This is a genomic window from Tateyamaria sp. GN1-10 (genome assembly GCF_055693845.1).
The window spans coordinates 56,982-111,476 of the sequence record NZ_JBVFUR010000002.1 but is presented as its reverse complement, the minus strand read 5'-3'; the positions used below and the strand labels follow the sequence as shown (position 1 = coordinate 111,476).

General features: G+C 59.8%; 43 protein-coding genes and 4 pseudogenes (1 of these 47 cut by a window edge). 31 read left to right on the top strand and 16 right to left on the bottom strand.

What is annotated here, in order from left to right; translation table 11 throughout:
* Positions 1-50: 50 nt before the first annotated feature.
* On the bottom strand, positions 51-1,058 hold the full coding sequence (bchI, locus tag ACZ1HN_RS00570) for a magnesium chelatase ATPase subunit I (RefSeq protein WP_472726035.1): 1,008 nt from the start codon (positions 1,056-1,058) through the stop codon (positions 51-53).
* Positions 1,055-1,768: a spheroidene monooxygenase gene (crtA, locus tag ACZ1HN_RS00565; RefSeq protein ID WP_472726034.1), complete on the bottom strand. Its 714-nt coding sequence runs from the start codon at positions 1,766-1,768 to the stop codon at positions 1,055-1,057. Before crtA ends, bchI begins: the two co-directional genes overlap by 4 nt.
* Positions 1,769-1,875: 107 nt before the next feature.
* Here crtA and crtI point away from each other — a divergent pair.
* The 3 genes and pseudogenes from crtI to tspO all read left to right on the top strand — a co-directional run bounded on the left by crtI (position 1,876) and on the right by tspO (position 4,912).
* Positions 1,876-3,393: pseudogene (gene crtI / locus ACZ1HN_RS00560) on the top strand (phytoene desaturase family protein).
* On the top strand, positions 3,390-4,424 hold the full coding sequence (crtB, locus tag ACZ1HN_RS00555) for a 15-cis-phytoene synthase (protein WP_472726033.1): 1,035 nt from the start codon (positions 3,390-3,392) through the stop codon (positions 4,422-4,424). The pseudogene crtI and the gene crtB overlap by 4 nt, the downstream one beginning before the upstream one ends.
* Positions 4,425-4,429: 5 nt before the next feature.
* A complete protein-coding gene (gene tspO / locus ACZ1HN_RS00550; RefSeq protein ID WP_472726032.1) occupies positions 4,430-4,912 on the top strand; it encodes a tryptophan-rich sensory protein TspO in 483 nt (160 codons plus the stop codon).
* A 478-nt stretch (positions 4,913-5,390) separates the two neighbouring features.
* Here the strand turns inward: tspO and ACZ1HN_RS00545 are convergent, their stop codons facing one another.
* The 3 genes and pseudogenes from ACZ1HN_RS00545 to crtD form a co-directional block, all read right to left on the bottom strand.
* The gene (locus ACZ1HN_RS00545; RefSeq protein ID WP_472726031.1) at positions 5,391-5,684 is read right to left on the bottom strand and encodes an MPN domain-containing protein; all 294 of its coding nucleotides are present in this window, start codon (positions 5,682-5,684) and stop codon (positions 5,391-5,393) included.
* A 274-nt stretch (positions 5,685-5,958) separates the two neighbouring features.
* Positions 5,959-6,830 (bottom strand): annotated as a pseudogene (gene crtC, locus ACZ1HN_RS00540) (carotenoid 1,2-hydratase).
* The gene (gene crtD, locus ACZ1HN_RS00535) at positions 6,827-8,365 is read right to left on the bottom strand and encodes a 1-hydroxycarotenoid 3,4-desaturase CrtD (protein WP_472726030.1); all 1,539 of its coding nucleotides are present in this window, start codon (positions 8,363-8,365) and stop codon (positions 6,827-6,829) included. Before crtD ends, crtC begins: the two are co-directional and overlap by 4 nt.
* A 98-nt stretch (positions 8,366-8,463) precedes the next feature.
* On the opposite strand from crtD, the gene ACZ1HN_RS00530 reads away from it, so the two are divergent.
* From ACZ1HN_RS00530 to dxs, 13 genes and pseudogenes are all read left to right on the top strand, one after another.
* Positions 8,464-9,345, top strand: a complete 882-nt coding sequence (locus tag ACZ1HN_RS00530; protein ID WP_472726029.1) for a polyprenyl synthetase family protein — start codon at positions 8,464-8,466, stop codon at positions 9,343-9,345.
* Positions 9,342-10,469 carry a methyltransferase gene (locus ACZ1HN_RS00525; protein ID WP_472726028.1) on the top strand — a complete coding sequence of 376 codons (1,128 nt, stop codon included), beginning with the start codon at positions 9,342-9,344 and terminating at the stop codon, positions 10,467-10,469. The genes ACZ1HN_RS00530 and ACZ1HN_RS00525 overlap by 4 nt, the downstream gene beginning before the upstream one ends.
* Before the next feature lie 132 nt (positions 10,470-10,601).
* Positions 10,602-11,537 carry a chlorophyll synthesis pathway protein BchC gene (gene bchC / locus ACZ1HN_RS00520; protein WP_472726027.1) on the top strand — a complete coding sequence of 312 codons (936 nt, stop codon included), beginning with the start codon at positions 10,602-10,604 and terminating at the stop codon, positions 11,535-11,537.
* Between the two features lie 4 nt (positions 11,538-11,541).
* Positions 11,542-12,542, top strand: a pseudogene (locus ACZ1HN_RS00515) (chlorophyllide a reductase iron protein subunit X).
* Entirely contained in the window at positions 12,539-14,107 is a 1,569-nt protein-coding gene (bchY, locus tag ACZ1HN_RS00510; protein WP_472726026.1) for a chlorophyllide a reductase subunit Y, read from the top strand. Before ACZ1HN_RS00515 ends, bchY begins: the two are co-directional and overlap by 4 nt.
* A 207-nt stretch (positions 14,108-14,314) precedes the next feature.
* On the top strand, positions 14,315-15,838 hold the full coding sequence (gene bchZ, locus ACZ1HN_RS00505; RefSeq protein WP_472726025.1) for a chlorophyllide a reductase subunit Z: 1,524 nt from the start codon (positions 14,315-14,317) through the stop codon (positions 15,836-15,838).
* Positions 15,835-16,065, top strand: a complete 231-nt coding sequence (gene pufQ, locus ACZ1HN_RS00500; protein WP_472726024.1) for a cytochrome PufQ — start codon at positions 15,835-15,837, stop codon at positions 16,063-16,065. The genes bchZ and pufQ overlap by 4 nt, the downstream gene beginning before the upstream one ends.
* A 189-nt stretch (positions 16,066-16,254) precedes the next feature.
* Positions 16,255-16,410, top strand: a complete 156-nt coding sequence (gene pufB, locus ACZ1HN_RS00495) for a light-harvesting antenna LH1, beta subunit (protein ID WP_039688894.1) — start codon at positions 16,255-16,257, stop codon at positions 16,408-16,410.
* Between the two features lie 9 nt (positions 16,411-16,419).
* Positions 16,420-16,578 (top strand): light-harvesting antenna LH1, alpha subunit, encoded by a 159-nt coding sequence (pufA, locus tag ACZ1HN_RS00490; RefSeq protein WP_189371632.1) that lies wholly within the window; start codon positions 16,420-16,422, stop codon positions 16,576-16,578.
* Positions 16,579-16,720: 142 nt separating this feature from the next.
* On the top strand, positions 16,721-17,584 hold the full coding sequence (pufL, locus tag ACZ1HN_RS00485) for a photosynthetic reaction center subunit L (protein ID WP_299555622.1): 864 nt from the start codon (positions 16,721-16,723) through the stop codon (positions 17,582-17,584).
* A gap of 4 nt (positions 17,585-17,588) precedes the next feature.
* Positions 17,589-18,581, top strand: coding sequence for a photosynthetic reaction center subunit M (pufM, locus tag ACZ1HN_RS00480; protein WP_299209956.1), 993 nt, complete (start codon positions 17,589-17,591; stop codon positions 18,579-18,581).
* A 2-nt stretch (positions 18,582-18,583) separates the two neighbouring features.
* Positions 18,584-19,672, top strand: coding sequence for a photosynthetic reaction center cytochrome PufC (gene pufC / locus ACZ1HN_RS00475; RefSeq protein WP_472726023.1), 1,089 nt, complete (start codon positions 18,584-18,586; stop codon positions 19,670-19,672).
* 207 nt (positions 19,673-19,879) lie between these two features.
* On the top strand, positions 19,880-21,811 hold the full coding sequence (gene dxs, locus ACZ1HN_RS00470; RefSeq protein ID WP_472726022.1) for a 1-deoxy-D-xylulose-5-phosphate synthase: 1,932 nt from the start codon (positions 19,880-19,882) through the stop codon (positions 21,809-21,811).
* A gap of 125 nt (positions 21,812-21,936) precedes the next feature.
* Here the strand turns inward: dxs and ACZ1HN_RS00465 are convergent, their stop codons facing one another.
* The 6 genes from ACZ1HN_RS00465 to ACZ1HN_RS00440 form a co-directional block, all read right to left on the bottom strand.
* Entirely contained in the window at positions 21,937-23,289 is a 1,353-nt protein-coding gene (locus ACZ1HN_RS00465; protein WP_472726021.1) for a tetratricopeptide repeat protein, read from the bottom strand.
* A 10-nt stretch (positions 23,290-23,299) separates the two neighbouring features.
* Positions 23,300-24,091 (bottom strand): alpha/beta fold hydrolase, encoded by a 792-nt coding sequence (locus tag ACZ1HN_RS00460; RefSeq protein WP_472726020.1) that lies wholly within the window; start codon positions 24,089-24,091, stop codon positions 23,300-23,302.
* On the bottom strand, positions 24,078-25,082 hold the full coding sequence (locus tag ACZ1HN_RS00455) for a P1 family peptidase (protein WP_472726019.1): 1,005 nt from the start codon (positions 25,080-25,082) through the stop codon (positions 24,078-24,080). The genes ACZ1HN_RS00460 and ACZ1HN_RS00455 overlap by 14 nt, the downstream gene beginning before the upstream one ends.
* Before the next feature lie 59 nt (positions 25,083-25,141).
* Positions 25,142-25,492, bottom strand: a complete 351-nt coding sequence (locus ACZ1HN_RS00450; RefSeq protein ID WP_472726018.1) for a cupin domain-containing protein — start codon at positions 25,490-25,492, stop codon at positions 25,142-25,144.
* Between the two features lie 401 nt (positions 25,493-25,893).
* Positions 25,894-26,223 (bottom strand): hypothetical protein, encoded by a 330-nt coding sequence (locus tag ACZ1HN_RS00445; RefSeq protein ID WP_472726017.1) that lies wholly within the window; start codon positions 26,221-26,223, stop codon positions 25,894-25,896.
* Positions 26,224-26,225: 2 nt separating this feature from the next.
* Complete coding sequence (locus ACZ1HN_RS00440; protein WP_472726016.1) at positions 26,226-27,830, bottom strand: phage minor head protein; 1,605 nt, start codon at positions 27,828-27,830, stop codon at positions 26,226-26,228.
* 248 nt (positions 27,831-28,078) lie between these two features.
* Between ACZ1HN_RS00440 and ACZ1HN_RS00435 the strand changes: the two are divergent.
* Positions 28,079-28,711: pseudogene (locus ACZ1HN_RS00435) on the top strand (tyrosine-type recombinase/integrase).
* 233 nt (positions 28,712-28,944) lie between these two features.
* Here the strand turns inward: ACZ1HN_RS00435 and ACZ1HN_RS00430 are convergent.
* Positions 28,945-30,039, bottom strand: coding sequence for an MATE family efflux transporter (locus ACZ1HN_RS00430; RefSeq protein WP_472726015.1), 1,095 nt, complete (start codon positions 30,037-30,039; stop codon positions 28,945-28,947).
* 603 nt (positions 30,040-30,642) lie between these two features.
* Between ACZ1HN_RS00430 and ACZ1HN_RS00425 the strand changes: the two genes are divergently transcribed.
* The 7 genes from ACZ1HN_RS00425 to ACZ1HN_RS00395 all read left to right on the top strand — a co-directional run bounded on the left by ACZ1HN_RS00425 (position 30,643) and on the right by ACZ1HN_RS00395 (position 40,560).
* Entirely contained in the window at positions 30,643-31,182 is a 540-nt protein-coding gene (locus tag ACZ1HN_RS00425) for a hypothetical protein (protein WP_472726014.1), read from the top strand.
* A 407-nt stretch (positions 31,183-31,589) separates the two neighbouring features.
* Entirely contained in the window at positions 31,590-33,353 is a 1,764-nt protein-coding gene (locus tag ACZ1HN_RS00420; RefSeq protein ID WP_472726013.1) for a glycoside hydrolase family 9 protein, read from the top strand.
* A 301-nt stretch (positions 33,354-33,654) separates the two neighbouring features.
* Positions 33,655-34,587 carry a sulfotransferase family protein gene (locus ACZ1HN_RS00415; RefSeq protein WP_472726012.1) on the top strand — a complete coding sequence of 311 codons (933 nt, stop codon included), beginning with the start codon at positions 33,655-33,657 and terminating at the stop codon, positions 34,585-34,587.
* 183 nt (positions 34,588-34,770) lie between these two features.
* The gene (locus tag ACZ1HN_RS00410; protein ID WP_472726011.1) at positions 34,771-35,559 is read left to right on the top strand and encodes a family 16 glycosylhydrolase; all 789 of its coding nucleotides are present in this window, start codon (positions 34,771-34,773) and stop codon (positions 35,557-35,559) included.
* 46 nt (positions 35,560-35,605) lie between these two features.
* Complete coding sequence (locus tag ACZ1HN_RS00405; protein ID WP_472726010.1) at positions 35,606-36,886, top strand: O-antigen ligase family protein; 1,281 nt, start codon at positions 35,606-35,608, stop codon at positions 36,884-36,886.
* Between the two features lie 100 nt (positions 36,887-36,986).
* Positions 36,987-39,164 (top strand): GumC family protein, encoded by a 2,178-nt coding sequence (locus ACZ1HN_RS00400; RefSeq protein WP_472726009.1) that lies wholly within the window; start codon positions 36,987-36,989, stop codon positions 39,162-39,164.
* Positions 39,157-40,560 (top strand): polysaccharide biosynthesis/export family protein, encoded by a 1,404-nt coding sequence (locus ACZ1HN_RS00395; RefSeq protein WP_472726008.1) that lies wholly within the window; start codon positions 39,157-39,159, stop codon positions 40,558-40,560. The genes ACZ1HN_RS00400 and ACZ1HN_RS00395 overlap by 8 nt, the downstream gene beginning before the upstream one ends.
* Before the next feature lie 17 nt (positions 40,561-40,577).
* Here ACZ1HN_RS00395 and ACZ1HN_RS00390 read toward each other — a convergent pair whose 3' ends face one another.
* Positions 40,578-41,681, bottom strand: a complete 1,104-nt coding sequence (locus ACZ1HN_RS00390) for a glycosyltransferase (RefSeq protein ID WP_472726007.1) — start codon at positions 41,679-41,681, stop codon at positions 40,578-40,580.
* Positions 41,682-42,290: 609 nt separating this feature from the next.
* Between ACZ1HN_RS00390 and ACZ1HN_RS00385 the strand changes: the two genes are divergently transcribed.
* Together ACZ1HN_RS00385 and ACZ1HN_RS00380 are read left to right on the top strand one after the other, a co-directional pair.
* A complete protein-coding gene (locus ACZ1HN_RS00385) occupies positions 42,291-43,010 on the top strand; it encodes a sugar transferase (protein WP_299599916.1) in 720 nt (239 codons plus the stop codon).
* Positions 43,011-43,156: 146 nt separating this feature from the next.
* A complete protein-coding gene (locus ACZ1HN_RS00380) occupies positions 43,157-44,440 on the top strand; it encodes a glycosyltransferase family 2 protein (RefSeq protein WP_472726006.1) in 1,284 nt (427 codons plus the stop codon).
* On the opposite strand, the gene ACZ1HN_RS00375 is transcribed toward ACZ1HN_RS00380, so the two are convergent.
* From ACZ1HN_RS00375 to ACZ1HN_RS00365, 3 genes are all read right to left on the bottom strand, one after another.
* Entirely contained in the window at positions 44,420-45,430 is a 1,011-nt protein-coding gene (locus ACZ1HN_RS00375) for a glycosyltransferase family 2 protein (RefSeq protein WP_472726005.1), read from the bottom strand. The genes ACZ1HN_RS00380 and ACZ1HN_RS00375 overlap by 21 nt on opposite strands.
* A 154-nt stretch (positions 45,431-45,584) precedes the next feature.
* The gene (locus ACZ1HN_RS00370; RefSeq protein WP_299206018.1) at positions 45,585-45,833 is read right to left on the bottom strand and encodes a hypothetical protein; all 249 of its coding nucleotides are present in this window, start codon (positions 45,831-45,833) and stop codon (positions 45,585-45,587) included.
* A 173-nt stretch (positions 45,834-46,006) separates the two neighbouring features.
* Positions 46,007-49,207, bottom strand: a complete 3,201-nt coding sequence (locus ACZ1HN_RS00365; RefSeq protein ID WP_472726004.1) for a glycosyltransferase — start codon at positions 49,205-49,207, stop codon at positions 46,007-46,009.
* 353 nt (positions 49,208-49,560) lie between these two features.
* Here ACZ1HN_RS00365 and ACZ1HN_RS00360 point away from each other — a divergent pair, with 353 nt between their 5' ends.
* From ACZ1HN_RS00360 to ACZ1HN_RS00340, 5 genes are all read left to right on the top strand, one after another.
* Positions 49,561-51,072 carry a lipopolysaccharide biosynthesis protein gene (locus tag ACZ1HN_RS00360; RefSeq protein ID WP_299206021.1) on the top strand — a complete coding sequence of 504 codons (1,512 nt, stop codon included), beginning with the start codon at positions 49,561-49,563 and terminating at the stop codon, positions 51,070-51,072.
* Position 51,073: 1 nt separating this feature from the next.
* The gene (locus ACZ1HN_RS00355) at positions 51,074-52,384 is read left to right on the top strand and encodes a polysaccharide pyruvyl transferase family protein (protein WP_472726003.1); all 1,311 of its coding nucleotides are present in this window, start codon (positions 51,074-51,076) and stop codon (positions 52,382-52,384) included.
* 76 nt (positions 52,385-52,460) lie between these two features.
* Positions 52,461-53,570 (top strand): glycosyltransferase, encoded by a 1,110-nt coding sequence (locus tag ACZ1HN_RS00350; protein ID WP_472726002.1) that lies wholly within the window; start codon positions 52,461-52,463, stop codon positions 53,568-53,570.
* Entirely contained in the window at positions 53,567-53,935 is a 369-nt protein-coding gene (locus tag ACZ1HN_RS00345; protein WP_472726001.1) for a hypothetical protein, read from the top strand. Before ACZ1HN_RS00350 ends, ACZ1HN_RS00345 begins: the two co-directional genes overlap by 4 nt.
* Before the next feature lie 47 nt (positions 53,936-53,982).
* A protein-coding gene (locus tag ACZ1HN_RS00340; protein ID WP_472726000.1) for a glycosyltransferase crosses the window boundary here: on the top strand, positions 53,983-54,495 show its 5' portion. The gene runs 267 nt beyond the window's last position; only the first 513 of its 780 coding nucleotides appear in the window; the start codon lies at positions 53,983-53,985; its stop codon lies beyond the right edge, outside the window.

Here is a 54,495-nt window from a genome sequence, read left to right as displayed (position 1 = left end):
TGCAAAGACGGCGCGCAATCGTAAGGCGGAGGTGTCCTCCGCCCCGCCCGTCATGCCAGCACGGCGTCGACCGTGCGGGTGACGCGGGTGGTGCTGCCGGCCTCGTCCAGCGGGTCGCGGCGCAGGCGGTGGGACAGGGAAATGGGCGCGATGCGCTTGAGATGGTCGCGGGTGAGCACTTTCTTCTTGTCAAAGGCTGAGAGGGCGCGGGCGGCGCGCAGGAGCGTCAACTCGCCGCGCAACCCGTCGCTGCCGAGTGCGATGCACAGTTCGGCGCAATCATGCAGGATGGCGTCGGGCGTTTCGATCTGGGGCAGCAGCTTGCGGGCGGCGAGGATCTTGCGGCGGATCTTGGCGTCTTCGCGTGCGTAGGTCGCCATGAAGGTGTGGAAATCGCTCTCGAACGCGTCGCGGCGTTTGATGACTTCGATTCTTTGGGCCACGTCATTGGGGCTGCGCACTTCGACCGACAGACCGAAACGGTCGAGCAGTTGGGGCCGCAATTCGCCTTCCTCGGGGTTGCCGGAACCCACCAACACAAAGCGGGCAGGGTGGCGGATGCTGAGCCCCTCACGCTCGACCACGTTTTCGCCGGATTGAGCGACGTCGAGCAAGAGGTCAACGATGTGGTCTTCGAGCAGGTTGACCTCGTCAATGTAGAGGTAACCGCGGTTGGCACGGGCCAGCAGGCCGGGTTCAAAGGCTTTTTCGCCCCGTGTGAGGGCACGTTCGATGTCGAGTGCGCCGACCACGCGGTCCTCGGTTGCGCCGAGGGGCAGGTCGATGACCGGAGTAGGGATCTTACGGGTTCTTTTTGTCTCTACATTGGCCCAATCGGGGCAGTCTGCGTGCGTTTCAGCGTTGATCGGGCACCCCTGCACTGCGGTGATCGGGGGCAAGAGGGCGGCGAGGGCGCGCACGGCGGTCGATTTGCCTGTGCCCCGGTCGCCAAACACCAGAACGCCGCCGATACCGGGGTCGATGGCCGTGAGGATCATGGCCCGTTTCATGTCGTCCTGGCCGACAATGGCGGAGAAGGGAAAGGGCGTTTTCGTCATGCTGCGGTCAGGTCCAGTTGGGCGAGCGGGCTGGTGCCGCCCCATGTGCCGCTGTCGCCAAGGATGGCGAAACGGGCGTAAAGCTCTTCACGAAACCATGCGCCATCGCGGACGGCCCGGATTGCTTCGGCGTGGGGGCCGTTTGTGCGGGCGAATTGGGCCATTTCCTGCGGCCCGGGCCAGATGGAGAACGTGACCTGGTGGAGCATGGGGACTTCGCCAATCCCGATCTTGAACACCACGTTGGGGTCGCTGCCGATCATGGCCGAGATGTCAGGGACGCGGCCCCAGAATTTGGTAAGGATACCGGGTTTGATCGTGGCGCGTGTGAGGGCGGCCAGTGGCCCGGTTTTAGGCTCTGATACAGGAGAAAATGGCATTCGGCCGCTCCATGCGCCGCGGGCGGAGGTGGGGGCCAGAAAGACGGTCCAATCTTCGGAGGCACGGGCGCGGTAGCGTTGGAAAATGCGGGTATGTGCCACGCGTTGGCGCGCCGTGTCTTCGTCCGGCCAGGTGCAGAGGATGGCATAGACGGCGGTGTTGGGCACAGGCGTGAACCCTTCGCCCGTGCCGGAGCCGCAGAGTTTCCAGAACCCGAGATCGGGGACGCGCGACATGGCCAGACGTGCGCCGCCCATCATGGTCAGCGCCCATGCCCGGTCGCGCCACCGCGGAAAACGGAAGAAGGATATGGTTGTTGTCTGGTCCATCAATTCGCACTGGCAGCGTGCCCATTGGCACATGATTTAGCCTATCGGTGGAAAAGAAATTGTCAACTAAACTAGACACTCGTATTGTTTTGGAGAGATGACACGCCTTGATCCCATCAGAATCGAAGACCCGTGCGGGCAACCGCGCCATCGTCATTGGTGCGGGCTTGGGTGGGTTGGCTGCCGCCATGCGCCTTGGGGCCAAGGGCTATGCCGTTACTGTCGTTGACAAGCTGGATGTGCCGGGGGGCCGGGGCTCGGCCATTTGGCAGGACGGGCATCGCTTTGATCTGGGGCCGACTATTGTGACCGTGCCGCAGCTTTATCGCGAGTTGTGGGCAGCGTGTGGCCGTCGGTTTGATGATGATGTGGATCTGCGGTCTTTGGACCCGTTCTATGAGATCCGCTGGCCGGATGGCACCAAGTTCGTGGCCCAGCATGACACCGATGCCATGCGGGAAGAGGTAGCCAAGATCGAGCCGCGTGATGTGGCTGGTTTTGACGCCTTTTTGCGCGACAGTGCCAAGCGGTACTGGTTTGGCTTCGAGGATCTGGGCCGGCGGTCCATGCACCAGCTTTGGGAGTTGGTGAAGGTGTTGCCGACCTTCGGGATGTTGCGGGCTGATCGCTCTGTCTATGCCCATGCGGCGCGCCGGTTCCGCAATGAAAAGCTGCGCATGGCGTTTTCCTTTCACCCGCTCTTTATCGGGGGCGATCCGACCCATGTGACCAGCATGTATATTCTGGTCAGCTACCTCGAGAAGGAATTTGGCGTGCATTACGCCATGGGTGGGGTTGGCCGGGATGGCCCGGAAGATGGCCGATGTGATCGAGGATCAGGGCGGTACGCTGCTGATGGACACTGTGGTTGACGAGATTGTCGTCGATGACGGGCGTGTGCGGGCGTGCGGTTGGAGTCGGGGCTGGAGCTGGGTGCCGATGTGGTCGTGTCCAATGCCGATGCCGGTCACACCTATGATCGGTTGATGCGGCAGGTGCCGAAGAAGCGGTGGACGCCCGCCAAGTTGAAGCGCACGCGCTATTCGATGAGCCTGTTTGTCTGGTATTTCGGGACCAAGGGCACGCGGGGGCAGTGGGGTGATGTGGGTCATCACACGATACTGAATGGTCCGCGCTATACTGGCTTGCTGAAGGATATTTTTATCAAGGGCAAACTGTCGGACGACATGAGCCTCTATGTGCATCGTCCGTCTGTTACCGATCCATCTGTTGCACCCGAGGGGGATGATACGTTTTACGTTCTTAGCCCTGTGCCACATCTGGGTCATGGCGGTGTGGATTGGGCGACGGAGGCGGAGGCCTACAAGGCCAAGGTGTTGGCCGTGCTCGAAGATCAGCTTTTGCCTGGATTAGGGTCGAAGATCAGCACTGAACAGGTGTTCACGCCCGAGACCTTCCGCGATCGGTATCTGTCGCCTCATGGCGCGGGTTTTTCGATTGAGCCGCGGATTCTGCAGTCGGCCTGGTTCCGGCCTCACAATGTGAGTGAAGAGGCTGAGGGCCTGTATCTGGTGGGGGCGGGGACCCATCCCGGCGCTGGCGTACCGGGGGTGATTTCAACAGCGGAGGTTCTGGCGCAATTGGTGCCGGATGCGGTGACATGATCGATCCGCGTGACCTTGAGGCTTGTACCGAGGCGATCCGCCATGGGTCGTTGTCGTTTCATGCCGCATCGAAGCTGTTGCCCAAGCGGGTGCGCGACCCGGCGCTGGCGCTTTATGCGTTCTGCCGGTTGGCGGATGACGAGGTGGACCTGAAGGCCGAGAAGGTGGAGGCGGTGCTGCGGCTGCGGGACCGGCTGGATCTGGTTTACGCCGGGACACCGAAGGATGCGGCGCCGGATCGGGCCTTTGCCGCTGTTGTGGAGCAGTTCGAGATGCCGCGTGCCTTGCCGGATGCGCTGCTTGAGGGGCTGGCATGGGATGCGGATGCGCGGACCTACGCGACGCTCTCGGGGGTCAAGGATTACTCGGCCCGGGTGGCGTCTGCGGTGGGCGCGATGATGTGCGTGCTGATGGGTGCGCGCGATGCGGATGCGCTGGCGCGGGCCTGTGATCTGGGCGTGGCCATGCAGCTGACGAATATTGCCCGCGACGTGGGCGAAGACGCGCTGGAGCACCGTTTGTACCTGCCGACAGAGTGGCTGGAGGAGGCGGGAATGACGCCCGAGGGCTTCTTTGCCGACCCGCGCCCGACCAAGGCGGTGCGGGCGATGGTCAAGCGGTTGGTGATGGAGGCGAACAGGCTCTATTACAGGTCAGAAGCGGGGATTGCCGCGCTGCCGCGCGGGTGCCGTCCGGGGATTTATGCGGCGCGGTTCATCTATGCGGGCATCGGTGGGCGGCTGACGGGGATGGGGTATGACAGCATCTCGGCCCGGGCGCGGACATCGAAGGCGCAGAAGCTGGGATGGCTGGCGCAATCGGTCGGGCTGAGTGGGGCCAGCATGGTCATGCCGCAATCGGCCGTCCTTTATGCCAAGCCGCTACCAGAGGTGCAGTTTCTGGTCGATGCTGCCGCCACCGGGGCGCGGCCCAGCCGCAGTGACAGCCTGTTCGAAGCGCTGGCCGCGCTGGAAGCCAAGCGACAGGCGGATCGGGCAAGCTTGATCGGGACCCGCGCACGGGTTACGTGACCCTCATGTTCTGGCTTTTATTCTGCATCTTCTTCGCCGCCTGCCTTGGCGCGGGCGTAACCGGTGGGTTGTTCCCGCCGGGCCCATGGTATCGGTCGCTGAACAAGCCCAGTTGGACACCGCCCGACTGGGTGTTTCCGGTGACGTGGATGGTGCTTTATGTCTGCATGGCCGTAGCAGGTGCGCGCGCGGCAATGGCCGAGGGCAACGGGATTGCCATGGCGTTCTGGGCGATGCAGATCGCGTTCAACGGGCTGTGGACGCCGGTGTTTTTTGGGTTGCGCAATATCCGTTTGGGCATGGCGATTATCGGGGTGCTGTGGGTGACCGTGCTGAGCGCGATGCTGGCCCTGTGGCAGGTCGATACGCTCGCGGGGGTGCTGTTTGTGCCGTATCTGGTTTGGGTCACGATTGCGGCGGGATTGAACGCCGAAGTGTGGCGGTTGAACCGGGATGAGGCGGCTAAGGGGTCGGTTCAGTCGAGTTGATTCCGGGTGCGCGGTGAATGCGCACCCTACGATCCTTGACCTGAGTATGTTGGCACATCATCGTGATTTTGAAGACGTATTCATTGAAGGTCACCAGATGCAATTGAAACACGCCTGCGCAGCGATTTTACTCCCCCTTGTCCTGGCGGGGTGCGATGACCCCAGATACACGCCGCCTGAAGAATCTGGACTGGTGGGCGTTCGCCCCTATCCAAATCCCGATGACATATGCGTCGTTGCCGGAGAAAGTGCTGCAACGCAGGAGTTTCTGGATGACAGTTCGCTGCTCATCGGTTGCCCAAACCATGAAACGGGCGCGATCAGTGACAGGGTCGTGGAAGGCGCGAGTGTGGTGGGACAGGCCGGGGCCTGGACCCTTCTTTCTGTACCGAATTGAAGCGCGAAAGCTGATAGTACAGGTTGGATGAGTGTGCCGTTTGGTTTGCGTCCGTTTTGCGGGACGAAGCGGACTTCGAGATTAGTCATCTTCCGCTTCGAAAAGCCAACTTCGATCAAAATCAAAGGACTTCAACAAATCCCATTTGTAACGAGAAATCCGCCACAATCGAAACTCATCACCGATTAGATCATAGATAATTGCATGGCCGTCTCGAGGGCCGCCAGTGATGTCACCATTTGACGGGTCGGCTTCTGAAATAGGATGGCTATGAAATGAACCCCATATTCCTGATGCTCTCGCCGCTGCTTCCCGTAAGTCCTTATTCGCCAGCAAGAAACCACCAGGTTGGGTAGTTCTGTTATGCTTACGCATGAAATTTAAATAACCACGGCTCTCAAAGAAAATCCCGCAGATTTCTTTGAGACCGTCATTCGATGCAACGCGCGACGCATTCCGTATGTAAGCGTGTTGCCTGTCAGAAATCTTCCATCGCCGGAAACAGTCGGGTGGCGCGCTTCTGTACAATCGGAACTCCTAAATCAATGGCGTTCAGAACTCATAGCCCCAGATGGGATGGTGGTCAAAATGGGCTCTTACCTGCCATTCATCCAACTCCCATGCACGGCAGGCGGACGTTGAAGATGGATCAGGAGAAGGTCCATTTGCTGCGTCTGGGGACCCGGACTGCAAGCATCGGTTTGATCAGGGGCGAGCGGAAGCGGGTGAGGTCGAGGGCTTCGTGCACGCCTGTGGTGCGTTCGCCGTTGAGTGTCGTTTCCACGGCCGAGCGGGAGTAGAACGGCGCGTCGAGCATGTTTTGCACTTGGCGGGCTTTGGCGCCCGCGTCTCCGCGCGTTTCGCGTTTGACCGCCCAGAGCGAGCGGCGGATGGGGGCTTTGGGCGGGAGCGGGATGCTGGCGGCTTTGCCCGTTTCGTCGAAGTGGAAGCCTGCGGCGAGTTCCGAGCCGTCGAGCCTTGTGGCGTCGTAGAAGCAGGTGGCGCCGTCCCCGGTCGGGTAGCGGCCCCAGGTCCAGTACGAGAAGTCTTCTTCCAGAGCGCGGGTGCCGAAATTGGCATCGAAGTAGCCTTCGCCCGACCATTGCCAGCCGGGGCGGTCGATGTCGACTTCGATGCGGCTGCGGGGGGCGAAGGGGCGCCAGATATGGGCGTTGTCATTTGTGAGGGGGAGTTCGACATTGGTGAGCGCCGAGGGGATGACCCGGATTTGGCCCTTGATCCGCGAGATCAGCGGGGAGATGAGATTTCGTCGATGTCGATGATCAGTGTGTTGTCTTCCCAGCGCATCATGGAGGGGCCAACCTCGAACCTTGAGGCCGTTTGCCGGAGCGCGGAAGTGCCCCGGTCTGTCATCGTGAACCGGCCGCCTTTGCCATAGGTGGCCACGTTGATGCAGACGTGGTTTTGCGGGTTCTTGCGACCTGACCAGCGGTACCAGGGCGAAAAGACCGAGCCAATGAAGCCGATGACAGACACCGCGCGGGTGCCGCAATCGCTCAGGCCGTCGACATACCACCACGCATAGCCGTTCGGCCCGACCTCGACTTTGAAGTTTGGTCGCTCAAGATCGCCGCGACCGCGTGCCGGGCGGAGAGGGTGGCCATGGGCACACCCGCCCCCGGATGCGTCCCGCCCCCTGCCAGGTACAGGTTCGGGATCGGGGTTCGGGCCGTGGGCCGCTGCAGGGCGGCTGTCAGCCCGTGCGGTGTCTGCCCGTAGAGTGCGCCGAGCGTGGCCGGGAACATCCGTCCGAACGCTTGGGGCGTCGTTATCGTTGTCGTATCCGGGGGCGGGCCGAAACGCATCCCGTGCGCCGCCATCTGCTGCGTGATCTGATGAAGCCATGGGGAGAGGTCCTTGTCCGTGTCGTCGCCCGTTGCGGGCGCGTTTGTGATGATCTCGAACCGTTCAAGCTGGGGCGGGTTGCAGTCCTGGCCGCGGTCGAGGGCGCAGATGTAAAAGCTGGGGTTTGCGGGCACGCGCCCGGCCATGAGGTCGCGGAATTCGCTGGTCGCGTCCGCCGCGAAGAAGACGTTGTGGTGTGCGAGGTCTGGTCCGTGCGGTTTGGCGGCGAAGCTGAGCACGCGGGCGGAGAAGCTGCGTTTGGCCTTGGCCGTTTGCGGGGCGATATGCGCTGTGTCGGGTCCGAGTGTGCCGGTGGCTAGCGCCCTTGGGTCGCCCGCATGTACTAGCACGTCACAGGGCAGGCGGGTTCCGTCCAGCAGACGGACCGCAACTGCTTGCCCTTTCCGGACTTCGATCCGGTTGACATGCGCGTTTGTCACTGTGTCGACGCCATTGGTGTCCAATACTTGCAAGAGCGCCTGCGTCAGCTTGTGCATCCCGCCCTTGACAACCCAGACCCCGTTGGCCTCGGCCTGCCAGATCAGGGACAGGATGGCAGGGGCGTGGGTGGGGCTGCCGCCGACATAGGTGGCGTAGCGGCCAAAGAGTTGCCGCAGCCTTGGGTCGCGGAAACTGCGTTTGAGCAGGGTTTTGAGCGTTGAGAGCGGTGCCATGGCCGGGATGAGACGGGGCTGGCGCAGCACGTGTTTGGTGAGCGCTGCGAGTTTGGGTTCGGGCGCTTGCATCATCGGTGCGTCGAATGCCGAGAAGAGCTGGCGCGTGCGTTTGGTGAATTTGAGGAAGTCCGCAACTGCATCGTTGCCGCCAAAGCTGCGGAGCGCGCCGATGTTGCGCTCTTCGTCTGCGTAGAGACTGAGTTGGCTGCCGTCCGGCCAGAAGTGGCGGGCCAGTTCATCTTGTTTGATCAGGGTTACGTGGTCTTCGAGCGATGTGCCCAGTTGCGCAAAGAGGTCGTCGAAGACGTGCCGCATCGTCAGCACGGTGGGGCCTGCGTCGATGGGGCCTGCCTTGGAAGGGACCGCGCGGATTTTGCCACCGACGGCCGCGTGCCGTTCCAGCAGTGTCACCGCAAAGCCCGCCGCCCGCAGCCGGGCCGCGCAGGCAAGGCCGGCGATGCCCGCGCCGATGATCACGGCGCGTTGCGGGGCGGGGGCTATGACATGGGTCATCGGGTGGAATGTTGACTCGTGACAGGCAATGTGTCCAGTATGATTTACACTTTGGTGTACGCTTAAAGTGACATTTATACCGAAAGGGAGCGACGCGCATGGGCCTGAGCACGCGGATCGAGACGGCGATTGCCGAGGCTGTGGGTGTAGGGCAGGGGGCTGGACGGGCGACCCCGCCGAAGCTTGCGAGCGCTTTGCATTATGCGACGGCCCCCGGTGGTGCCCGCATCCGCCCTACCATCCTCATGTCTGTTGCGATGGCCTGTGGTGATGATCGCCCGACCGTGTCGAATGCTGCCGCGTCGGCGCTGGAGATGATCCATTGCGCGTCCCTCGTCCATGATGATCTGCCGTGTTTTGACGATGCGGATATGCGCCGCGGCAAGGCGTCGGTGCATCGTGCCTATTCCGAGCCGTTGGCTGTGCTGGCCGGTGACAGCCTGATCGTACTGGCCTTTGAAACCCTTGCCCGACAGTCGGGGCATGCGCCCGAGCGGGTGGCGCAGTTGATCATGACCCTTGCACAGCGGACCGGCATGCCCGGCGGTATCTGTGCGGGGCAGGGATGGGAGAGCGAGGATCAGGTGGATCTGAAGGCCTACCATCAGGCCAAGACCGGGGCGCTGTTCATTGCGGCCACGCAGATGGGTGCCATTGCGGCAGGGCAGGATGCGGAGCAGTGGTTCGAGCTGGGCGACCGGATTGGCGAGGCGTTCCAGGTGGCTGATGACTTGCGCGATGCACTGTATGACGAGGCGACACTGGGCAAGCCTGCGGGTCAGGACGATCTGCATGGGCGACCGAATGCGGTGGCCTCATTTGGCGTGCAGGGGGCGATCAGCCGCCTCAAGGATATTCTGGGTGGGGCGATCGCCTCGATCCCGAGTTGCCCGGGCGAGGCGCAGCTGGCCGAGATGGTGCGGATGTATGCGGAGCGGCTGACGCCTGTTGTGTCTCCATCCCGCGTGCCGGGCGAATGACAAGCGACGCGCATGACCTGCCGGGATGGCCCAAGTATAGGGTCAGTGGCTGGGTGAACCGGCTGGTCGCGCGACCCGGGTTTCAAAGTTGGGCGAGCAAGTTTCCACTCACACGATCGCGGGCGCGCGCCGATGGCGCGGCGCTGTTTGATGTGGTGCAGGGGTTTGTGCAAAGCCAGGTTTTGATGGCTTTGGTGGAGCTGGACCTGTTCCGGCGGTTGCGCGCTGGCCCTCAGAGCGCCGAGGCGTTGGGCCGCGCCTGTGATGTGCCTGAGGATCGGATGCTTGTCCTGTTGCAGGCCGGTGCCGCGCTGGGGCTGCTCAAACGTAAGAAGGATCATTTTGCGCTGGCGCGCAAGGGGGCGGCCCTGATGGGCGTACCGGGGTTGGAGGCGATGATCCGGCATCACAAAGCATTCTATGATGATTTGCGTGATCCGGTGGCGTTGCTGCGCAAGCCGGATGAGACGAAGCTGAGCCAGTTCTGGCCCTATGTCTTTGGCGGTGACGTCGATGCGGGTGACGCGGCGGTCTATTCCGATCTGATGGCGCAGTCTCAGCGGTTGGTGGCCGAGGACACGTTGCGCACCGTGTCGCTGAAAGGTGTGCAGCACCTTCTGGATATCGGCGGCGGCACGGGGGCGTTTCTGGAAGCGGCGGGTCAGATCAACCGGACGATGCAGATGACGCTGTTCGATCTGCCGTCTGTGGTGCCCGATGCGCAGGCGCGGTTTGACGCGGCGGGGATGGCGGACCGGGTGACCGTCGCGCCGGGGTCGTTCCGCGAGGATGCCCTGCCCGAGGGCGCGGATGCGATTTCACTGGTCCGCGTTCTTTATGATCATTCCGATGACACAGTGCGCGCTTTATTGGCCAGGGTGCATGATGCCTTGCCCCCCGGCGGGCAGTTGATCGTGTCCGAGCCGATGGGCGGCGGTGCCCGGCCCGAGCGGGCAGGGGACGTGTATTTCGCATTTTACACGATGGCGATGCAGACGGGACGCGCCCGATCTGCGGAGGAGATCAGTGCGCTTTTGGCCGAGGCGGGCTTTGATCAAGTGCGCTGTCCGACGCCTGCGCGCACCTATGTCACCCGCGTTGTCACGGCGGTGCGTCCAGCCTGATTCACATGAATGTGTCCAATTTAATTGACACAATGAGATGTCCAATTAGAATGACACATAACGACAAAGCGTCGCCCTGAGTCTCTTTCACCGGAATCCAGGCAATTGCGGCGCCCGAACACGGAGACGACCTTGGACACTTCTGCCGTCCTTCTGAAAGGTCCCAAAGACCTTGATGTCGACACGCTGGCGCTGACGGCGCCGGGGGCAGGTGATCTGGTTGTCGAAGTCACACATTCTGGCATTTCGACGGGCACGGAAAAGCTGTTCTGGTCGGGCGATATGCCCCCGTTTCCCGGCATGGGCTATCCACTGGTGCCGGGCTACGAGGCTGCTGGTGAAGTGGTAGAGGCCGGTGTGCTGACCGGGTTCAAACCCGGCGACCGTGTGTTCGTGCCGGGGTCGAATTGTTTCGAAGGCGCCTTTGGCCTGTTTGGTGGGGCGGCGAAAACGCTGGTCACCAACAGCGAGCGTGTGACCCGTATTGATCCCAAGTTGGGGGCAGAGGGCGCATTGCTGGCCTTGGCCGCTACAGCCCGTCACGCAATGGCTGGCATGAACAAGGCCGTGCCGGACCTGATTGTCGGACACGGTGTGCTGGGCCGGTTGCTGGCTCGGTTGACCATCGCCTCGGGCGCGCCTGCGCCAAAGGTGTGGGAGATTGACCCGGCCCGCCGTGCTGGTGCGCAGGGATACGAGGTTCTGCATCCTGATGATGACGAGCGCCGCGACTATCGGTCGATCTATGACGCGTCGGGGCAGGGCAGCCTGTTGAATGATCTGGTTGGTCGCATCGCCAAGGGTGGTGAGATCGTGCTGGCCGGTTTCTATTCCGCGCCTTTGAGTTTCGCCTTTCCACCCGCCTTCATGAAAGAGGCCCGGTTCCGCGTGGCGGCCGAGTGGACCCGCGAAGACTTGGCGGCGACCCGTGCGTTGGTTGAGTGCGGCGCGCTGCGTCTGGATGGATTGATCACACATACGCGCCCCGCTGCTGATGCGCGGGCGGCTTATGAACAGGCCTTCACTGACGGGGCCTGCCTGAAGATGATTTTGGATTGGGAGCACTGAGCCTATGAAAGACGAAGTTCCTAATCTCAAGGATTTCGATCAACGCTTGCGGGACGAGGCCAACGAGGATTTGGCCGACGTGCTGCCCGCTGAGGCGACGAAGGACACGCAGATCATCGCGATCTATGGCAAGGGGGGATTGGCAAGTCCTTCACCCTCGCCAACCTGAGCCACATGATGGCGGAGCAGGGCAAGCGTGTGCTGCTGATCGGCTGCGATCCGAAGTCTGACACCACCAGCCTGTTGTTTGGTGGCAAGGCGTGCCCGACCATCATCGAAACCTCGACCCGCAAGAAACTGGCGGGCGAAGAGGTGAAGATCGGTGACGTGTGTTTCAAGCGTGGCGGTGTGTTTGCCATGGAGCTTGGTGGCCCGGAAGTGGGTCGCGGCTGCGGTGGGCGCGGCATCATTCATGGTTTCGAGTTGCTCGAGAAGCTGGGCTTTCACGATTGGGATTTCGACTACGTCCTTCTGGACTTCCTCGGCGACGTGGTCTGTGGCGGGTTCGGCCTGCCCATCGCGCGGGACATGGCGCAGAAAGTGATCCTGGTCGCGTCGAACGATTTGCAGTCGCTGTATGTGGCCAACAACGTCTGTTCGGCGGTGGAGTATTTCCGAAAGCTGGGCGGCAATGTCGGTGTGGCCGGGCTGGTCATCAACAAGGACGATGGGTCGGGTGAGGCGCAGGCCTTTGCCGAGGCCGTGGATATTCCGGTGCTTGCCTCGATCCCGCAGGATGATGACCTGCGCAAGAAATCCGCGAATTATCAGATTGTCGGCACGGACACGTCACAATGGGGTGCCCTGTTTGCTGCCCTGGGAGAGAACGTGGCCGTCGCACCGCCGGTGCGTCCCGCACCCTTGTCGCAGGATGGGCTGCTTGATCTCTTTGACGGGTCCGAGACGGGGGCGGGCATTGAATTGATCCCGGCCACGGACATGGACATGCGCGGCAAGAATGCAGCGCCGAAAGAGTCCCTTGAAGTGGTGTATGACGACGCATGAGTCCCAAGGTCACATATGACGCCGCCGATACGGTGGAGGTGACCAAGGGCCACCCGCGCGAGGCAGAGATGCCTGCGGTGGAGGCGCCCGTGGATGGTCTGGGCTGTCATTCAGGCTCCGAGATGGAAAAGGCCGCGCGGATGGCGGGCAACTCCGAGATGTTGGACAAGTTCGCCGCTGACTATCCGCAAGGGCCCCATGACAAACCGCAAAGCATGTGCCCGGCATTCGGGTCGTTGCGTGTGGGTCTGCGGATGCGCCGCGTGGCGACTGTGCTGAGCGGCTCGGCCTGCTGTGTCTATGGACTGACATTCGTGTCCCATTTCTACGGGGCGCGGCGGTCTGTAGGGTACGTGCCCTTCAACTCCGAAACGCTGGTGACCGGCAAGCTGTTCGAAGACATTCGCGAGTCTGTCCATGACCTTGCCGACCCTGACAAATACGACGCCATTGTCGTGACGAACCTGTGTGTTCCCACGGCATCTGGCGTGCCGCTGCGGCTGTTGCCGGACGAGATCAATGGGGTTCGGATCGTCGGGATCGACGTGCCCGGGTTTGGGATTCCCACCCATGCCGAGGCCAAGGATGTTCTGGCCGGGGCCATGCTGAACTATGCCCGCGCCGAGGTGGAGGCAGGGCCGGTGGCCGCTCCCGTGGGTGGAAAATCTGATCGCCCGACTGTGGCGCTGCTGGGAGAGATGTTCCCAGCGGATCCCATGATGATTGGACAGATGCTGGCACCCTTGGGTCTGGCTGCGGGGCCTGTGGTGCCGTGTCGTGAGTGGCGGGAGCTTTATGCAGCTCTGGATGCGTCCGTCGTGGCGGCGGTGCATCCGTTCTACACTGCGGCTGTGCGTGAGTTTGAAGCGGCTGGTCGCCCTGTTGTGGGGTCGGCCCCTGTGGGGCGTGATGGTACGGCGGCGTGGCTGAAGGCCATTGGCGAGGCCCATGGCTGTTCGGCTGAGCAGATTGCCGAAGCGCAGAATGCTGTCTTGCCTGCGATTTCCGGCGCGTTGGCCGCGACCCCGATCAAGGGGACAATCACTCTGTCGGGCTATGAAGGGTCCGAATTGCTGGTGGCCCGGTTGCTGATCGAGAGCGGGGCGGAGGTGCCCTATGTCGGCACCGCCTGTCCGCGCACGCCTTGGAATGCGGAGGATCAGGCGTGGCTTGAGGCCAAGGGTGTGAAGGTGAAATTCCGCGCGTCGCTGGAAGATGATTGTGCCGCCATGGAAGCGGTGCAGCCTGATCTGGCCATCGGCACGACGCCCGTGGTGCAGAAGGCGAAAGAGCTGGGCATTCCGGGTCTCTATTTCACCAACCTGATTTCGGCGCGGCCCCTGATGGGTGTGGCCGGGGCCGGGTCGTTGGCTGAAGTGATCAATGCGGCCATCGGGAACAAGGGCCGGATGGAGCATATGAAGGCCTTCTTCGAAGGTGTGGGCGCGGGCGACACCGCGGGTGTTTGGGAAGGTGATCCCAACCTGCGTCCAGATTTCCGGGCGCAGAATGTGAAGAAGCTGGAGCGTCAACAGAAGGCCGCGAAGGCGGCGGAGATGATTTAGTGCGCGGATATGGAACATATGCGCGCACCGGCGCGAGGCAGCGTTTGGCACAAGCCGAACGCGTTCGCGCACCGTTGTATGAAAGCGGATCGGTTGCCACGTTCCGCCCGGCGAGCAACGCCGGGCAGCGCCCGTCCGCCCCCTGGGCGAGCGCTATGCGCCCACCCGCGGACGCGCGATGCCCTCTGCACTAAGCGGAGGTGCCCCATGCTGATCATGGATCACGACAGGGCGGGGGGCTACTGGGGCGCGGTCTATGCGTTCTGTGCCGTGAAGGGCCTGCAATGTGTGATTGATGGCCCGGTGGGCTGCGAGAACCTGCCGGTGACGTCTGTGTTGCATTACACCGACGCGCTGCCGCCGCATGAATTGCCCATCGTGACGACCGGTCTCGGCGAGGAAGAGTTGGGCCGCGATGGCACCGAGGGCGCGATGAAGCGGGCCTGGGGGACATTGGATCCGGCACTTCCAGCCGTTGTTGTGACCGGTTCCATTGCCGAGATGATCGGCGGTGGGGTGACGCCCATGGGCACAAACATTCAGAGATTCCTGCCGCGCACCATTGATGAGGATCAGTGGGAAGCGGCGGATCGGGCGATGACCTGGATCTTTACCGAGTTTGGTATGACCAAGGGTCGGATGCCGCCCGAGAAGAAACGCGAGGAAGGTGCGCGTCCTCGCGTTAATATCCTTGGTCCGATGTATGGCACGTTCAACATGCCATCCGATCTGGCCGAGATCCGTAGGCTGGTCGAAGGGATCGGCTGCGAGGTCAACATGGTGATGCCCTTGGGCGCCCATGTGGCCGACATGCGAAATCTGGTGAATGCGGATGTGAACATCTGCATGTACCGCGAGTTCGGGCGCGGGTTGAGCGAGCTTCTTGCCAAGCCGTATCTACAAGCCCCGATAGGGGTCGAGAGTACCACCAAGTTCCTGCGCGCACTGGGGAATCTGGTGGGCCTCGACCCCGAACCTTTTATCGAGCGCGAAAAGCATTCGACGCTCAAACCTGTGTGGGACCTGTGGCGGTCTGTCACGCAGGATTTCTTTGCCACCGCATCTTTTGCGGTCGTGGCGAACGAGACCTATGCCCGCGGCCTGCGTCTGTTCCTTGAGGACGACATGGGTCTGCCGTGCGCGTTCGCGACGGCCCGCGTTGCGGGCAAGAAGACCAACAATGAGGAAGTGCGCGCCTGGATGGGCCAGAAGCGCCCATTGGTGGTCTTCGGGTCTATCAATGAAAAGATGTATCTGGCGGAGCTGAAGGGTGGGCATGGCCCAAGCCCGGCATTCATTCCTGCGTCTTTTCCCGGCGCTGCCATTCGCCGGGCCACGGGTACCCCATTTATGGGATATGCGGGCGCGACCTACGTCATTCAAGAAGTCTGCAATGGCCTCTTTGACGCACTCTTTCATATTCTGCCCCTGGCCACCGATATGGATGCGGCCGAGGCGACCCCGACGACCCTGCGCCGTGATTTCCCATGGGATGAAGACGCGCAGGCCATGCTGGACCGGATCGTGGCCCAGCACCCCATCCTGACCCGAATTTCCGCGGCAAAGACCCTGCGCGATGCGGCTGAGCAAGCAGCCCTCGCGCAAGGTGCGGACCGGGTTGTGATCGAAACTGTGCGCGCTCTCGATCCCGCTTTGGCGGGGTCGTCCGACATGAAGGATCCGGCCTTGGTCGGGTCGTCAGACAACGTTTCCGAGGGAGGAACAGCATGACTGACATGACATCGAACATGGCGACCGAGGCACCCGCCAGAAAGCGCAACAGCGAGAAGACCGAGTTCATGGTCTATTTCGCGATCATCTTTGTGGCGACACTGCCGCTGGCCTGCCTGACCTGGGCGCTGGCTGCGATCAAGTCGCGCAGCTTTACCGACAAGGGCCCGATGGCCCGGGCCTGGACCCAGGCGCGGATCATCACGCCGATGATCTTCAACGGGTGATCCGCGCTACGAAACATATTTTGACGGGCCCGCTTTCGCGCGAGCTCACCGAACATCTCGGCCTGTGTGCGCCTGCCGAGACACGAGACTGGACGCCTGCCTGCAGGTGGACAGAGCCCGGAGGGGGTGACCCCAAAGGACCCGGCCGCGGGGTGCGCGGCGTCAGCATTGATTTCCGGAGGAATGACTATGGCTGAAAACCTGTCTTTTACAGGTCTTACAGACGAGCAGGCGCAAGAATTGCACGCTGTCTACATGAGCGGGCTCTGGCTTTTCACAGCCGTGGCCGTTGTCGCTCACTTGGCAACGTACATCTGGCGTCCCTGGTTCGCGAACGGTTGGTAAGGACAAGACATGGCAAAGTTCTACAAGATCTGGCTCATTTTTGATCCTCGCCGCGTGTTCGTTGCGCAAGGCGTCTTTCTGTTCCTGCTGGCAGCGATGATTCACCTCGTCCTGCTGAGCACGGAGCACTTCAACTGGTTCGAGCTGGCTGCCCAAGGCGCCCAGTAAGAGCTGGTCCGAAGGGATCATCAAGATCGCTGCGGGCGGGGCAACAGTGCGCCCCCGCCTGCCCGCAGCAAACCCATTCTGACACTACAAAGACGGCTGACGACCCGACCCGGGCCGCGCCGCCAAACGCGGAGATAGAGAGATGGCCTTGCTGTCCTTCGAACGAAAGTATCGCGTCCGCGGAGGGACGCTGATCGGCGGCGATCTGTTCGACTTCTGGGTCGGTCCATTCTACGTGGGCTTTTTCGGGGTCACGACCGCCTTTTTCGCCCTTCTGGGCACTATCCTGATTTTCTGGGGCGCATCCCAACAGGGTACCTTCAATCCATGGCTGATCAACATCGCCCCGCCGGACCTGAGCTATGGTCTGGGCATGGCGCCCCTGCTGGAAGGCGGGCTGTGGCAGATCATCACGATCTGTGCCACTGGCGCGTTCATCAGCTGGGCCCTGCGCGAGGTTGAGATTTGCCGCAAGCTGGGGATGGGATATCACGTTCCCATCGGTTTCAGCTTTGCCATTCTGGCCTACATGACGCTGGTCATCTTCCGCCCCTTCCTGATGGGCGCGTGGGGGCATGGGTTTCCGTACGGGATCTTCAGCCACCTCGATTGGGTGAGCAACACCGGCTACGCCTATCTGCATTTCCACTACAACCCGGCGCATATGCTGGCTGTCACGCTGTTCTTCACGACCACGCTGGCGCTGGCGCTGCACGGCGCGCTGATCCTGTCGGCGGCCAACCCCGAAGAGGGCGAGCTGGCCAAGACACCGGATCACGAGGACACGTTCTTTCGTGACTTCATCGGCTATTCGATCGGCACGCTGGGCATTCACCGTCTGGGCTGGTTGCTGGCCATAAACGCGGTCTTCTTCAGCGCGGTTTGCATCATCATCTCCGGTCCCGTCTGGACGTCCGGCTGGCCCGAGTGGTGGAACTGGTGGCTGAACCTGCCGATCTGGGGCGCTGATCCGCTGCCTGTCTATCAATCCGGCTTTGGAGGGTAAGGATATGTTCAATATCGAATATCAAAACATCTTCACCCAGGTCCAAGTTCAGGGGAACCCGGAATGGGGTATGGACGACAGCGGCGAGATGATGGCCGAGCGGGGCGGAAAGCCCTGGTTCTCGACCCTCGCAGGCTGGATCGGCAATGCGCAGATCGGACCGATCTATCTGGGTTGGACTGGCATGGTGTCGCTGGCAACGGGCCTGATCTGGTTCGTGATGGTCGGCATTAACATGCTGAGCCAGGTTGGGTTCAGCATTCCCGAGTTCATCCGGCAGCTGTTCTGGCTGGCGCTTGAGCCGCCATCGCCGGAATACGGATTGTCCATGCCGCCACTGGATGAGGGCGGCTGGTACATTATCGCCTCGTTCTTCCTGCTGGTGTCGGTGATGACGTGGCTGTTGCGGTCCTACCTGCTGGCGGCTGAGCACAAGATGGGCAAGCACGTGTTCTGGGCCTTTGCGGCTGCGGTGTGGTTGTTTCTTGTCTTGGGTCTGTTCCGTCCGGTCCTGATGGGATCGTGGAGCGAGGCGGTGCCTTATGGCATCTTCCCACACCTTGATTGGACGACCGCATTCTCGATCCGGTACGGCAACCTTTACTACAACCCGTTCCACTGTCTTTCGATCGTGTTCCTTTATGGCTCTGTCCTGCTGTTCTGCATGCATGGTGGTACTATTCTGGCCGTGACCCGCTATGGCGGCGACCGCGAATTGGAGCAGATATATGACCGTGGTACGGCGACCGAGCGGGCGGCCCTGTTCTGGCGCTGGACCATGGGGTTCAACGCCACGATGGAGGGCATTCACCGCTGGGCCTGGTGGTTTGCGGTGCTGACCCCGATCACGGGTGGTATCGGCATCCTGCTGACCGGGACAGTGGTCGACAACTGGTTCATCTGGGCGCAGGAGCACAACTTTGCCCCCGCCTATGACGGTGCATATGGCTACGAAGACTACGGGTCGTACGAAGCCTTCATCGGGAAGGAGGACTGATCATGCTGCCCAAGTGGTTCAATGAATGGAACAAGGCCAATCCGACCAATGTGTTCGGGCCGGCCATCGCCATCGGCATTGTTGGCAGTGCTGTCTTTGTCGCCGCCCTCTTGGTGACATGGGGCAACCCGGTTCAGACCGAGAGTATGCAGACGGGTCCACGCGGCACGGGCATGTCGGTGCCGGAATACAATGTGGCCCGCAAGGCCGAGGATCCGACGGTTGCGGGCTACAGCTCGGCCCCGCCGGTTGTCCCCGGGCCGGGTGCTGCCCGCGCCGGTGATGTCATCGACAATGCCGAGCCGTTGCTGGCCGATCTGACGCCTGAAAACTACGAGCGTGTCGTGAATGCGATGCGGACATGGACGGGCATCAGCGTGCTGTTCGATGGCGAGGAAAACTACCAGACTGTCGTGGCGCGGCGCATGATCCAGATGACCCAGAACCTGAACGAGAACTGGGCGGGCCATGTCAATGTGAACGGGGATGCAGGTGTGAACTGCTATACCTGTCACCGGGGCGAGGCTGTTCCAAGCGACGTCTGGTTCAATGTCACGCCGGTCAATGAGAATGTCGGTGGTTGGGCCGCGGATCAGAACCGTGCCACGTCGATGAGTTCATCGACGTCGCTGCCCTCAACGGCGTTGGAGGTCTATCTGACCGACTATGACAGCCAGGTGAATGTGCATGATCTGGAGAGCCGGGTGGCCGGTGTGCCGGGTCTGGATGATGACATTCATACGATCCAGAAGACCGAGATGACGTTCAGCCTGATGAACTATTTCTCGAACTCTTTGGGTGTGAACTGTGTCTTCTGCCACAACAGCCGCGCGTTCTATGACGGGGCGCAGGTGACGCCGCAGTGGTCGACGGCCCAGCAGGGCCGCCAGATGGTCATCGAGCTGAACCAGGAATACCTGATCCCGCTCAAGGACACGTACCCTGCCGAGCGCCTTGGCCCGATCTATGCCGATGCGCCCAAGGTGGGCTGCCGCACCTGCCACAAGGGGTATCAGAAACCCCTGCAAGGCATGAACATGGTGGCGGATTGGCCTGAACTCGCGTCGACCGAGGCGCCTGTTTACGAGTGATGTGGCGGGGGCGGCGCAACCTGCCCCCGTGACGCCAGGCGCGGGTCGGTGGCTTCCTTGACCCACGCGCGGGATCATCTGGTCCCGGTTCCCTTCCTGTTGGCTACAGGAACCTGGCGTCGTGCTTGAACCCTCAGGCGCGACGCCTTTTTGCCCCAAGGGTCTGCTTGGCAAGGCGGGCGGGGCGAGTTGAAAGGATGTGCGCCCATGACCGAGAACATTGTAAAGACACCCCTGTTGGATACCGTGGCTGGACCCGCTGATCTGAAGCGGCTGAGCGACGATGAGCTGTCCCGTTTGGCCGTCGAGTTGCGCGGGGATGTGATCGATGCCGTCAGCCGGACGGGCGGGCATCTGGGGTCATCGCTGGGCGTGGTTGAATTGACGGTCGGCATTCATGCCGTGTTCGACACCCCGCGGGACAAGTTGATCTGGGATGTGGGCCACCAGTGTTACCCGCACAAGATCCTGACCGGGCGCCGTCATCGTATGGGCAGCTTGCGTCAGAAAGACGGGATCAGTGGGTTCACCAAGCGGGCCGAGAGCGATTTTGATCCCTTTGGGGCGGCCCACTCCTCGACCTCGATTTCTGCTGCGTTGGGCTTCACCGTGGGCCGCGACATGGGCATGCCGACGGGCGATGCGGTGGCTGTCATCGGGGACGGGTCGATTTCGGCGGGCATGGCCTATGAGGCGTTGAACAATGCCGGGCACGAGGGGCGGCGGTTGTTCGTGATCCTGAATGACAATGAGATGTCGATTGCTCCGCCTACGGGTGCGATGAGCACGTATTTGTCGAACCTGTCGCGCAACTCGCCCCTTGCACCTTTGCACGCGATTGCTGAGGGGATGGAGGCCGCGCTGCCCAAGCCCATGCGCGACGGGGCGCGGCGGGCGCGCGAGATGGTGACGGGCGTTGAAAGTCGCGGCACGTTCTTTGAAGAGCTGGGATTTGACTATATCGGCCCGATTGATGGGCATGACATGGGGCAGGTATTGAGCGTGTTGCGTGCGGCGCGCACCCGGGCGACCGGACCGGTGCTGATCCATGCCTGCACGGTCAAGGGCAAGGGCTATGCCCCCGCCGAAGGGTCCGCCGACAAGTATCATGGCGTGTCTAAGTTCGATGTAGAGACAGGCGAACAGTCCAAGGGCAAGAGCAATGCGCCGTCTTATACGTCTGTCTTTGGGGAAACGTTGGCCGATCTGGCGGCGAAGGATCCGTCTATCGTTGCGGTGACGGCGGCGATGCCGTCGGGCACCGGCGTCAACAAGATGGCGGATCGGTTTCCGGGGCGCGTGTTTGACGTCGGCATTGCAGAGCAGCATGGCGTGACCTTTGCCGCCGGGATGGCGGCCAGCGGTTTGAAGCCGTTTTGTGCGATCTATTCGACCTTCCTGCAGCGCGGGTATGACCAGGTGGTGCATGACGTGGCGTTGCAAGGTCTGCCGGTGCGGTTTGCCATTGATCGGGCCGGTCTGGTGGGGGCCGATGGAGCCACCCATGCAGGGTCTTTTGACATTGGCTATCTTGCATCTTTGCCGGGGATCGTGGTGATGGCTGCAGCGGACGAGGCGGAGCTGGTGCATATGGTCACGACGGCCGCCGCCCATGACAGCGGGCCAATTGCATTCCGCTATCCGCGTGGCAACGGGCGTGGCGTAGCGATGCCGGAACACGGCGAGGTTTTGGAGATCGGTAAGGGCCGCATGATCCAGGAGGGGTCGGACGTGGCGCTGTTGTCGCTTGGCACGCATCTGGACGCCTGCGAGCGTGCCGCCGCGCGGCTCGAGGCGGAGGGGTTGTCGGTGTCCATTGCGGATGCGCGCTTTGCCAAACCCCTGGATGTCGAGATGATCCGCGACCTTGCTGCACGTCATGAGCTGCTGGTGACGGTCGAGCAGGGGGCCATGGGTGGTTTTGGCGCGATGGTGCTGCAGGCCATGGCCGCCGAAGGGCTGCTGGATCAGGGCCTGAAGGTGCGCACGATGCATTTGCCCGACCGGTTCATTGATCAGGCCAACCCGGATGAGATGTATGAAGATGCCGGTCTGACGGCGGCGGATATTGTGAACACCGTGCGCGATGCCGTGGGGCGGGCCGAGAGCAATGTGGTTGACCTGATCGCGGGGGAGTAAGGCCCCGCTCATTCGACCTTCAAGCACCGCCTGACTCACTTGCCGGAGGGTCCGAATTCCCTGTTTAAAAAAATCCCCGCCGGAGGCTCCGACGTCAGCTGTTGGAGCCTCCGGCGGGAGTATTTTCAGTCAGAAGAAACACGCGCCCGGGCTGCGGCCGCCTGCTCAGGCAGTCCGGACTTTTCGTAAACCCCTGCCAGCATGGTGTTGAGCGGAATGCCATCGGGATCGAAGGTGCGGCGCATTTCAAGGACTTGTTGCGCCTGTGATGTGCGGCCCGCGCGGATCAGCGCATCGAGGTGGATCTGTTCAAAGAGGTCACGTTGGGCATGGCTGCCGCCGCATTCGGCGAGGCGGGGCAGGGCCTTGCCCAGAAAGCGGATGCAATCGTCGTAATCCTCAGCCGCATGCGCGGCGATGCCGTGCGCGGCCCAAAGGGCCACGTCGCGCCAGACGGGCCAATCGTGTTTTTTCTCATCCTCGGCGCGGGCTTCGATAGCCTTAAGTAGGGTCTCTCCCTCGGGGCGGTGGGTGCGGCCAAGCGCGTAGAGGTATTGCAGGGTGAGGAAGGCGCTGACTGTGTCGGCGCCCCGCTTTGCCACATGGTCAGCCACGTCCTGCCAGCGGTTGCCGACATTGACCCCGGCAAATTCGATCCGGGCGAGCAGCGACACCGCACCGACCTGATCCTGCGAGTAGTCCTTGTTCACGCCCCAGACATGGGTGTCGTAGGCGGCCAGCAAATCGTCGGTGCGCCCGGCGGATATGTAGAACAGCGCCAGATGCCACCAGTTGTGTGTGTGCATGAAGCTGTTGAGGTCGGCCCAATGGTGGGCGACGGATTCCAGAAACGCAGTGCCCTCGGCCACCTGGCCGCGAGTGAGGTAGATATGGGCCAGCGCGTGGTGTGCCCAGGGTTCGCTTTCGTCCAGTATCAGTGCGTGACGTGCGGCGGCTTCGGCGTCATCCAGCAGGTGACATTCCTCGAATCCGAAGGCGCGCATGCCGTGGGCATAGGCGATATCGGCTGCGCCGGGTTGGGCTTTTTCCGCGACGCGCAGCATGGCGGGGAAGTCGCCGATGTTGAACGTGTGGTATTGGCCCAGTTTCAGCATGACCATGTCGCGGGGATAGGCGCTGACCGTGGCTTCGCACAATTCGATGAGTTTAGGGATGTCGCCGGCCACGAACAGGCGGGCGGCTTCGACGGCGGCCTCTTCGCGTGGCGTGAGGCCCTTGGCGGCCAGCGCGTTGTCCAGAAACGGTTTTGCAAGGTCTGGTGCTGCTGGCGCCTCGAGCAGCATGTAGAGGATCGCAGCATAGGCGTTGGCGAGGCCGTTGTCTGGGTCGGCCTTGACCACTTTCAGCACATTCACGGCCTTGGTCTGAAAGCTGATGAAGCCATGTACGAAATCGTCGATCCCTTGGCGGGTTGCGTCATTGGTGCAAGTGATGGGCAGGCCGTAGAGGTCTTGCATGATGTCCCCCTCAGATCGGGTGTTTGGCGGCATAGGCGCACAGCAATTCGGCCACCTGGTCGGGCGCGTCCCAGTGGATGGAGTGTCCGGCCCCTTCGAGGATGTGGTGGGGCAGATGGCTGAGCACGGCGAGGATGTGATCGGGCGGCACGATTAGGTCAAGCGCGCCGATGAGTATCTGTGTGGGGCAGTTTGGGCTGGCGAGTGCTGTTCCATCGAAGCCGCGCAGGGCGGTCAGTTGGTGTTCCATGGCATCGGCAGACTGGGCGTGCGGGTAGGCGAGGCTGTCGGCGACCGCCTGATCCACCGCTTTGGGATCGTTGTAGACGCGCGGATTGAAGAGCCACGGGAACAGTGCGCGCAGCCATGTATCTTCGGGTGCCGAGCTGCGCCGGATTGCGATGAGGTTTGCGAACAGCGCCGTGTTGCGCGGCAGGCGTACGGGGGCGGAAGCTGCAATATGGTTCGAGGCCATTCGGTCGGGTACTTCCTGTGCCATGTGCAGGGCAATGATCCCGCCCATTGAATGTCCAATCGTGTGATACCGGTCGAAGCCCAGATGACCCATCAGCGCCAGTGCGTCCTTGCACATCAGGTCGATGCTGACCGGTGCGTTCCAAGGGGTTGTTTGCCCTGTCGTCCGGTTGTCGGGCGTGATGCAGGTGAAGTGGTTTTGCAGGAGCGGCACCAGGGGCATCCAGCTCGCATGGTCCGACATGAAGCCCGCCAGCATCAACAGCGGTGGTCCACTGCCCGTCACCTTGTAGTGCAGGGCGATGTCGTCACGCTCAAATGTCGGCATTGAGCTGTCCCCATGTCGGCAGCAGGTCGCCCGGCGCAGGTGTTGCGGCATAGACCCCGCGAGCAATGGCGCGGCTGAGGCACAATGCAGCGGCGTGGCCGATCAGCGCCAAATCCCGTGGTGTTGTCATGGGCCTCGCGCTGGTCGAGACGCTGAACACGAGGTCGCCGTCACTGGGACTGTGCGCCGGGACGCAGGCGCGCGCGATGCCATCATGTGCGGCGGTGGCAATCCGTTGGCATTGCGCCTTGTCGAGCGTGGCGTCGGTCGCAACGATTGCGATGGTGGTGTTGGCCCGTTCCAGCATTGCCGTCAGTTTGCGGCTGACATGGGTGCGTCCGAGCCCCGCGTGTGCGTCGGGGCCAAGGCCGCCGAACTCACCATCGATCTCGAATGGCGCGGCCCAGAAATGCTTGTCGCCCGGCGTCGTCACACTGCCCATGGGGTTGGCCGCGACGAGCGCGCCGACCGTGATCCCGCTGTCGAGGGTAAGCGACGCGGTGCCGAGGCCGCCTTTCATCATGGCGGTCATGGCGCCCGTGCCAGCGCCGATTGTGCCGATGGGTGTGCTGTCTGTTGCCGCCTCAAACGCGGCCCGTCCGAGCGCGGGGTAGGGCGTGTCGGTCCATGTCTGATCGCCTCCGGACAACAGGTCGAAGATGATCGCCCCCGGCACAAGCGGGATGATCGTGTTGCCCACCCGGTAGCCGCGCCCCGTGGCCCGCAGTCCCTCGACCACGCCGGAACAGGCGTCGAGGCCGTAGGCGCTACCACCTGACAACACCAAAGCATCTACTTGCGCCACGGATTTGTCTGGCGCCAACAGGTCTGTTTCGCGTGTGCCCGGCGCGCCGCCCTGGACTGAAACCGAGGCCGTGAAAGGTGTGTCTGCCGTCAGCACTGTGACGCCGGATTTAAGCCTGTCGTCTTGCGCGTGGCCGACCTTGAGCCCTTCGATGTCCGTAATTGCGTTTTGCGGTCCTGGGGTCATTTTGAATTCGTGCCTCCGGCGGGGATTTTTTGAAACAGGGAAGGAGTGACCCGTTCGCTTTAGATGCGAGGCTTTGGTGCCGCTGTGGCTGGATCGCCGGTGTTGGGCACACCTTTGGGTTCGATCAGCAGGACCTTGCATTCTTGGTCCGCGCGGGGGCGGTGGGTGACGCCTTTGGGCACGATGAACAACTCGCCTGCTTTGACGGGATGGCTTTGATCTTCGATGTCCATCACCATTTCGCCATCAAGTACGAGAAAGAAATCGTCGGTATCTTCATGCAGGTGGAACGGGAACTCGCCCTGGAACTTGACCACCATGACGTCGTTGTCGTTGTAGTCGGCGATGACGTGCGGGTCCCAATGGGTGTTGAATTGGGCCAGCTTGGCGTTGAGATTGATTGGATTCATCGGTGGCTCCTGTCTTGGGCACATCATGCCCGAACGTGGGCCACCCACAAGAGGGGTTTGGGCAGTGATGGGGTTCAGTGGCCTACTGTTCGTTTTGCAGGACAAACCTGCCTCTAGCCACAGCGCAGCATTTAGCTCGGACAAAGAGCGTGAAGCGCAGGAAGCGAACTTTGCAAAGTTACAAAGTTGTGACGGGTTTCAAGAGTGGGTCGGCTCATTGCCGACATCCGACCCAGTCCCTCGATGCTGCGGTTGCAGCCCGCATTGCCGACATTCGCCGCAAAAGCAAAAACTGATGCGAGTCGAACTCACACAACGCGGGACGAAGTGAGCTTTCTCTGCGGATGCGTAATAGGCGGCTTTTGGTTGGGGGGCAGAAACGTATGTGTTTTAGGTCAAGTCTATGGTTGCTCTGCCCAGACCTTGTAATCGAACAGCGCCCCGTCTTCTTTGGCATACTGAACCTGTCTGCGAACGTAAGCAGCAGAACGGGCGGCGTCGAAATGATGCATCCAATGCTCATCATCACCGCGAAATGGTTGGGGTGAAACCTCGTAACCATGGTTGGGGCGTACTGTTCCACCTTCCGCCCGTGCGACTTCCATGCGAGAAACGCCAAAGCCACGTGTTGCAAGGTATTCGTTAAACTCTAGAAGTTCAGCTTCCGAAATCCATTCGGTGCCACCCCCAGTTTGCGCCTGGACAATGAGATCTTCAAATCGCTTATTCATGTTCACTCCAAGGGCCGAATGATCTTGCCAGGATCGTTTTCTTGGTGGCTCAGCGGCAAGTTTCGATTGCTTGTTGCTCTAACATTGCCATCCTCGTCCAATTTGACCCAGTGACCATCCACCCCCGCCAACAGTCTAACATCCTGTCCTTTAAGACGACCACGACCTTCGATAAAGCCGCTCAAGTCGGGACGTGGGTTGGCAACGATATCATCAATTTGCTCAACGGTATGGCCTTTGCCGGTAATGTATTCTTGACCGTCCCCTTTCGTGCCATGGGGCAGAATGCTGTTGCCGTCAGGGGTCGTTGTGTTTCCAGGTCGTGCTTCAACGATGTTTGGCCCTGTCTCTTCCGGGATCGGGGTTGAAATGATGTTATCGTTCAGATTTCCAGGAATTGGGGAGCCAGCGTTGTTCGGCAGGCCCAGTTCTTCAATGGGGTAGGTTTCAAGCCATTGCTCGATCCGTTCCGGGGTGAAACCGGATAGTTCTCCCAAACGGCGCTCGTCCTCCGTCAACTCCGGAAAAACCTCGACCCAGCCGTTGGCCCATTCTTCAGGTGTGAGTTCCAAACGTCCCGCCTGAAATGCTTCAACAGCCTGCTCAACAAACTGTGCCATTTCGGCGCTTGCCTCGGTATTTAGGCCTGTGATCGCACCGGGGCGGTACATCTCAAACAACGCCGCCGCTTGACCGGCTATTTCTGCCGTCTCCCGTGTTCTCGGGACGACAAAGGGCGCTAGTCCGCGAAAAACGTTGTCGAAATAACTTTGATGCGCCCACGCCGCGAGGCCACCTTCTTCGCTGGAGGTGTCGAGCCCAAGGCGTGATGCTGCCTCCGCTTGGCGTTCTGCAGCAGACCCCGAAAGCTCTGAGAGCCTGTCTTGCTCTTCAAGTGCTCCGAGCAATCCGGCAATTGCGGGAAAGCTGCGCGCCAACCCACGCCAAAAGCCGCCAATCTGATCGGGAACCGGTCCATCGGCTGTTGGTGCGAAATCAGCGAGTACAACGTTGCTGGGTACATTCGATACAACTGGTTCCGCATAGCAACGACAATTATGGGCTTCGCCAGGATGCCCGCCTTCCGGAGGTTCATCCCATTGAAACACGCGGTCGTCATAGACCGCATGGCTGTCACGCACCTTGGCATCATCTTGTGAACGCCAAACATACCGTTCAATCCCAAGGTCTTCCTGCCGGAGTTGGTTGATCAGCCCAGCAAATGCCCGCAACAGGCGCTCTTCCATGGCTGTTCGAAGCGGATGCAGTCGCTGTTGGTGATTTTGGTATTGGTTGAAAATACTCTCAAGGCGGGCAGCCCATGCAGCAAGCGCCTCTGCCTTTGCGTCCGAGACATCTCGCAAATCGGCTTCGGTGACGGTTGGCACTGTGTCGGGCGGTGTGAGCGCATTCAAGAGAATCCGAGTGTTCTCGGAAATCACCTCATCAAGGCGTTCGCTGAAATCCGAATGCAGAGCGGAATAGTTTGGAAAGGTCGATTTGAGTGACAATCCTAGACGACAACCAACGATACGGCCATCGCCCTGTGCAATAATATACTGGCCGTTGCCGCCATGCCTGAGGAAGTCGCCGAAACTGTGTTGCATGGAACCTCCGAGCATGCACGGGGCAAGTTGTATTCATCATTGGTAAAGGAAGTTTAAGACCACCGTCCGCTGCGTTTCGAAGAAGCCAACGACCCATCCCCAAAAAACCAGACATTCAAGCATGCCGCAGCATTGGTCAAACTGGCCTCTTTGCAGACCCCGGAGGCAGCGCAGCATCATGTGATATGCTAGACTGGTCAACTTCGGGTTGTCGTTGTGGGAGGGCATGGCGGATCGGAGGATCAGTCATGGAAACACCTAACTTACCGGCCATTCGCGCTCTTCGCCCTGCTTGGAACAAGGGCCGGATCGTCGGCCAAAAACGCCCGCTCAAACCAAAGCATGTTTGGGCGATCCGCGTACGACTTGAGCTGGCCGAGAACTATCGCGACCTAGCGCTGTTCAACATGGCAATCGACAGCAAGCTCCGGGGTTGTGACGTGGTGAAGATGAAAGTGGTCGATGTCATGGCGTTAGGCCAAATCAAAGAGCGCGCTTCCGTTCTGCAAAGCAAAACCCAGAAACCGGTACGCTTCGAGATTTCGGAAGGCACCCGGGCCTCTGTCGAGAAATGGATGGAAGATGAACTGATGATCGGATCCGAGTATCTTTGGCCCGGCCGGTTTCATGAACGCCTTCACATATCGACGCGCCAGTATGCGCGGATTGTTTGAGACTGGGTCACGTCGATCGGACTAGAAGCCAGTGCGTATGGCACACATTCGATGCGGCGCACGAAGGTGACACAGATTTACAAGAAGACGGGCAATCTGCGCGCGGTTCAGCTCCTGTTGGGCCACACGAAGATGGACAGCACCGTCAGATACCTAGGCGTTGAACTTGAAGATGCCCTTGCAATTGCAGAGGCCATTGAAATCTAAGAATTTGTGCCGTCTTCGCGGGCGGCCCAAAGCTGCCGTCCGTTTTGGGTATCGGATGCTGCAGCGCGACCCGTCAGACCGGACTTTCGCCGCAGGTGCGAAACCTTGCGCAAGCCGACCCACAGTTCGCAGTACAGAGCTGCCGTTCCATGTTTCGAGTTGATTGTCCGCCTTTGAATGTGCCCATTCGATAGTATCTCTGCAGCAGGGCTTCGGCCCGCCACCCACACACATCACCCCATCGTGCGGATTGCCATAATTCCAAGGAGGCCTGCAGCGCAGGTTAGTCCGGAACAGAATCCAACCCAGATGCCGGAGGCCCCAAGACCCATCGACTCGGCCAGAGCGATCCCGCCGTCCAACCCCAGGGCCCAATAGCACGTCGTGCTGAGCACCATCGGCAGAACCGTTCGGCGAAGCCCGCGCAGGGCGTAGACGAACACGATCTGCCAAGCGTCGAACAGGAAGAATGGCGCGGTCCAAGGGAGCAGGGCAAGCATCAGCTCGCGCGCTTCGGGCGTGGTCTTTGCCCCAGAGAACAGCGTGACGGTCGCGTCCGCGAATACTGCTGCCGTCAGCCTGAGGACTGCGGCGGCCACCGCGGCCAGCCCAGCCCCGAGGCGCAGCAGACGGCGCACGTCACCAACTAACGTACTAACGGCGGCTAGCCGAGCCGACAGGACTTCACCCACGGCACCGGCAGCCGCGTAGTTCAGCTCCATCACTGCGAAGACGACTGTCCCCGCTGCCAGCCAGACCGTCGAATGGAGGCCGAACATATAGAGGACAACGACGAAGAGGACGCTTTCCAATGCCTGTTGGGCACCTGCGGCCCAGCCAAGGCGGACGATCTCACGCGCGGTTCGCAGCACTGCGCGCATACGGACCGCATCGAAGCGTACGAGGCCTGCGCGAACAACACGGACCAAAAGGACTGCCGCCGTGATGGTGTTTACGCCGACAGTGGCCCAGGCCGCGCCGGCCACACCCAAACCGTCCCTGGCTCCGATCCCGTGAACTAGCACGATGCTGCCCACGATGTTCCCCAGCACGATGCCTACCGACAGCAATGTGATGGCTCCGGTACGGCTTACAGCGTTCAGGACGTTTTTGAGCGCCGCGAACACCAGTGCCGGGAGTAGCGCCCAGGCCAGAAAGCGAGTATCGGCGTCGAAGGTGGCGATCAGCTCGGTATCATATCCGCCGGTGGGAGTGTCGTGCAAGAACTGCGTCGTTCCGGTGATGGTGATTGTCGCGGCGGCATAGCCGACGGAAATGGCATGGTCTGGTGGATATCGACCCAAGACGAGTATCGGGACTGACCCCATGAGATGGAGCGACGTTGTTGAGCTGGCCTTGCAATGGCCCGAAGTTAGCGAAGGCATCTCCTAACGTGAGTCATCGTTAAAACACGCAAACGCCTTCTCACGCCGCACCGCGTGAAGGATGACAGTCTATGGTTGCTCGATGTAACTTCGAGACAGTCTCTTTGGGCTTTGGGCTTTGGGCTTTGGGCTTTGGTCGCTTGTTCGCCATTCTTGGTCCCCCGTTTCCTAATCATGGCGGAGGACCAATTCAGTTTGGGAAGGCTCATGCCAGCGTCGGTGACCAAGTGTCGAGCTTCCAGCCCGCGGCAAACCTGGCAGATAAGCAAAAGACCGCAAGACAAGAAAATTGAGCGCGGTTAACCGCCCAAACACACATACAAAAGTGCCCGCACCTTCCGCGCAAGGGCACATGCCTTTAACTCCAACAGTGCATTCACTTCGAGTAAGGTGATGAAAGCACACCAACGAAACAGTTATGTGACGTTATGGCGAGGGGAGATGGTCGCGCGGGCCAAGCACGTCCCGCAGTCCCTTGTGTTGCTGCTTTCAATAACTGCAATCGTTTGTCTGCTTTTCTTCGCAGCGTTGGTCCGTCCCTCGATCATGCGCGAAGATAGCTTGGTCGAATCTGCCTCGGCGGCCCTTTTCCTATTTGCCAGTCTGCTTGCTTTCTGGACCTTGGCAACCCGGGACATGGCGTTCAAACGCGATGTGCGGATGCTTCTCGGGGTCTCGATGTTCTCGCTTCTTCTGTTTTTGAGTGAAGTGAGTTTTGGGGCGCGCTTTTTTGATTTCGAGATGCCGCTAATGGAGGGTGGCGGGCAGTTTGATGGCGGGCATGATATTGCCATCATCCTGCTGAGGATGATGCTGAAAGGCGATGCGACATCTCTTGTCGTCGCGCTTTGCCTGTTGCTTGGCTTCATTGGTTTTCTGGCCGTGATCTACAAGGCACGCGATCCCATCCGGCGCTTCCTGCAAGATGACTTCCATTTCGCCCTCTTGCTTCATTTAGGTCTTTTGGCCTGTGGCGTTCTTTTGGACCTTGTGCCGTCTCGCAAAGTCTCTCTGCTGGAGGAAGCTGTCGAGTTCACCGCGTCGGTAACGATTGTCTGGGCTTTGCTTATCTTCCGCCGTGTCTAGTGTTGATGTCCCCAACCTCTCGAGACGCACAACAGTTGGAGTGAGCACACGCCCAGAACAGGCATAAGACCGACGCGCCATGGTCACGTTACCAGGCTGAGTCGTGGGCCGTTTGGTATCGGATCGCGCCGATCCGGGCACCGACCTGACATTCTGCCCAAAAACTGAGCCACTTGGGTGGGAATGATCAATCATAGCAGCGGCTTTTTGCGCAGCCGCGTCAGGAGCGGAATTAATGGTCGCTAAGCACCAACGTTGAAGACATACACAAGCCAACTGGTGATACAACCTATAGGGGAGATTTGTATGGCAGCGCATTACACCAAAATGGTGCACGGCCACATGCCAGGCGCGGACGGCGACGACCAGAGTGAAGTGGCAGCAACAGAACCAGGCGGAGGTCCCCAATGATCAGTTTCGAGGTTGGCGATCGCTGGCAAGGCGGGTTCCTGGGTAAGATCACAATCACCAACACAACTGACCAGATCATAGAAGACTGGTCTTTGGATTTTGACACCACTGGGTATTTGATCCGTGGTGCATGGGGTGGTGATCTGACTATTCATGGCAATATGGCCAACTTTGAGGCCAAGGGCTGGACGACCGATATCGCCCCCGGTGAATCAATCACTTTCGGCTTTTCGGCCGTGGGCGGAGAACCCTCGGAACTGGGAAGCCTGGTTTTTGATGCGAATTTGGAAGATGGCAGCACGGTCAGGGTGCCTGAAGACGCCGAGCCCGCGGGCCAGATACCGATAACGGATGATGACGGCGTCACACTTCCAGTCGGTGGAAACGACGGTGCGCCCTTTGGTGCAGCCGACTACGACGCCGTTCTGAACAAGTCCATGCAGTTTTACTACGCCAACTATGCGGGCGAATTGCCGGACGATCACCCTATTTCATGGCGTTGGGATTCAACGCTTGATGACGGAGCCGAAGTCGGGCGCGATTTGTCGGGCGGCATGTTTGATGCGGGCGATCACGTGAAGTTCGGCTTGCCAATGGCGGGCACAGCCACAACCCTGGCCTGGGGTGGGCTCGAGTTTGAGGACGGATACAAAGACACAGACGCCTATGACGCGCTCAGTGACCATCTGCGCCAGATCAATGACTATTTCCTGAATGCCTATGACGACAAAGGCACGGCGGATCTGTCGGACGACGTGTTCCACGCACAGGTGGGCGACGGCAACGACGACCACGCCTTCTGGGGCGCCCCAGAAGACATGTTGATGGATCGTCCCGTCTATTCCCTTGATGCTGAAAACCCCGGAACAGAGGTCACCGCCCAAACAGCCGCCGCGATGGCCTCTGCGTCCATGTTCTTTCGCGCGCAAGGCGACATGGCCTACGCCGATGAGTTACTCGAAAATGCCGTTCAGTTGTTCGAATTCTCCGAGACGTATTTGGGAAGATACACGGACACCGTAACCGATGCCGCGCAGTTCTACTATTCTTGGAGCGGCTATGAGGACGAACTGTCATGGTCTGCGAACTGGCTGTATCAGGCGACCGGGGATGAGGCCTATCTGCAGAAATCCATAGACTACTACGTGGAGCCGAACACCCACTTTGCCTATGGCTGGGACAATATGAGCAACGGCACCACGCTCTTGCTGGCGCAGCAAACAGGGGATGCGCGCTATATTGATGATCTGGACCGGCATCTGGACTACTGGATGAACGACATCGCGACCACGCCCGGGACGGACACCAATGATGGCTTGGCCTGGATCGATCAGTGGGGCTCAAACCGCTATGCGGCTAATACATCGCTTCTGGCCACAGTGCACGCGAAGCACCTGGCTGAGGTCGATCCCGAAGGCAATGCGGATCGTGTCGAGGATTTGCTGGATTTCGCCTCCGATCAACTGGATTTCATTATGGGCGACAATCCGGATGGGCAGAGTTTTGTTGTCGGCTTCGGCGAAGACTTTCCGCTGAATCCGCACCATCGCGGTGCATCAGGCACAACGCATGTGGATGACCCCGCGCCGAACGCCTACATCCTCCATGGGGCGTTGGTCGGTGGCCCGGCCCGGAATGGCGACTATGACGATGTGCGCACCAACTACGTCGAAAACGAAGTTGCAACGGACTACAACGCTGGTTTTTCGGGTGCATTGGCAGGCGTCTATGAGAGCCAGGTCTACGACATCTGGATGTGACGCCGTTCAAGATACCCGGATCAAGGATTTGTCATCACACTGGCCTTATCAGACGTGACTTAAGATCCCTGTTCGCTTTTGCGGATGCGCCCGCCGACCTGTGAGCATGGAACATGCTGGGGCGGACAGGGTCGCAAATCTGTTTTCAGTCTCTCACTACAGAAATGGCTGAAATCTTAGCATATGCGCGGCCTGTCCGGCGGTCTGCTGCCGACCTGATATCGTTAGGGTTGCACCTATGTTTGGTGCATGGACCAGTGAAAACAACCTATTGCAACATCCGCTGGGCGAGGAAGTTTTCATGACGCCAGACTTTATCATCGCAGGCGCGCCGAAATGCGGGACCACATCGCTTCATCAGATCCTCGACCAGCATCCGGACGCCTGGGTCGCAAGAAACGAGATCTATTTCTTCGATGCCGACGATCCGGTCGCCCATGGCGATTTCCTCGGCATTGACGGGGACGATTTATCATGGCGCCATCCAAGGGATCCAGCCATGCGAAAGATGTATGAGAGCCGCTTTGCCGACGCGCCACAGGATGCGCTGATCGGCGAGGATACCACGACCTACCTTATGTCCGACGTGGCCCCGTTCCGTATCAAAGCGGCCGATGACAAGGTGAAGGTGATCTTCATGCTGCGTGATCCGGTCAAGCGGGCGTTCTCGCAGTATTGGCACCTGCTGCGCAGCGGGCGCACCTGCGACTCCTTCGAAGCCGCCCTGAGCAGCGAGATGTCCATCGTTATGGGATCGACCTATGCGCCACGCTTGCGAAACTTTTACGCAGCTCTTGGGGAGAAGCGTGTCCATGTCGTTCTGTTCGAGGAATTCAAAGCCGATCAACAGGCCACACTTGACGGTTTGACTACATTTCTGGGCCTGTCCCCCATGTCGGTGGAGTCAGTTGAGACCTGGCACAACAGGACAAGATACCCGGCAAAAGCGGAGACGTTGCAGCGTCTCAACCGTGTGGGCAGGCTACTGGTCCGGTATCGGTATGCGCGGCACTTCAAACGGCACGTGCCGTTGTCATCGCGTATCGGGCACAAGGCATATCGGCGCTGGTTTCGCTTTGTTTCGGAACAAGTGCTTACCCAAGATCACCCGCCTTCAGACATGCGAGCGAAAACACGCGCATATCTGTGTCAGCATCTTTCAGACCGCAATGCGGGGCTCTCTGATCTTCTTGGCAAGGATTTGAGCCAGTACTGGCAGGGGTTCACGGAATAAGGGAATGCCTAAAACCTGGGCAACAAATGCCCCTTGGCGGCAACAGGCGGCCAAATCGTGTTCAGGTCGGCAAGCTGTCGCGTATGTCCGGGGTTCGTGTTTGTTCGTGCCACCGCTGGACGGTATTTTTTTGGCACTTCCTTACGATCCCTGCGCTTTTATGGATGTGGAAAAATGCGAGCAATGCGTCGACGTCTAGGGCAGGTTTTCCTGTCAAAAGCTGCTCTTGCCGTTTGTCTGCTGATGCCCTTTGCCGGGTCGGCGCAAGAGGACACCTCCTTCTTCGAGCCATTCGATACCTTGGCAAAGAGCCGGTGGTTCATTTCCAGCGGCTGGGCCAATGGAGACCACCAGAGCTGTCTATGGCACCGGGATCGAGTTGCCATTAAAAACGGCAAGCTGTTGTTGTCGCTGACTGCGGATCCCAAGGAAGACCGGGATCTGAGCTGTGCCGAAATCCAGACCCGCGATCGGTTTGGATATGGCACCTACGAGGCACGGATGAAGGTTCCCTACGCAGAGGGGATGAACGCCAATCTCTTCACCTTCATCGGTGCGCCGCAGGAGCGCCCGCATAATGAGATTGATTTCGAGTTCATCGCGCCCCGCCAGCCCGCCCTGCAAACGAACTTCCACACGGCCGAGAGCAGCACCAACGAGGAGGTGCATCGCACATCGGAGGACGACGGGTATCGTACATACTCTTTTATCTGGGAACCGGACCGTATTCGCTGGTTTATCGACGGCTCCCTGATCCGCGACCAGAGCGGCGGTGTCTTACCGGACGAACCGCAGAAAATTTATCTTAGCCTATGGTCCACTGACACTCTGATCGACTGGATGGGACGGTTCGATCCGGCGTCTGCCCCGCAGACATTGCAAGTGGACTGGATGGGGTTCACTGAGTTGGGCAGCGGCTGTGCTTTCGATGAGTCAGTGCTGTGCAATCCCGACGTGGACGCATCGCTGTGAGCAGACCCTGTCTCACCTGGCTTTGGCGCATTGGAGCACCAAGTGCATGATGATCTCTCAGGCGCGCCTTGTGAATCCAGCCGAGAACACACTTTCCGCGGTGCCAGTGGTCGCGCTGTCCATGCTCGTTTTTGCCTATTCGGTGAATTTCGGTGCGATCTCGATCCTCGCGTTCTATGGCTGCTGGGCACTGCCTTTCCTGATCGCACCGAGAATCCTGCTCGCCCAGCCCAGGCCAGTCATGCTGCTGATAATCATGCCGTTCTTTTTCGGGCTTTCAACACTCTGGAGTGACGCGGCCGGGGCCACCTTGCGCGCCGCAATCCAATACACCATCACCTTCGGTGCGGGCTTGATTGCGGCGCGGATCGTGTCGCTTGGGAACCTGGCGCTAGGCAGCATGATTGGTTGTATGCTGGTGCTGATCTATTCGATCATGCAAGGTGGTTATTCATACGACTATATCGACGGTGATTTCGCGTTTCGCGGCGCGTTTTCGTCAAAGAACCAGCTGGGCTATTTCGCGACGCTCACAATTCTCTTCTCGCTCTCGCTGATCTGGATCTTTCAGAGCATACGCAGTGTTCAGCTTGTTGCTCTTCTCAGTGCCGGGCTTGGATTCGCAATGCTCTGGATGTCGGATTCCGCGACATCCTTGCTGTCGGCGATGGCTGCTTTTGGTGCGATTGCTCTGATCGGAGGTGTCGTGCTCTTGCCGCCCCGCTTGCGTCGCGCTGCCGTGTTCATCATTGTGATCGGCGGTCTCGGAACTGGCCTTGCCGGTCTATTGCTTGGCGGATTTGATGCGGTGTTATCGGCGTTCGGCCGAGACACAAGCCTGACCGGGCGTACTTACCTTTGGAACCAGGCCCTTGAAATCGGTGGGCAGCAACCGCTTTTCGGACTTGGCTACAACGCGTTCTGGACCCACGGGCGCCCGGAAGCAGAAATGCTTTGGCAAGAATTCTACATCACCGCGCGCACGGGGTTTCATTTCCACAACGCGCTGATCGAAACCTATGTGGGCGTTGGCTTGGTCGGTCTCACTCTTGTTGTGGGAATGTGCATATTGCTGTTCGTACTGCCGTTGCGCGCAGCTTTGCGGCCCGAAAACACGGCCTCCCTATTGTTGATTTTCGGTCTCTCGGTGCTTTTCCTGGTCCGCTCCGTGGCGGAGGTTGATTTCGTAACGCCTCACACAGTGGGCACCTTCCTTGTCAGCTTCATTCTGATGCGGCTTCTTGATCGCCCGCAGCCTGTTCATCGACGGGCTTTCCCGTCGGTCACAGAGGTGCACTTCGTTTCCCAGCGCAGTGTGGTGCTATGAACATGAGCCTGTATCAAAAAGCTCCGACAAAGTCCTGCACGACTGCCTGCCTTAGTCGTGCACAGCCAGTGGTTTTGGAGAACCTGCGATGACGCATCCCGTGAAAGAACGTGATATCACATGGAGAAGGGAAGCGGCGCGGAGCTTCAGCCGCGACCGCGAGGAGCCCAGTCTGGATCTGGGTGCGATCACGCGGGCCGTTCGCCGACAAGCCCGGTTAACGATATTGTGGGCGACGGCGGGCGCCATTGTCGCAGTCCTCATGATCCTGGGTACGCTGCCACGCTACACTGCCGTAGAGACTGTCCTTCTTGACGAAGAGCGCGGAGAACTGCTGAACCAGGTTTCGCCACTTCCCAATGCCGTCAGATCGAACACCGCCGTACAGAGCGAGATAGAGATCATTCGCTCCCGAGTTTTGGCGCTGAACGTAGTCGATCTGCTTGAACTTGATAAGGACGAGGATTTTCTGTCGCCACCAGTCGGCATAACCGAACGGGTGCTTGGGCTCGTCTCAAAGGCGACAGGTACCCTCGCGGACCTGCTGACACCTGAACCACCCGCACCGTCAAGCTCGGTTTCTGCCGATGGAGGGACAGCTGAGGAAGGCGGGCTGGATTTCAACCTTGCCGTCACTGACCGCGACCGGGCTGTGCGGATACTGCGGGACCGCCTGTCAGTATCCCGTGCGGGACGCAGTCTTGTCATCCAGATCGGTTTTTCCGATTTCGAGCCACGCCGCGCCGCGATGATCGCACGTGGTTATGGCATTGCTTACGAAAGCTTTCAGTTGTCGACATCGACTGCAATTGCCGCCGAAGCCGAGGAGTGGCTCCGTGATCGGTTGGATGTTCTGGAACAGCGAAGCATTGAAGCCGCCGCCGCTGTGCAGGAATTTCGCGCGGCAAACGACTTGGTTCAGGTGCGCGGCGATTTGCTGACAGAGCAGCAACAATCGGAGTTGGCCAGCGCGCTTGTGAGCGCTTCGGCCAGCGCTGCCGAAGCGCAGGCACAGCTTGAAAGCATGGAGTCGCTTCTCGCGAGGTCCAAACAGGGGGAGGAGATTGTCACTGTACCTGGCCTGAATGGACAGCTGGAGCCATCGAGTGAAGCACTTCGGAGCGAGTACCTTGATGCGCGTTTGCGGTATAGCCGACTGGTGACTCAGTTTGGCAGTGAGCACCCACAGGCACAGGACATCAACGAGCGGATGCAATTGCTGCGCGACGCTCTTAAGGTGCAACTTGAGCAGGCAACGGAAGCCGCACGTGTCACTTACAATATCGCGCGCAGCCGGGAAAAATCCCTGCGGACCGATCTTGAATTGACCACGGGCGGGTCGCAGTCGGCACTTGCCCTGCGCGGTCAGTTGCAACAGCTTGAAGCCATTGCGGAAACCCACGCACAGGTTTATCGCGACTACCTCCAGCGTCTCGAAGTCACCATTCAGCAACAGGGCTTCCCGATCGCTTCGATCAAGGTGATTTCGCCGGCGGAAATCCCACGCGATGCCTCGAGCCCGAGAAAGAAAATGATGCTGGCCGCAGGCATTTTTCTGGGTGGTTTGATCGGTGTCCTGATCGGGACATTGCGGGAAATTTCGCCCAAGCCTGCCCGCACGGTTTCGGAACTGCGCCGAAATGCCGGGCTGCGTTGTGCCGGACTGTTGCCCCGGCGCCGCAGCCTCAAGGACAAAGGCGCGCTGAATGCCCGCAAACGCACGTTGGAGCGGCTGGCCCAAGCCTGCGATAGCACCGTGATACAGAACCAGGGGCGGCTTGTGGCAATAGCGCCATTGCTGCCCGGGCTCGAAAAGCCAAGCTCTATGCCCGCCGAACTTGCAGCGCATCTGTCGCGCAGTGGAGCGCGGCGCGTATTGCTGATCTTTGAAGACGAGGCACAGATATCGCCGGCGACACATGCCGAAACAGGTCTTGAGGTTGTGGCACTTCGTAGTGTGGTGGATGGCATTGATGTCTCGGGCGGCGATTTCAGCCTGATCGCCCGTCGCCTGCGCGAGGAGTTCGATGTGGTCCTCCTTGCACTGCGTCCCATTGCGGACGCATATCGGTCAGATCCTCATGCCTGGGCCTATGATACGACGTTGCTGCGGATACCTTGGGGCAAGGTGTCGCCGGATTTCGTCACCGACGCACTGGCGGATCATCCGAGATTTCGCGACGCGCTTTCCACCACAGTGCTGGAGGATGCCGAACTTGCGGTCGCGCGGAAATACATGAGCTCGGGCAGCTATGAGGAGCTTGAGATCAATGCGTGAGGTGCGGGTTTTCTGGCGTCCCGCGCTGAGGGCGGTGGCTGCGACCCTCATGATCGCGGTTCTTCCTCTCATTGTGCCGTTGCAGTCGCGTGCACAGACCGGGACCGAGGCTGTCGAGAGCCAGAAATTGGCACCGCAACAGGTCATTGATATCCGGATCGGGCGCTGGGATCCGGTTCAGGAGACCTATAGTGACTGGCCTGCAGTCGGTGGGGCCTATCCAATCAGTGCAAGCGGAACCGTGACGCTTCCCATTGTAGGCACTTTGACAGTGGCCGGTACGACACCCGATGATCTGGCGATGCAGATCTCTGATCAGCTACAGGTGGGTATCGGTCTGCGCGGCAATGTTGAGGTCGTGGTCAGCATTGCGGAATTTGCCCCCATTTACGTGCTGGGCGATGTGCGCGCGCCAGGTGTCTACCCCCATGCACCGCAGTTGACCGTTCTGCAGGCGCTCAGCCTGGCCGGAGGCATCGACGGCCCGGGAACCTCTTTCGTACAAGGTGAAAGCAGTGCGTTGAATGCGCTAGGCAACTACAGGGTTCGCGAGCTTGAACTGTTGCGGCGGCTGGCGACACTCTCTCGTCTGCAAGCCGAGGAAGCCGAGATGGAGATGACCCCGCCCGAAGAGCTTACGGCCTCGTCGCTGGGTGCTGAGTTGATCGCGGAGGAGCGGAGAATTATGGCGGCGCGGCAATCGGCCTTTAGTTCCAGCCTTGCGCAGATCGACGATCTGGACGTTTTGCTGCGGGAACGCATCGCTCGACTGAACGCACAGGCAGAGTTGCGTGAAAAGCAACTTGGCTTGCTGGAAGGCGAGCTTCGGGACGCTGCAAGTCTTGTCGAACGCGGTCTGTCGACCACCTCACGCCAGAGCGCGCTTCAGCGCCAAGTGACGGATCAGCAGGTGCGGTTGCTCGAAGTAGAAACCGCCCGACTGAATGCTGAGCAGCGCCTCAACGAAGCGCGCCGCGACCGCCTTGATCTGGTTAATGAACGCAGTCGCGAATTGGTACAGGGACTACAGGATCAGCGTGCGGCCATCGGAGAACTCAGGCTTCGCATGGAAACTGACGCTGCGCTGTTCGCTGACGCCACTCGAACGGGCACGGGACTTGTGCAGCTTTCCGCACTCGTTGCGCCGCAGTTGCAGATTACCCGGCAGGGGGCGGAGGGGCCGATGACGTTCCCTGTTGGACGGGGCGATTTCATCCAAGGCGGTGACGTATTGGAGGTCGTGCTGGACGTACCGAGTCCAAACGACGCGATTCCTATGCGCAGGCTCTCTGAACCGGCAACCTCATCACCGAGCGTCGAGGCGGCCCCATCTGCTGATCCAAAAACCGCACTGGACCAAGCCGAAAGCGTCAAGAAAGGCCTTCCGCCGTCCTGAACGCCCCGGAGGGCTGGTCAGTGCTGAGGTTCCGGCACCGGCGCTCGAAGAATGTCGACAAGCTGATTGATTTGCCAGCCGGGCACCATTTCGGGACGTGCGGCATGATCGCGGGCAGCTTTCGATGCGCGATCGTAGGCACTGGTGTCGTGCCAAAGATGCCGAAGCTGGTCAGCCCATGTTTCGATCGGCGCATCTTTGTCCAGAATAATGCCGCCCGGCCCCACCGCTTCAGGCAGACCGCCGGTCCTAGACGCCAGCACCGGTATCCCACTGACCTGCGCCTCGGCGGCTATGCGACCAAAAGCTTCCTGCCACTGGCTGGGTGCCAGAACGATCCGAGCCTCGCCGTACACAGTGCGCATGTCATTCGTCGACGGTCGCAATGTGACGTTCGGTAGCTTGGCCAGAGCAGCGGTCAGGCTTTTTTCCTGATCCGGCGGAAGTTGCCAGCCGCGCACGAAGACAAAGGGGATTTCAGGACAGGCCGCAGCAACACCGAGAGCAATGTCGACACCTTTGTAGGGATGCGGATTGATGAACGTCACATTCTGGCGGGTCGAGTTCACCCTATACTTCTCGGCCTCGATCATTGGATAGATAACGTCGGCATGCACACCGTCGGTTTCGGCAAAGCGCTCCGCGGTAAATCGGGAATTGGCGATGAACCCAAGATTTGCCAGACCGCGGATAGAGCCGCCAAGGTCTTCCTTTTCGACATTACGGAGATAGATGAAAGTGCGGGTTTTCTCGCGGTCGATGGCCTGTGCCATCGGCACGGGAAGCCGCGACTGGAAGATGACCGCATCCGCACCGAAGTCCCGGACAACCCGTCGCGCGACCCTGTCTGCAAACCAAGCACGAAAAACCGGGTAACCAAGGCTGTCGTCGCGCACATAGCCATCGCGTGTCAGCTTCAGGAGAACGCGACCCCGCACACCCAACCAACCTGTTCCGGTTAGTCCAGCCAGCACCGCCGCATCGTGACCTTTCGCCCGCAGCCGTTTGACAAGCTCATGCGTACTGGACTGTGCGCCGCCGTACATTTGGGGCAAATGCGGATGGGCGCTGCCAAAGAGAATGCGTAGAGGGCGATCAGTCTTTGTACCTGCAGTGTGCATCGGAACATCCATGATTGGGTGGCGGGGCCAGGAGATATCGGTACGTGTGGATTAGGACGGCATACAACATCTCGTAGTGTGCTGCCGGGTCTTGGACAACCGAACGTCCTGATCCTGGCGCAAGAGCCCCTCGGAGACAGGCGTACCGCTGAAAAAATCACATATGGCGCTGTTTTCAAGGCATTTTTCGCATCCGGCAGCCAACTGATTCTACAATGTGCGGATGAGCTTGGTCGCCATCACAAATACGGTCACAAGGCCCGATCAGGAGCGTTCCCAGGTTCTCAATGTGCTGATGTGTCGTGCAGTGTGATCGATTGAAAAGCAACAGATGCCCGAGCACATTGCCCGAATGTGCGAAAACCATGCGAAAGCGCAGGTTAACGTCGGCGGTGCCTCGCCTGTACCAACAACCGACATACTGCAACCGCAGCAATTGTCGTACGCTTTTTGCGCGAATCCCATGGATTGTCGGGACGAGCAGTCTGAATCTCAGTTTGTGCAAAACAGCATATACCGGCGGACACGTTGAGGGGAAAAGGTAGTGGCCCCTCATCCCATTTTGTTTTGGTGGCGTACCGCGGAGATGACCAGAAACAAGGATGCTAGATGATGAAATCGATCGAAGTAGAACCTGGCCACCCTGAACATCGCGTCCCGTCTGCTGGAGGTGCAACTACCGCAGCGTGGGCTGGTTTCCGGAACAGAGATACGCCCCTCGGAGGAACGATAAAGAGGGGTATGGATGTCACAGTAGCACTCACCATGCTGGTTGTGCTATCCCCACTACTCCTCGGGCTGATGCTGTTGGTCTATGCCTCGTCATCGGGGCCGGTTCTCTATCGCCATCGGCGTGTCGGATATGGCAATCGACCTTTTAACTGTCTGAAGTTTCGAACGATGGTCATCAACGGCGATGACGTTCTGGAGAGGCATTTCCAGCGGTATCCAGATGTACGTTGTGAGTGGGAAGAGACCAGAAAACTACAAGACGATCCGCGGGTCACCGCAACCGGCCACGTGCTGCGGAAACTCAGCCTTGATGAACTTCCACAGCTTTTTAATGTCCTGCGCGGGGATATGAGCCTCGTTGGTCCAAGGCCGGTCCCGGCAGACGAACTACGCTTGTACGGAAAATCACGACGCTTCTATCTGCGCTCCCGTCCCGGCATCACGGGCCTTTGGCAAGTAAGTGGACGCAACAGCACCACTTACAGGCGCCGTGTGGCTTATGATCGATTGTATGTCGAGCGTTTCAGCAATGCATCTGATATGGCGATCCTTGCCAAGACCCTACCTGCGGCGATGCGTTCAAGCGAGACTTCATGATCGAAAAATCCGGTCACGCGAGTTTGCCGGACCGGGGAATGACGTTGCCCAGCGGCACTGTAACGCGAGCCGAGACGTGCTCCACAGATACCGGAAAACGGGCTTGTGTCCCCGACAACAGTTCGGATGCTGCTCCGTCTCAACATATGGCGCAGGCACCTTTGGTGTCCGTCATCATGTCGAATTTCAATGGGTCGCGCTATTTGGAGGCAGCGGTTACCTCCGTTCTGTCACAGTCGTACCGGAACCTCGAACTGATCGTGGCCGATGATGCTTCTGATGATGACAGCCTGACGATCCTGGAGCGACTGAAATCCGGCGATAAAAGGCTGAGAGTTATCGCCAGGGACAACAATGTCGGCCCGGCCGGTGCCAGAAATACAGCCCTTGATGCCGCGCGGGGAACATGGGTAGCCGTGGTGGATGCCGATGACCTCCTGCATCCTCGGCGGATCGAACGGCTGCTGGCGGCCGCACGTGCGCTTGGGGCCAATGTCATCGCTGATGATCTGGTGAGCTTCGGATCGGCGCCGCTGGCCGGGCGCACGTTGCTTGATGGCAGGCATCTGACCGGGTCCTTGCAATTGACGCCTGCTGAACTGGTGCGGAGCGACGGCGTTACCTCGGGCCTCGGATCATTTGGCTATCTCAAGCCGATGATCCATCGCCAGACACTTGGTTCGCTGCGTTATGACGAAACACTGAGGGTTGGCGAAGACTTCGACCTGTACGCGCGACTGCTGTTGGCAGATGCCAGATTTTTGGTCATCCCGGCGCCGCTCTATCTCTATCGTCAGCACGGAAAATCGATATCCAATCGTCTGTCGATGCCCGTCCTGTTGGGTCTTCTGAAGGCCCATCAGCGGTTGGCAGCCGACGCTGCCAGACTCCATACCAATACTCCCGATCTGCAGCAGGCCCTGCGCGCACGTGGGGCGGCACTGGATCGTGCGCTTCGGTATCAAAGGCTTGTCGATGCGATCAAGACGCGTAAGGTGTTTGACGCTGCGGGGCGGGTCCTGCGCGATCCAGTGCTCATCGGCGATCTCGTAACCAGTCTTTTGGATCGGAAAAGGCGCAAGCGGTCAGAGAATAATATGGATCGGCGGGTATTTCCGCACACGATTGTGCTCGCCGAAACCGATATGGTTGAGCAGATCCCAGCGTCCCCGGGTGCATTGCGCATTCCAGTGACCGCGCAAGATAGTTCCAAACGAGACTGGAGCGCGCATCGGGCCTTGGCCAGCCGCCTCGCACGTCTCGCCAGCGTTGGTCAATCCGATATTATCGCTGATGGTGCCGCAGGTCTGGACGCCCTTGGGTATGTCCCGCTCTGGAAGTCAGCCCACGTACGGCTCAAACGTGAAAATGCTAGGCATGCAGCTGTCCCGCCCGGCGCCGAGGTCGCACTATTGGTGGACCGCCACTGACGGCTGTCCTGTTGGCGGCAAGAGCAACCTGACATCAATGGCCGGTGCCGCATCACCGGCCATCGCAGTCCATCCGAGTTTGTCCGACATGATTTGGCGTGCGATCGGCCAGATCCGGTTTGTGGCACCAAACAGGTAACGCAAGGCGACCCAAGCCCCCTTTTTGCGGCGCAGATCCAGAAACACACGGTGGTCGCGTTTGCGCCGAACCTCATCACGATGCGCCTGCATGGCTTGAGTGAGAGCGGGAGACAGCCCATCCATTTGCAAATGAGCAACCAGCCGATCATGCATTTCAGAAAGCTCTGCCGCACCGTGCTGCGCGCTGAGCGAGGTCCTTCTTATCGCGGCTGCGTATCCAGGGCGACGTGTAAATTTCAGCCGCGCGCCAGCAAGCAACGCACGCAAATAAAGATCGTAGTCCTCTCCGAGCCGCAGGCGGGTATCATATCGCAGACCGTGACGGTTCAGAAACTTGCGTGACATCACAGGCTTGAGAAAACCAAGCTCACCTCTGGCGACATTCTTTCTGCGCAGGTTCCCGAGGACGAACTGCGTGATCCCCAGCGTCTGGAAATCGGGTGTGATGTCAGGCCATGTCCGATCCATCAGCCCGCCGATCCTGTCGGTTGTGACAAAAGCAATATTGTCCGCCAGCATCTCAGCGTCATCACAGGCCATGAGGCGGCTGAGCCTTCCCGGCAGGAACACATCATCAGCGTCCAGAATTGCGACAAAGTCGGCGGTGGCAGCGTCCAAAGCCCGGTTGCGCGCCGCCGCCGGCCCTTGGTTGATTTCCGCAGTGAGAAGCCGGACACGCGCGTCGGCCTTGGCCTCTTCAAATGCGACGGCGGCGGTCGCATCCAGCGACTTGTCGTCTACCACAATGACCTCAAGGGTCTCGGGTTGGGACAATGCGGATCGGATAGCCCGTGCAAGCGTGTCTTGCGCATTATACGCGGCAATGATGACCGTTACGCTTCGTTGCATAGGCCCTCTGTCTGATAATCTTGGAGTAACGCCCACCGGGACGCCATAAAAACAATAATCTACGCGTGAACCATGTCTATAACAGATAAAGGGCGTTGGCGATCAACAGGCATCTAACCGCCGCTGATGATGGCAAATTTAGCAGTTTGCCGCGTCAGAGATCGCTTTCTGACGATGCGTGTTTCGAGGACGCTTTTCGAGTCACTTTGCCGCTCTGCGAGATCTCGTGTTTTCGTTCCGCGACGCGCAGCGCGATCAACCCGAGATAAGCCAACTGCACCGCCACGACGACCGCAATCACAAACAGAACGAGGGTAATGGCTTTGAATCCAGCCAGGATACCCAGAACTGTCGCAGCGAGGCCTGAAACAAGGAGAGCTATCAAAAAAACTGATATTCGCATCAACGCTCCAGATGCTGAATTTGCGATACGGTTGAGGCACAGCCATCAATCGTTTCGTGTTTTTGACGAACAGAGGTTTCCAACCAATTACATTTTGCCGGCTCTCGCGCAAGAAGATTACCGGCCACCCCACTTGAGGCATGTCAGCTGAAGCAGCTGATCACCTTCCGCCTTCAATTTGAAGGTAACCCGTCGCGGTCACGCTGTGTGTGACCGTAGATCGCGACAGTGCGCAAACCCAGCAAGGATGACATCGTCCCAAGATGCAATGCACCCCGTAGCAGGTTGGCGTTCCTATATCTGTCGAAGGGCAAAGTCATAAGGGCAAGCATGGCGCAATACGCGACTTTTGCACCCGCCAACGGCAAGGCCACCCAGCCCTTCGTCGGATCATCGGCTCTGCGCAGCAGACTGCCATGGGTCTGGCCCATTCTAAAGCGGCGCCGGAACAACCAGGAAAACGTCATCCGCGATTCAGGTACCGTCTCGTCGACATAGGCCAGGGGCGCAAAGGCAAGTCGCGCACCAGCACGCATGGCATCTGCAAAAAACGCTGTATCTTCGCCACCCGAGACCCCGCGGTCGAGATCAAAACGACGACCAGCCAGCGCTGGATGCCCGAGATCCATCAGAACATTGCAACTGTGCCCAGCGATTGGCCGGCCATCGGGCCCGAGTTCGGGCTGGGTGTCGTGGATCCGAAGGTGCCGCATCCACTCCGGCGCCTCAACGGCATAGACAGCGCGGGTTGGCCCAACCACCACGTCGGCCCCTCCGGTCGACAGCCGCTCAAACAGTTTGGCCAGCCACTTCGGATGCGCCAATTCGTCATCGTCTATAAACGCGCAGATTTGCAGACCTTGACGGTCAACCTTATCCAGTATGGCGTTCCGCGCGATCGAGATGTTACCGGACGGCGCGTGCACATAGGTGATCAGGTGCCTTGTCTGCTTCGAGAACGTGGCAACGGTCTCCTTCGCGCTTGGCGTGATGTCATTATCGGCAACGATGATGGACAACCTCAGGCCATCGGGCAAAGCCTGTGCGTCAAGAGAGGTAAGCGTCTCAATCAAAGAGGGACGCTGGAAGGTACAAATGCCAACGGCAACGGTAACGTCGAGCGGGGCACCTGCACCGGGCACCTCCGTGATCGGCTCTGGCAGGTGCGGGGTCACTTTGGGGACCAGCAGCTGCCGCCAGAAACCCAGTGACCAGGAAAAATGCATGATCATGGCGATGGGCGCTGCTGCCAGAGCAAGTGGATCACGGCGCGCATAGGCCAGTCCGAATGCACCAATCAAACAAGCCGCAACCCAAACCGCAGCGGGCAGCGCGAAGACAGGAACCACGAAGGCCAGAGCGGAGGCCGCGACCGCAGGTGCGACGGCTACCATAACCATCTGCCTCAGCCGTGGCTTCAGGCGATGTTTCAGTACCGTGCGGGCACGACCGCTGCCAAAGTTGAGATACTGCCGCGCCAGAGCCAGAAGGGTCTTTCGAGGCATGTAGTCCAACCGAGTCCGCGACGTGAGCCATATCTTATAGCCTGCCTTGGTCAGGCGCATGTCCAGTTCGGCATCCTCATTGTGCGAGAAGCTTTCATCATAGCCGCCGACCGTGCGGAAAGCCGCGAGCTGCATCAGTGCATGATGCCCGTGATCAACAAATGTGCCAGAGCCAGCGCTTCGGTGCGCCGAACCGCCGTTGCCCAGACGCGCGTTCTGAGTGAGAGCGATGGCGCGCTGCACCAGTGTGTTTCCGGTCGCATGCATGGCGACAACGACACTCTGCGCAGCTGTGCGCTCCGCCTCCTCCAGAAGCACATCCACGTAGTCCTGAGGATAGACCGAGTGGGCGTCGAGACGCACGAGCCAGCGCATGTCCTCGCCGAACGCTTCGCAAGCACGATTGACGCCCGCGCTTTGCAAGCGGGCCGAGTTGTGCAGCAAATGAATATCGAACCGCGACACGGAGGCAATCTGATCAGTCACGATATCGACGGTCCCGTCTGTAGAACCACCATCGGCGATGACGAGGCGGGTCGGCGCATCGCAACTCAGACGCCGGTCGAGAAAAGGTTTGAGCCCGTCAATGACGCCCGCAATATACGCGGCTTCATTCAGCGTCGGTATGACGATTAGAACGCCGCCGCGATCAAGATCGGTCGTCTTTTCCACCGTGGCCTCGCTGGTGGGGGCGATTTCCTCCACCAACGCGCGAACCTCGACTTCACTGATGCGCCAGGTGTCAGATGGGGCGGACCGCTGCCGCGCCCGAAGGCCAGCAAGCAGTTCGTCGTCTATCGCATTCAATGCCTTTGTAACAGCAGCCTCACTGGCCTCGGGAAGTATCAGCCCAATTTCGAGAGTGCGCAGCCGCGTCGCGATCTCGGTTCCTTCGAGTGCGATTGCGGGCACTTGGTTCAGGCCGCTTTCATAAAGTCGGTTCGGCAACAGCCAATCCGAATTGCTTCCCGCGTCGTATCGGTCGACCAACCATGCCAGATCGACCTCGCCATATATCTGGCTCAGATCGTCGGGGTATCGATAGGGTCCACCAAAAATGAGGTCAGGATTTCGCGCTACAACATCATGGAAGTCAGTCAGCTCGTCGAGCGCCGGACGACCGCGCAACACGACCCGATACCGCCCCGGACTGGCGCGGGTCAGCGCATCGAGGCATCGCAGCGAAAACGCACATCTGAGAATACCGAACCAACCGATGTGAACGGGCTCAGCAGGCGAGAGCGGTGGGCGTGGCTGGACGATGGGCATTTCCCCGAGGTCTTGGGTCATGACCTTGTTTTCGACCAACAAGGCCGGGACCCCGGGGCGGTGATACACGTCGAAATACTCCCGCAAGAAACCGGGAGACGACACGATCAGCTTATCGACATCCCGACACAGGCGACGTTCCAGCCATCGCAGGCCGCGCGATGCCCACCCAGACCCAACCATGAGCCGGTGGATATCGAGGACTTCGTAGATCAGCGTAGCGCGATGCCCGCTAGCTGAAATTCTCCACAGCGGGACCGCCAAGGCTAGCATCTCAAGATTTCTGCAAAGAAGGATGTCGTAGGGTCCGACCCCAGCCAAGTTTCGCTGCGGTCGCAAACGCTGACGCAGCACCTGGAGCGCACGTTGCAGCATTCTCGCATTGTGAGTCCGCCCCAGAACCAGCGCATCTCCGGGCAACGCGCCCTCACCGCGCCGAAAACCGGCAAGCGTCACCTGCGCGCCGCCCAAGCGCAACATCTCGACCCGTCGCCAAATGGCTGCATCGCCCAGGTCGTGCGCCAGATACAAGATCCGGGGCCCGTGATCTGACGAGTGATCTCGTACACTGCTTTGGGCTACAACACCCGTCTTTTTCATTCTGCCACCTAGCGCTAGCGGAGCGTTTTCGGAGTACCCATGGCGCTTGGAGCAAGTCAAAGGTCATCCCCGGAGGGGGCGAAGGCCAGCCGATTCCCTGCCCCACTATGAGCAAGAAAACGAGCATCGCAGGATAATCCGGTCACGCTCACGTCAACACGTCAGCGTTGCCGGTTTGAGAAGCAGCTGGACAGGTATGAGTCTACATTTCTTGCAGGATCTTGCTCTTGCCGACCGCGGGCGGGCGAGAAGCTGCTGAAAGGAATGCTGCAACTGCAAAAGGGCGGGTATCCAGCGGCGTACTGTGATCAGGTCGAGCCAACGGCACAAAGTCGGTTCATTTGAGACACGGCATGGCACAACATCCGCCCGAGACGATTGTCAAAACCGCGAAGCAGAGCAGCTACGGTAGCACCGTCGCACGCGGCACGTTCCATACTGCGCTCAGCCAAGGGGTCACCGTAGGGTGTCAGATCGGATCAGTGATTGTCCTATCCCGATTGCTGACGCCTCGGGACATCGGCCTGATTGCAATGATCGGCCCAATAATCGCGTTCCTTTCGATGTTCAGGGACATGGGTCTTTTGCAAGCGGTCATTCAGCGGCGCAGCCTGACATATGGACAACTGAATGCGCTCTTCTGGATCAACATGAGCTTGAGCGTCGCGCTGACGGTTTTCCTGATGCTCATGGCACCGCTCGTGGCACAGTTTTACAACGAACCGGACCTGACATGGCTTATCCGGGCCCTGGCGCTCAATATGGTCGTCACGGCCCTGGGCGCCCAGCACTTCGCCCTTTTGAACCGCCAAATGGCTTTTGGCCGTATTGCGATAAACGCCGGTGTAGTTGCGGTCACGACCCTGTCGGTCTCGATCGGTTGGGCCCTTATTGATCCCAGCCCCTGGGCATTGGTTGCCGGCACGATTGCAGGCGGGCTTATCGGCGCGGTCATGGTGTGGTTCTGGGTGCCCTGGACCCCGTCCCGCCCGGCACTCGCCGAAGGCACCAGAGATCTGGTTGGCTTCGGAGCAGGCGTAACCGGCTTCAAGCTGGCAAATTTCTTCTCGCGCAACCTCGACAGCATCCTGATCGGGCGGGTTTGGGGCGGAGCGGCCCTCGGGCTTTATGACCGGGCCTACAAGCTGCTGCTGTTTCCCCTGAACCGCGTCGCACAGCCACTGTCGCAGGTCATGGTGCCTGTTCTGTCTCGGCTACAAGACGAACCGCAGCGCTATGCCCACATGTTTTTCCGCGTCTTCGGATTGATGCAACTCGCCGTTCTACCCGCTGTCGCAGCCCTGACCGCAATGGCGGATACGGCAGTCCCGTTTCTTCTGGGCGCGCAATGGGCGGAAAGCGCGCCGATCTTCGCTGCTCTGGGGATCGCGGGTCTGTCACAGGCTTTGGCAAATCCGACAGGATGGTTGTTCATCAGCCAGGGACGGACCACCGAGATGGCTTGGTGGGGGCTCACATCAGCGCTGATCAGTTGCGCAGTCTTCTTGTGGAGCGTGCAGTACGGCGTGGTACAGATGGCTTCGGCCTATGCGGCAGCCAGTATGGCCAAACTGATCCCGCTTTGGGTCCTGATCTGCCGCAAGGGACCGATCGGGTTTGACAGCATACGCAGCCGCATTGCCCCGCTGTTCTGTGCGGGCATGCTGACCTATGTAGCGATGCTGCTCATTCAGGACCTGTTACCCGAGACTGCCGTGTTGCGGCTTCTGAGCGGCACTGCACTTTGCTACGCCATGTTTGCGGGTCTCTTGGCCCTCACCCCCTTCGGTCGTGAGGTTCTTGCCGAAGTACGCGGCCTTTCCGCGATGGCACAGCGCATGCGTGCCGAGAAAGGCGCGATCTGACATGCGTATCATCATCGAGAACTGTGTTTTCATGAATGGTGGCGACAGTGCGATCGGCATTGCCCTGCGCGAAATCGTCACTGAAAGCTTCCCGAATGCAGAGCTTAGGTTTGCCGACTCCGGCATGCCAAGCATCGCACGCTACTACCCGGACATCGACTTCATCCCGTTGCCATCTTTTCTAATGGACCGCGCTCCGTCCATTCGACTCGCGGCGGCCCTCTTCGGGAAGTACCGCCGATATCTGATGGTGCGAAAGCTCTACATGTCGGCGTCCGTAACCCTAACGCGGATACTGGCGTCGGTGGGACTGCCGCTGCCGACACCCGTGATGCGCGCCATCCAACCCTATCTCGATGCCGACTTCGTTCTTACCACCGGCGGCACATATCTGCTGAGCAAATATGACTACGGTCGACGAATAGTTGAGTTTCATAAGGACTATCAGCTGGGCAAGCCGGTCGCCGCATTCACCCAGTCCTTCGAGGCTTTCGCCGATGACTTTCGATCAAGGCATCTGGCGCCGCAATTGGACAAGATGGAACTGATCCTCGTGCGTCACGACACGTCGAAGGCGCATGTGCACGCCCTGATCGGGCGTTCGGATCACATCAAAACCGTGTCCGATTCAGTCTTTGCCCTTTGGACATCAGGTCCGACCTCACTTGCGGCCCGACGCCAGCGGTCAGGTCGTAGAGAGGATGATCGGCTGCGCATCGCCGTGGCGGTTCGCAAACTCAAGTTTTATGGTGCCCGCGACACCGAAACGGGGGCTGCCCATTTCAGGCAGTCCATTCTTGCGGCAATCACCACCCTGGTCCGCGACAAGGGTGCCGAAATTACCTTCATATCGACCTGTCAGGGCATCCCCGAATACTGGACGGACGATTCCGCGGTTGCCGCCGAATTCGTTGCCGAGCTACCACCAGATGTTGCCGCCCATGTCAGGGTAAACCGCGATTTTCATACGCCACACGAGTTGATCCAGGTCTTGCAGACCTTTGACGGTCTGATTGCTTGCAGGCTGCATATGGCAATTCTGTCGATTTGCGCGAACACCCCGGTCCTGCCGATATCCTACGAGCCGAAATTCGAGGAAACCTTCGAAGAACTGGGTTTGCCGGAACTCGTGACCCCGATCGGAGAGATTGAGCCGGCGTCGTTTACCAACCGGGTGCTGGACTGGCTCGTCTCCCTTGACGAGGTCGCGGCCAAACAGGAAGAGGCCGCTCCGCGGCTTCAGGCATCCGCCAAATCCGCTGGCGCAGCGCTTAAGCGCGCGCTGGCCGAACGCGGGGTGGGTCTGGGGTGACTTGGAAAGACTGTTACAGACCGCCCCCCATTTGCCATTCAGGGGTCGTCGCGACCCGCACAACATAGAGGTCGTCATGCGTATTCTCTTTGCTGGTGGAAACGGATGGCTGCCGGAAGCCAGCGGTGGCACACAGAACAGCACCGATCATCTTATTCGACAGAGCATGGCCGAGGGCCACACTGCCGCCGTCTATTGCGGGTTTTCCGGGCGCGGTGTGTTTGGGTTCCGCATGAAGGTGCAGCGGAAAATGACAGGTCGGCCATTCAGCATCGACCGTACGCAAGGCTACGAAGTCATGCGCACATGGGAGCCGCTGGATCCGGTGCGGATCGAAGCCGCGGTGGCAAGATTCAGGCCCGATGTCGTGGTGATCCAGACCCGGCGGTCAGCAGCACTTGGGCACGCTTTTGCACGCTTGGGCGTACCTGTTGTTCTTTATCTGCGGAATGTAGAATTTGACGAGAACGATGGAGATGTCAGCACCATTCCAGGCGCGCGTTTCATCGCCAATTCCGATTTCACGGCACAGGCATATCGCGACGCCTACGGCATTGACTGCACGGTGATCACCCCAACAATAGATTTTGAGAAGTATCGCTGCGATACCACGCGCGAGTTTGTGACACTGATCAATATCCACCCCAAGAAGGGCTACGAGATAGCGCGGGACATGGCCCGTGCCTGCCCGGACATCCCCTTCCTGTTCGTAGAAGCCTGGACGCTCTGGGATGAGCAGTTCAAGCAAATCATGACTGAAATCGACGCCCTTCCGAACGTCACATTCATGCGCCGAACGTCTGACATGTCCAAAGTCTACGGACGGACAAATATCCTTCTTGCGCCAAGCCAATGGGAAGAGGCGTGGGGCCGGGTTGCGTCAGAGGCACATTGCAGCGGCATTCCAGTGATCGGCTCCGACCGGGGCGGTCTGCCCCAGGCGATCGGGCCGGGCGGTGTGGTCTTGCCACACGATGCATCGATTGAAGATTGGGTATCAGCGCTTCGAGAACTATGGTCCGATACGGACGCCTACACCGCCCTATCCGAACGGGCGGTAACCTATGCGCGCCGACCCGAACTGGATTTCGAGCAGCAGTATAGGACATTCATCCAAACACTCGAGACAGCCCTGCCGCAACAGCCGATCCCGGACGGCGCGGTGGGATACGGAGCTCTGTTTTGAAGATCAGCTTCTGCGTCTCGAGCTTTCCGGCGCTGTCGCAGACTTTCGTGACCTCGCAGGTGCTTCATGCCGTGCGCAACGGGCATGATGTCACCGTGATCTGCAAAGCCATGGAAGCGGATACCCTCTTGTCGCCCGAGGATCGGGAAGCGCTTCGCCGGGTGCGTATCGTGATCTGGCCGTCGCCCAAGGTAGGTCTTCTGACACTTCTTCCGACCGCACTTCGTAATCGGCTCGTGGCGCGGCTGGATCGGGACACTTGGCGCCGCCAGATCGACGCTGATGTCGTCATCGCCCACTTCGGCTATCGGGGGCTGCAGTGGCAAGGGCACAGCGCGGATGGCGACAGCGACCGCCATTGGTGACCGTTTTTCACGGTCGGGATGTCAGTGTCGAGCTACGCCGAGACCGCATGACACGCTACCAGGACCTCTTTGCCGAAGGTGATCTTAATCTGACGGTCAACACTCCCTTCGCAAAACAGCTGATCTCTTGCGGAGCTCCTGCTGCGCGCGTTGAAAGCCATCATCTCGGGATTCCTGTTTCGCGGTATCAGTTCTCGATCCCAGACCGCGAGGGCGCATTGCGGTTTCTCAGTGTCTGCAGACTGGTCGAAAAGAAGGGCCTTGATGTTGCCATTGATGCACTTGCTCTTCTGCATGACCGCCATCCCGAGATTGATTGGCGTTATGACATTGGCGGTGAAGGCCCCCTGGCGGCAGCACTGAAAGCTCAGATCGCGCTGGCAGGGCTCGAGAGCCGTGTGAGTTTTGTGGGAGCCCTGCCCCATGAAGAGGTGTTGCAACGCATGTCAAAGGCCGATGCGTTGCTGGCGCCAAGTGTAACCGCAGCTGATGGCGATCAGGAGGGTATCCCCGTGACGCTGATGGAAGCGATGGCGCTAGGTACTCCGGTCTGCGCGACC

Bases quoted from the DNA above. Each gene is read 5' to 3' on its own strand.
- pufM (WP_299209956.1), top strand. From the start codon at position 17,589: ATGTTCAATATCGAATATCAAAACATCTTCACCCAGGTCCAAGTTCAG.
- crtD (WP_472726030.1), bottom strand. From the start codon at position 8,365: ATGACCCATGTCATAGCCCCCGCCCCGCAACGCGCCGTGATCATCGGC.
- ACZ1HN_RS00460 (WP_472726020.1), bottom strand. From the start codon at position 24,091: ATGCCGACATTTGAGCGTGACGACATCGCCCTGCACTACAAGGTGACG.
- ACZ1HN_RS00395 (WP_472726008.1), top strand. From the start codon at position 39,157: ATGCGTGAGGTGCGGGTTTTCTGGCGTCCCGCGCTGAGGGCGGTGGCT.
- ACZ1HN_RS00530 (WP_472726029.1), top strand. From the start codon at position 8,464: ATGGGCCTGAGCACGCGGATCGAGACGGCGATTGCCGAGGCTGTGGGT.
- ACZ1HN_RS00370 (WP_299206018.1), bottom strand. From the start codon at position 45,833: ATGCGAATATCAGTTTTTTTGATAGCTCTCCTTGTTTCAGGCCTCGCT.
- bchY (WP_472726026.1), top strand. From the start codon at position 12,539: ATGAGTCCCAAGGTCACATATGACGCCGCCGATACGGTGGAGGTGACC.
- ACZ1HN_RS00445 (WP_472726017.1), bottom strand. From the start codon at position 26,223: ATGAATAAGCGATTTGAAGATCTCATTGTCCAGGCGCAAACTGGGGGT.
- ACZ1HN_RS00360 (WP_299206021.1), top strand. From the start codon at position 49,561: ATGGCACAACATCCGCCCGAGACGATTGTCAAAACCGCGAAGCAGAGC.
- pufB (WP_039688894.1), top strand. From the start codon at position 16,255: ATGGCTGAAAACCTGTCTTTTACAGGTCTTACAGACGAGCAGGCGCAA.
- ACZ1HN_RS00525 (WP_472726028.1), top strand. From the start codon at position 9,342: ATGACAAGCGACGCGCATGACCTGCCGGGATGGCCCAAGTATAGGGTC.
- pufA (WP_189371632.1), top strand. From the start codon at position 16,420: ATGGCAAAGTTCTACAAGATCTGGCTCATTTTTGATCCTCGCCGCGTG.
- ACZ1HN_RS00430 (WP_472726015.1), bottom strand. From the start codon at position 30,039: ATGGGGTCAGTCCCGATACTCGTCTTGGGTCGATATCCACCAGACCAT.
- ACZ1HN_RS00375 (WP_472726005.1), bottom strand. From the start codon at position 45,430: ATGCAACGAAGCGTAACGGTCATCATTGCCGCGTATAATGCGCAAGAC.
- ACZ1HN_RS00355 (WP_472726003.1), top strand. From the start codon at position 51,074: ATGCGTATCATCATCGAGAACTGTGTTTTCATGAATGGTGGCGACAGT.
- pufC (WP_472726023.1), top strand. From the start codon at position 18,584: ATGCTGCCCAAGTGGTTCAATGAATGGAACAAGGCCAATCCGACCAAT.
- pufQ (WP_472726024.1), top strand. From the start codon at position 15,835: ATGACTGACATGACATCGAACATGGCGACCGAGGCACCCGCCAGAAAG.
- ACZ1HN_RS00545 (WP_472726031.1), bottom strand. From the start codon at position 5,684: ATGCGTAAGCATAACAGAACTACCCAACCTGGTGGTTTCTTGCTGGCG.
- ACZ1HN_RS00420 (WP_472726013.1), top strand. From the start codon at position 31,590: ATGATCAGTTTCGAGGTTGGCGATCGCTGGCAAGGCGGGTTCCTGGGT.
- ACZ1HN_RS00390 (WP_472726007.1), bottom strand. From the start codon at position 41,681: ATGCACACTGCAGGTACAAAGACTGATCGCCCTCTACGCATTCTCTTT.
- pufL (WP_299555622.1), top strand. From the start codon at position 16,721: ATGGCCTTGCTGTCCTTCGAACGAAAGTATCGCGTCCGCGGAGGGACG.
- crtB (WP_472726033.1), top strand. From the start codon at position 3,390: ATGATCGATCCGCGTGACCTTGAGGCTTGTACCGAGGCGATCCGCCAT.
- ACZ1HN_RS00365 (WP_472726004.1), bottom strand. From the start codon at position 49,207: ATGAAAAAGACGGGTGTTGTAGCCCAAAGCAGTGTACGAGATCACTCG.
- ACZ1HN_RS00450 (WP_472726018.1), bottom strand. From the start codon at position 25,492: ATGAATCCAATCAATCTCAACGCCAAGCTGGCCCAATTCAACACCCAT.
- dxs (WP_472726022.1), top strand. From the start codon at position 19,880: ATGACCGAGAACATTGTAAAGACACCCCTGTTGGATACCGTGGCTGGA.
- ACZ1HN_RS00380 (WP_472726006.1), top strand. From the start codon at position 43,157: ATGGCGCAGGCACCTTTGGTGTCCGTCATCATGTCGAATTTCAATGGG.
- crtA (WP_472726034.1), bottom strand. From the start codon at position 1,768: ATGGACCAGACAACAACCATATCCTTCTTCCGTTTTCCGCGGTGGCGC.
- bchI (WP_472726035.1), bottom strand. From the start codon at position 1,058: ATGACGAAAACGCCCTTTCCCTTCTCCGCCATTGTCGGCCAGGACGAC.
- tspO (WP_472726032.1), top strand. From the start codon at position 4,430: ATGTTCTGGCTTTTATTCTGCATCTTCTTCGCCGCCTGCCTTGGCGCG.
- ACZ1HN_RS00385 (WP_299599916.1), top strand. From the start codon at position 42,291: ATGATGAAATCGATCGAAGTAGAACCTGGCCACCCTGAACATCGCGTC.
- ACZ1HN_RS00455 (WP_472726019.1), bottom strand. From the start codon at position 25,082: ATGACCCCAGGACCGCAAAACGCAATTACGGACATCGAAGGGCTCAAG.
- ACZ1HN_RS00405 (WP_472726010.1), top strand. From the start codon at position 35,606: ATGATGATCTCTCAGGCGCGCCTTGTGAATCCAGCCGAGAACACACTT.
- ACZ1HN_RS00415 (WP_472726012.1), top strand. From the start codon at position 33,655: ATGACGCCAGACTTTATCATCGCAGGCGCGCCGAAATGCGGGACCACA.
- ACZ1HN_RS00440 (WP_472726016.1), bottom strand. From the start codon at position 27,830: ATGCAACACAGTTTCGGCGACTTCCTCAGGCATGGCGGCAACGGCCAG.
- bchZ (WP_472726025.1), top strand. From the start codon at position 14,315: ATGCTGATCATGGATCACGACAGGGCGGGGGGCTACTGGGGCGCGGTC.
- ACZ1HN_RS00425 (WP_472726014.1), top strand. From the start codon at position 30,643: ATGCGCGAAGATAGCTTGGTCGAATCTGCCTCGGCGGCCCTTTTCCTA.
- ACZ1HN_RS00465 (WP_472726021.1), bottom strand. From the start codon at position 23,289: ATGCAAGACCTCTACGGCCTGCCCATCACTTGCACCAATGACGCAACC.
- ACZ1HN_RS00350 (WP_472726002.1), top strand. From the start codon at position 52,461: ATGCGTATTCTCTTTGCTGGTGGAAACGGATGGCTGCCGGAAGCCAGC.
- ACZ1HN_RS00410 (WP_472726011.1), top strand. From the start codon at position 34,771: ATGCGTCGACGTCTAGGGCAGGTTTTCCTGTCAAAAGCTGCTCTTGCC.